At 65.8% G+C, this 55,381-nt stretch carries 52 protein-coding genes (2 of these 52 only partly in view); 27 read left to right on the plus strand and 25 right to left on the minus strand.

What is annotated here, in order from left to right; translation table 11 throughout:
• From LJ737_RS20010 to LJ737_RS20030, 5 genes are all read left to right on the plus strand, one after another.
• Positions 1 to 535: the end of an ABC-F family ATP-binding cassette domain-containing protein gene (locus LJ737_RS20010; RefSeq protein ID WP_227768527.1), read on the plus strand. The gene continues 1,370 nt to the left of window position 1, outside the view; the window shows 535 of its 1,905 coding nt (coding positions 1,371-1,905); its start codon lies off the left edge, out of view; it ends in the stop codon at positions 533 to 535.
• Positions 536 to 898: 363 nt separating this feature from the next.
• Positions 899 to 2,137, plus strand: coding sequence for a helix-turn-helix domain-containing protein (locus LJ737_RS20015; RefSeq protein ID WP_227768528.1), 1,239 nt, complete (start codon positions 899 to 901; stop codon positions 2,135 to 2,137).
• Positions 2,138 to 2,632: 495 nt separating this feature from the next.
• Positions 2,633 to 5,806: a SusC/RagA family TonB-linked outer membrane protein gene (locus tag LJ737_RS20020; RefSeq protein WP_227768529.1), complete on the plus strand. Its 3,174-nt coding sequence runs from the start codon at positions 2,633 to 2,635 to the stop codon at positions 5,804 to 5,806.
• Between the two features lie 25 nt (positions 5,807 to 5,831).
• Positions 5,832 to 7,424, plus strand: a complete 1,593-nt coding sequence (locus tag LJ737_RS20025) for a SusD/RagB family nutrient-binding outer membrane lipoprotein (RefSeq protein ID WP_227768530.1) — start codon at positions 5,832 to 5,834, stop codon at positions 7,422 to 7,424.
• Between the two features lie 363 nt (positions 7,425 to 7,787).
• Positions 7,788 to 8,315: a DUF2911 domain-containing protein gene (locus LJ737_RS20030; RefSeq protein WP_227768531.1), complete on the plus strand. Its 528-nt coding sequence runs from the start codon at positions 7,788 to 7,790 to the stop codon at positions 8,313 to 8,315.
• A gap of 67 nt (positions 8,316 to 8,382) precedes the next feature.
• Here the strand turns inward: LJ737_RS20030 and LJ737_RS20035 are convergent, their stop codons facing one another.
• From LJ737_RS20035 to LJ737_RS20050, 4 genes are all read right to left on the minus strand, one after another.
• Positions 8,383 to 9,333 carry a peptidase associated/transthyretin-like domain-containing protein gene (locus LJ737_RS20035; RefSeq protein ID WP_227768532.1) on the minus strand — a complete coding sequence of 317 codons (951 nt, stop codon included), beginning with the start codon at positions 9,331 to 9,333 and terminating at the stop codon, positions 8,383 to 8,385.
• Between the two features lie 81 nt (positions 9,334 to 9,414).
• Positions 9,415 to 10,215, minus strand: coding sequence for a hypothetical protein (locus LJ737_RS20040; RefSeq protein WP_227768533.1), 801 nt, complete (start codon positions 10,213 to 10,215; stop codon positions 9,415 to 9,417).
• 127 nt (positions 10,216 to 10,342) lie between these two features.
• Entirely contained in the window at positions 10,343 to 10,690 is a 348-nt protein-coding gene (locus tag LJ737_RS20045) for a DUF952 domain-containing protein (protein ID WP_227768534.1), read from the minus strand.
• A 101-nt stretch (positions 10,691 to 10,791) separates the two neighbouring features.
• Positions 10,792 to 11,166 (minus strand): hypothetical protein, encoded by a 375-nt coding sequence (locus LJ737_RS20050; protein WP_227768535.1) that lies wholly within the window; start codon positions 11,164 to 11,166, stop codon positions 10,792 to 10,794.
• 165 nt (positions 11,167 to 11,331) lie between these two features.
• On the opposite strand from LJ737_RS20050, the gene hppD reads away from it, so the two are divergent.
• Both hppD and LJ737_RS20060 read left to right on the plus strand, forming a co-directional pair.
• Positions 11,332 to 12,465, plus strand: coding sequence for a 4-hydroxyphenylpyruvate dioxygenase (gene hppD, locus LJ737_RS20055; RefSeq protein ID WP_227768536.1), 1,134 nt, complete (start codon positions 11,332 to 11,334; stop codon positions 12,463 to 12,465).
• Between the two features lie 205 nt (positions 12,466 to 12,670).
• A complete protein-coding gene (locus LJ737_RS20060; protein ID WP_227768537.1) occupies positions 12,671 to 13,660 on the plus strand; it encodes a LamG-like jellyroll fold domain-containing protein in 990 nt (329 codons plus the stop codon).
• 86 nt (positions 13,661 to 13,746) lie between these two features.
• On the opposite strand, the gene LJ737_RS20065 is transcribed toward LJ737_RS20060, so the two are convergent.
• The gene (locus tag LJ737_RS20065; protein WP_227768538.1) at positions 13,747 to 15,441 is read right to left on the minus strand and encodes a Hint domain-containing protein; all 1,695 of its coding nucleotides are present in this window, start codon (positions 15,439 to 15,441) and stop codon (positions 13,747 to 13,749) included.
• 213 nt (positions 15,442 to 15,654) lie between these two features.
• On the opposite strand from LJ737_RS20065, the gene LJ737_RS20070 reads away from it, so the two are divergent.
• Together LJ737_RS20070 and LJ737_RS20075 are read left to right on the plus strand one after the other, a co-directional pair.
• Positions 15,655 to 17,406, plus strand: a complete 1,752-nt coding sequence (locus tag LJ737_RS20070; RefSeq protein ID WP_227768539.1) for a phospho-sugar mutase — start codon at positions 15,655 to 15,657, stop codon at positions 17,404 to 17,406.
• 215 nt (positions 17,407 to 17,621) lie between these two features.
• Positions 17,622 to 18,113 (plus strand): hypothetical protein, encoded by a 492-nt coding sequence (locus tag LJ737_RS20075; RefSeq protein WP_227768540.1) that lies wholly within the window; start codon positions 17,622 to 17,624, stop codon positions 18,111 to 18,113.
• A gap of 3 nt (positions 18,114 to 18,116) precedes the next feature.
• Here the strand turns inward: LJ737_RS20075 and LJ737_RS20080 are convergent, their stop codons facing one another.
• The 5 genes from LJ737_RS20080 to LJ737_RS20100 all read right to left on the minus strand — a co-directional run bounded on the left by LJ737_RS20080 (position 18,117) and on the right by LJ737_RS20100 (position 25,461).
• The gene (locus LJ737_RS20080) at positions 18,117 to 20,255 is read right to left on the minus strand and encodes a hypothetical protein (RefSeq protein WP_227768541.1); all 2,139 of its coding nucleotides are present in this window, start codon (positions 20,253 to 20,255) and stop codon (positions 18,117 to 18,119) included.
• Between the two features lie 357 nt (positions 20,256 to 20,612).
• Positions 20,613 to 22,298 carry an ABC1 kinase family protein gene (locus LJ737_RS20085; protein ID WP_227768542.1) on the minus strand — a complete coding sequence of 562 codons (1,686 nt, stop codon included), beginning with the start codon at positions 22,296 to 22,298 and terminating at the stop codon, positions 20,613 to 20,615.
• A gap of 145 nt (positions 22,299 to 22,443) precedes the next feature.
• Positions 22,444 to 22,947 carry a phasin family protein gene (locus tag LJ737_RS20090; RefSeq protein ID WP_227768543.1) on the minus strand — a complete coding sequence of 168 codons (504 nt, stop codon included), beginning with the start codon at positions 22,945 to 22,947 and terminating at the stop codon, positions 22,444 to 22,446.
• A gap of 172 nt (positions 22,948 to 23,119) precedes the next feature.
• The gene (locus tag LJ737_RS20095; RefSeq protein ID WP_227768544.1) at positions 23,120 to 24,109 is read right to left on the minus strand and encodes an alpha/beta hydrolase; all 990 of its coding nucleotides are present in this window, start codon (positions 24,107 to 24,109) and stop codon (positions 23,120 to 23,122) included.
• A 170-nt stretch (positions 24,110 to 24,279) separates the two neighbouring features.
• Positions 24,280 to 25,461 (minus strand): lysophospholipid acyltransferase family protein, encoded by a 1,182-nt coding sequence (locus tag LJ737_RS20100; protein ID WP_227768545.1) that lies wholly within the window; start codon positions 25,459 to 25,461, stop codon positions 24,280 to 24,282.
• Between the two features lie 221 nt (positions 25,462 to 25,682).
• Between LJ737_RS20100 and LJ737_RS20105 the strand changes: the two genes are divergently transcribed.
• Positions 25,683 to 28,205 (plus strand): reprolysin-like metallopeptidase, encoded by a 2,523-nt coding sequence (locus tag LJ737_RS20105; protein ID WP_227768546.1) that lies wholly within the window; start codon positions 25,683 to 25,685, stop codon positions 28,203 to 28,205.
• Between the two features lie 93 nt (positions 28,206 to 28,298).
• On the opposite strand, the gene LJ737_RS20110 is transcribed toward LJ737_RS20105, so the two are convergent.
• From LJ737_RS20110 to LJ737_RS20125, 4 genes are all read right to left on the minus strand, one after another.
• On the minus strand, positions 28,299 to 29,582 hold the full coding sequence (locus tag LJ737_RS20110; protein WP_227768547.1) for an aspartyl protease family protein: 1,284 nt from the start codon (positions 29,580 to 29,582) through the stop codon (positions 28,299 to 28,301).
• A 76-nt stretch (positions 29,583 to 29,658) separates the two neighbouring features.
• Positions 29,659 to 30,732, minus strand: a complete 1,074-nt coding sequence (locus LJ737_RS20115; protein ID WP_227768548.1) for an o-succinylbenzoate synthase — start codon at positions 30,730 to 30,732, stop codon at positions 29,659 to 29,661.
• 99 nt (positions 30,733 to 30,831) lie between these two features.
• A complete protein-coding gene (locus LJ737_RS20120; RefSeq protein WP_227768549.1) occupies positions 30,832 to 31,068 on the minus strand; it encodes a hypothetical protein in 237 nt (78 codons plus the stop codon).
• A gap of 151 nt (positions 31,069 to 31,219) precedes the next feature.
• Positions 31,220 to 31,501 carry a hypothetical protein gene (locus LJ737_RS20125; protein ID WP_227768550.1) on the minus strand — a complete coding sequence of 94 codons (282 nt, stop codon included), beginning with the start codon at positions 31,499 to 31,501 and terminating at the stop codon, positions 31,220 to 31,222.
• Positions 31,502 to 31,759: 258 nt separating this feature from the next.
• Here LJ737_RS20125 and egtB point away from each other — a divergent pair, with 258 nt between their 5' ends.
• Together egtB and egtD are read left to right on the plus strand one after the other, a co-directional pair.
• A complete protein-coding gene (egtB, locus tag LJ737_RS20130) occupies positions 31,760 to 33,088 on the plus strand; it encodes an ergothioneine biosynthesis protein EgtB (protein WP_227768551.1) in 1,329 nt (442 codons plus the stop codon).
• A gap of 71 nt (positions 33,089 to 33,159) precedes the next feature.
• A complete protein-coding gene (gene egtD, locus LJ737_RS20135) occupies positions 33,160 to 34,203 on the plus strand; it encodes an L-histidine N(alpha)-methyltransferase (protein ID WP_227768552.1) in 1,044 nt (347 codons plus the stop codon).
• 85 nt (positions 34,204 to 34,288) lie between these two features.
• Here egtD and LJ737_RS20140 read toward each other — a convergent pair whose 3' ends face one another.
• Positions 34,289 to 34,885 (minus strand): hypothetical protein, encoded by a 597-nt coding sequence (locus LJ737_RS20140; RefSeq protein WP_227768553.1) that lies wholly within the window; start codon positions 34,883 to 34,885, stop codon positions 34,289 to 34,291.
• 403 nt (positions 34,886 to 35,288) lie between these two features.
• On the opposite strand from LJ737_RS20140, the gene LJ737_RS20145 reads away from it, so the two are divergent.
• Genes LJ737_RS20145 through LJ737_RS20155 form a run of 3 tightly spaced genes read left to right on the plus strand, consistent with a single transcriptional unit; the run spans position 35,289 to position 37,717 of the window.
• A complete protein-coding gene (locus LJ737_RS20145) occupies positions 35,289 to 36,662 on the plus strand; it encodes an MATE family efflux transporter (protein ID WP_227768554.1) in 1,374 nt (457 codons plus the stop codon).
• A gap of 49 nt (positions 36,663 to 36,711) precedes the next feature.
• A complete protein-coding gene (locus tag LJ737_RS20150; RefSeq protein ID WP_227768555.1) occupies positions 36,712 to 37,332 on the plus strand; it encodes a DUF922 domain-containing protein in 621 nt (206 codons plus the stop codon).
• A gap of 34 nt (positions 37,333 to 37,366) precedes the next feature.
• Positions 37,367 to 37,717 carry a tRNA-binding protein gene (locus LJ737_RS20155; RefSeq protein ID WP_227768556.1) on the plus strand — a complete coding sequence of 117 codons (351 nt, stop codon included), beginning with the start codon at positions 37,367 to 37,369 and terminating at the stop codon, positions 37,715 to 37,717.
• 88 nt (positions 37,718 to 37,805) lie between these two features.
• Here LJ737_RS20155 and LJ737_RS20160 read toward each other — a convergent pair whose 3' ends face one another.
• A complete protein-coding gene (locus LJ737_RS20160; protein WP_227768557.1) occupies positions 37,806 to 38,174 on the minus strand; it encodes a DUF4296 domain-containing protein in 369 nt (122 codons plus the stop codon).
• Positions 38,175 to 38,224: 50 nt separating this feature from the next.
• Between LJ737_RS20160 and LJ737_RS20165 the strand changes: the two genes are divergently transcribed.
• The 5 genes from LJ737_RS20165 to LJ737_RS20185 all read left to right on the plus strand — a co-directional run bounded on the left by LJ737_RS20165 (position 38,225) and on the right by LJ737_RS20185 (position 42,656).
• Complete coding sequence (locus LJ737_RS20165; protein WP_227768558.1) at positions 38,225 to 39,145, plus strand: DUF58 domain-containing protein; 921 nt, start codon at positions 38,225 to 38,227, stop codon at positions 39,143 to 39,145.
• On the plus strand, positions 39,142 to 40,131 hold the full coding sequence (locus tag LJ737_RS20170; RefSeq protein WP_227768559.1) for a hypothetical protein: 990 nt from the start codon (positions 39,142 to 39,144) through the stop codon (positions 40,129 to 40,131). Before LJ737_RS20165 ends, LJ737_RS20170 begins: the two co-directional genes overlap by 4 nt.
• A 294-nt stretch (positions 40,132 to 40,425) precedes the next feature.
• Entirely contained in the window at positions 40,426 to 41,475 is a 1,050-nt protein-coding gene (locus LJ737_RS20175; protein WP_227768560.1) for a VWA domain-containing protein, read from the plus strand.
• A gap of 56 nt (positions 41,476 to 41,531) precedes the next feature.
• Positions 41,532 to 42,206: a YggS family pyridoxal phosphate-dependent enzyme gene (locus tag LJ737_RS20180; protein ID WP_227768561.1), complete on the plus strand. Its 675-nt coding sequence runs from the start codon at positions 41,532 to 41,534 to the stop codon at positions 42,204 to 42,206.
• A gap of 48 nt (positions 42,207 to 42,254) precedes the next feature.
• Complete coding sequence (locus tag LJ737_RS20185; protein ID WP_227768562.1) at positions 42,255 to 42,656, plus strand: DUF423 domain-containing protein; 402 nt, start codon at positions 42,255 to 42,257, stop codon at positions 42,654 to 42,656.
• Between the two features lie 128 nt (positions 42,657 to 42,784).
• On the opposite strand, the gene LJ737_RS20190 is transcribed toward LJ737_RS20185, so the two are convergent.
• The 5 genes from LJ737_RS20190 to LJ737_RS20210 all read right to left on the minus strand — a co-directional run bounded on the left by LJ737_RS20190 (position 42,785) and on the right by LJ737_RS20210 (position 46,013).
• A complete protein-coding gene (locus LJ737_RS20190; RefSeq protein WP_317206665.1) occupies positions 42,785 to 43,297 on the minus strand; it encodes a DUF1573 domain-containing protein in 513 nt (170 codons plus the stop codon).
• Between the two features lie 97 nt (positions 43,298 to 43,394).
• A complete protein-coding gene (locus tag LJ737_RS20195; RefSeq protein ID WP_227768563.1) occupies positions 43,395 to 43,661 on the minus strand; it encodes a hypothetical protein in 267 nt (88 codons plus the stop codon).
• A gap of 51 nt (positions 43,662 to 43,712) precedes the next feature.
• Positions 43,713 to 45,158, minus strand: a complete 1,446-nt coding sequence (locus LJ737_RS20200; RefSeq protein ID WP_227768564.1) for an ATP-dependent DNA helicase — start codon at positions 45,156 to 45,158, stop codon at positions 43,713 to 43,715.
• Between the two features lie 34 nt (positions 45,159 to 45,192).
• On the minus strand, positions 45,193 to 45,726 hold the full coding sequence (locus LJ737_RS20205) for a hypothetical protein (protein WP_227768565.1): 534 nt from the start codon (positions 45,724 to 45,726) through the stop codon (positions 45,193 to 45,195).
• Positions 45,727 to 45,734: 8 nt separating this feature from the next.
• A complete protein-coding gene (locus LJ737_RS20210; RefSeq protein ID WP_227768566.1) occupies positions 45,735 to 46,013 on the minus strand; it encodes a hypothetical protein in 279 nt (92 codons plus the stop codon).
• A 255-nt stretch (positions 46,014 to 46,268) separates the two neighbouring features.
• On the opposite strand from LJ737_RS20210, the gene galB reads away from it, so the two are divergent.
• Positions 46,269 to 48,740 carry a beta-galactosidase GalB gene (gene galB, locus LJ737_RS20215; RefSeq protein WP_227768567.1) on the plus strand — a complete coding sequence of 824 codons (2,472 nt, stop codon included), beginning with the start codon at positions 46,269 to 46,271 and terminating at the stop codon, positions 48,738 to 48,740.
• Positions 48,741 to 48,852: 112 nt separating this feature from the next.
• Here the strand turns inward: galB and LJ737_RS20220 are convergent, their stop codons facing one another.
• Positions 48,853 to 49,308, minus strand: a complete 456-nt coding sequence (locus LJ737_RS20220) for a PaaI family thioesterase (protein ID WP_227768568.1) — start codon at positions 49,306 to 49,308, stop codon at positions 48,853 to 48,855.
• A gap of 263 nt (positions 49,309 to 49,571) precedes the next feature.
• On the opposite strand from LJ737_RS20220, the gene LJ737_RS20225 reads away from it, so the two are divergent.
• The 4 genes from LJ737_RS20225 (at position 49,572) to coaD (ending at position 52,276) form a co-directional block, all read left to right on the plus strand.
• On the plus strand, positions 49,572 to 50,189 hold the full coding sequence (locus tag LJ737_RS20225) for a DUF4126 domain-containing protein (protein ID WP_227768569.1): 618 nt from the start codon (positions 49,572 to 49,574) through the stop codon (positions 50,187 to 50,189).
• 44 nt (positions 50,190 to 50,233) lie between these two features.
• On the plus strand, positions 50,234 to 50,734 hold the full coding sequence (locus LJ737_RS20230) for an NUDIX domain-containing protein (protein WP_227768570.1): 501 nt from the start codon (positions 50,234 to 50,236) through the stop codon (positions 50,732 to 50,734).
• Between the two features lie 83 nt (positions 50,735 to 50,817).
• On the plus strand, positions 50,818 to 51,705 hold the full coding sequence (locus LJ737_RS20235; protein WP_227768571.1) for a DUF3822 family protein: 888 nt from the start codon (positions 50,818 to 50,820) through the stop codon (positions 51,703 to 51,705).
• A gap of 106 nt (positions 51,706 to 51,811) precedes the next feature.
• A complete protein-coding gene (coaD, locus tag LJ737_RS20240) occupies positions 51,812 to 52,276 on the plus strand; it encodes a pantetheine-phosphate adenylyltransferase (protein WP_227768572.1) in 465 nt (154 codons plus the stop codon).
• Positions 52,277 to 52,354: 78 nt separating this feature from the next.
• On the opposite strand, the gene LJ737_RS20245 is transcribed toward coaD, so the two are convergent.
• Positions 52,355 to 52,831, minus strand: coding sequence for a hypothetical protein (locus LJ737_RS20245; RefSeq protein WP_227768573.1), 477 nt, complete (start codon positions 52,829 to 52,831; stop codon positions 52,355 to 52,357).
• Between the two features lie 48 nt (positions 52,832 to 52,879).
• On the minus strand, positions 52,880 to 53,578 hold the full coding sequence (locus LJ737_RS20250) for an NUDIX hydrolase (RefSeq protein WP_227768574.1): 699 nt from the start codon (positions 53,576 to 53,578) through the stop codon (positions 52,880 to 52,882).
• 246 nt (positions 53,579 to 53,824) lie between these two features.
• On the opposite strand from LJ737_RS20250, the gene LJ737_RS20255 reads away from it, so the two are divergent.
• Positions 53,825 to 54,319, plus strand: coding sequence for a metallophosphoesterase family protein (locus tag LJ737_RS20255; protein ID WP_227768575.1), 495 nt, complete (start codon positions 53,825 to 53,827; stop codon positions 54,317 to 54,319).
• Positions 54,320 to 54,562: 243 nt separating this feature from the next.
• On the opposite strand, the gene LJ737_RS20260 is transcribed toward LJ737_RS20255, so the two are convergent.
• Positions 54,563 to 54,721, minus strand: a complete 159-nt coding sequence (locus tag LJ737_RS20260; protein ID WP_162910472.1) for a hypothetical protein — start codon at positions 54,719 to 54,721, stop codon at positions 54,563 to 54,565.
• A gap of 190 nt (positions 54,722 to 54,911) precedes the next feature.
• On the opposite strand from LJ737_RS20260, the gene LJ737_RS20265 reads away from it, so the two are divergent.
• On the plus strand, positions 54,912 to 55,381 hold the start of the coding sequence (locus LJ737_RS20265; RefSeq protein WP_227768576.1) for a threonine aldolase family protein. It continues 550 nt past the right edge of the window; 470 of the gene's 1,020 nt are visible here — the first part of the coding sequence; it begins with the start codon at positions 54,912 to 54,914; its stop codon lies beyond the right edge, outside the window.

The following is a 55,381-nucleotide window of genomic DNA, read 5'->3' on the forward strand; positions in this document are numbered from 1 at the left end:
CTTCCTGATCCTCGACGAGCCCACGAACGACCTGGACATCATCACCCTCAACATCCTGGAGGACTTCCTGCTGAACTTTGCGGGCTGCCTGCTTATCGTCTCGCACGACCGGTACTTCATGGATGCGCTGGTGGAGCACGTGTTTGTGCTGGAGCCCGGCGGCAAGGTGCGGCAGTTCCCCGGCAACTACACCGACTACCGCGAGTGGCAGAAGGAGCACGAAGCCGAGGAGTACGCCCAGCAGCAGGCCCGCACGGCCAAGGCGGCCGCCGGCGTCGCTCCGGCGGCCGAGGTGAAGGCTTCGGCGCCGGCCGCCCAGAAACGCAAGCTCAGTTTCGCCGAAAAAAAGGAGTACGAGACCCTGGAAAAAGACATTGAAAAGCTGGAAGCCCGCAAGCAGCAGCTGATCGAGCAACTGAACTCCGGCAGCGGCTCGCACACGGAGCTGGCCGGCTGGGCCGCCGAGCTGAAGCGCACCGACGCCGACCTCGACAGCAAGGGGGAACGGTGGCTGGAGCTGGCCGAGTTTGCCTAAGCCCGATTCGGACTTCTCAAAAGCACCTTGCCAATAAAAAGCCCGGCCTGCTTTGGCTGCCTTGCGCAGCTGGAGCAGGCCGGGCTTTTTGGCTTGTCCGAGGCTCAGCCGCCGGTGAGGCGGGCGCGGCGGCAGCCGACGGCGCCGGGTTTCGGGCCGCGTGGGGCAGTCGGGGCCAAAGTGGCAGGGCCTGAACAACGTCCGCCACAACCGTTCAGCCGGGTACTCAGGGCTCATCGAGCCGGCTTGGGTTGAGACTTGACAATTTTTCACCCGGCTCCGTGCTACTTTTTCTCCTTTTCTGCATCCATTTCCTAAGCTCCCGCTTTTCCGCTCCGCTCCACCACCGAAAACACCTTAGCTATGAAACAGCCCAACCTCGACCAGTGGACCACTGGCTTCGCGCTGGTGGCGTTTCTGGGCCTGTTCGTGGCCCCCTTGCTCTATCTGCAGGCCGGCCGGCGGCATGCCGCCGTAGGCTACGTGGTAGCCATTCTGACCCTGTTTTCGGTGACGCTGCTCTACTACGTGCTGTGGTGGAGCAACTACCTGCAGTATTTCCCTTACCTCAACGGCAGCGTGGAGCTGTTCACCCTGCTGTTTGGGCCGTTGTTTTACCTGTACCTGCGCAGCCTGGCCGGGCAGCCCGCGCGGCGCGGCTGGCACCTGCTGCCGTTTGCCGCGGCCTTGCTGCTGAACCTGCCCTGGGTGCTGCTGTCCCCGGCCCAGCGGCGCGCCCACTTGCAGGCCGGCGGCTGGCTGGCCGATTACCACCACGTGCTGCCCTGGCTGGCCCTCTCGCAGCTGCTGCTCTACGGATTGGCCTTGCTGGGGCTGCGGCACCGCTTCCGGGCCGGGCACCCCGCGGCGCGCTGGGTGCGCTGGCTCACCGTCTGCTACTGGGGCTTTGTGCTGGCCAACTGGTCGTACTACCTGCTGGTGGACCTGCCGTTTTTCTCGCGCCGCTGGGACTACGGCATTTCCCTGGCCATGTCGGCCTTCATTTTCCTGGTGGCCGTGCTGGCCTACGTGCAGCCGCAGGTGTTTCAGCCGCTGCCGACGGCTACCGATTCTGCGGCGGCAGCCACGGCCACTGACCCGCACCGCGCTGCCGATACGATTGCGGCGGCAGCCACCCTTACTCCGGCTGAAGCAACTCCGGCCGACCGCGCGCCGCGCTACCTGCACTCGGGCTTGCCGCCCCACGTGGCGCAAGAACAGGCCCGACGGCTGCAGCAACTGATGCAGCAGGAGCGGCTGTACCGCCGCCCGGAGCTGCGCCTCGACACCCTGGCCGAGCGGCTGGGGCTAAGCCGGCACCACCTCTCGCAGGTGCTCAACGAGCAGCTCGGGCTCAATTTTTTCGAGTACCTCAACGCCCTGCGCGTGGCCGAGGCGCAGCAGCTGTTGCGCAAGACCTCGCGCCGCCGCCTCAACATTATCGAAGTGGCCTACGAGGTGGGGTTCAACAACAAAGTGTCGTTCAATAAGGCCTTCAAGCAAGCCACCGGCCTCACGCCCAGCGAATTCCGCCAACAGCTTGACGGTAACGCCGATGGGGATTTACCTTTTCCGCTGACGCCCGAACTGGAAAAAGGGTAAGGTTTATCGGGCCTTACTCGCCGGGGTAGGTGGTCGGAGTCCTTAGGGCAGACCAACCTGCCGGGCTCATGCCACACCCGCTCCTGCTGCTTGCCCGCCTGATTTCCGCTCAAAATCCGGCCGGCTCCTCTCCGCTTACGGCTCCCCTGCCCCGCGGCGCCCTGCCGCGCCGTGGCCGGCTCGCGCGTGCCCTTCGCCTGGCTCCCGGCAGCCGTGGCGCCCAGCAGCCGCGCTGCATCCCTTGACTTTTTCGCCCCGGCGCCTCGGGGCCTTTGGCAAAGCGGCGGGCTGAACCTGCCGGACCCCGCGGCCGGGGTTGCAAACCCGGTCGTGCGCGAAAGTTTCCGCTTGGTGAGTGGGCGGAAACCCGGCCCCGGCGCAGAGCCGCGGGCCTTGCCCGGCCGTTCGGCCCGCTGCCCTTGCCCTTTCCGCCCGGCCCGCCGGCCGCGCGGCTCCGTCCAACTCTCACCTTCTAACACCCACACAACCTGCCTTATGAAACCAACCTTACTTCTAGTCGGCGTGCCTCTTGTGCTCCTCGTGGAGCCGGCGGCGGCCCAGACCCGCACCGTGTCGGGCACGGTGAAGGACCGGGCCACGGGCCAAGCCCTGCCCGGCGCCACGGTGCTGCTCAAGGGCACCACCACGGGCGCCTCCACCAACGCCGAGGGCACGTTTTCGCTGACCGTGCCGGCCGAGGGCGGCACCCTCGTTATCAGCTCCATCGGCTACGCCACCATCGAGCAGGCCATTGGCAACCAGTCGACCTTCACCATCAGCTTGGCGGCCGGCACCGAGCAGCTGAGTGAGGTGGTGGTGACGGCCCTGGGCATCGAGCGGGAACGGAAAAGCCTGGGCTACGCGGTGGAAACGCTGGAAAACAAGGACATCACCCGCGCCAGTGAGCCCAACCTCGTGCGCTCCTTGCAGGGCCGCGTGGCGGGCGTGCAGGTGTCGTCGGCCTCGGGCGGGGCGGGCGGGGCCACGCGCATCGTCATCCGCGGGGCGCAATCGTTTACCGGCGACAACCAGCCGATATACGTGGTCGACGGCAACGTCATCAGCAACAACGCGGTGACCAACCTGAGCGCGGCCACCCCGCGCGGCAACGGCGACGACCTCAACAACGGCGTGGACTTGCCCAACCGCGCCGCCGACATCGACCCGAACAACGTGGAGTCGATTACGGTGCTGAAAGGGCCGGCCGCGGCGGCCTTGTACGGGGCGCGGGCGGCGTCGGGGGCCATCATCATCACCACCAAGAAGGGCGCCGGGCTCAAGGGCCGCTCCCAGATTGCGGTGACCAGCGCCGTGACCCTGGACCGTGTGAACCGCCTGCCCAAGTTTCAGAACACCTACGGCTCGGGCACCGACGGCGTGTACGACCCGCAAAACAACGTGAGTTGGGGCCCGCGCATGGACGGCCGCCTCGTGCCCGACTGGCGCACCTACACCCTGGCCGACCCCAACGCGACGGTGGTCGATTCCATCCCGCTCACGCCCAAGCCCGACAACGTGCGGGACTTCTTTGAGACGGGCGTGACGACCAACAACGCGGTGTCGTTTTCGGGCTCCAACCAGGCCTCGAACTTCTACGTGTCGTTGGCCGACGTGCGCACCAAGTCGTTTATTCCGAACACGACCTACAAGCGCACCAGCGTGAGCCTCAACGGCGGCACGCAGCTGTTTAACAAGCTGACGACCAGCGCCACGCTGACCTACGTGAAATCGGGCGGGGACCGGGGCGTGCAGGGCCAGTCGCGCTCCAACATCCTGCAAACCATCTACAACACCCCGCGCGACGTGGTCTTGACCGACCAGAAAAACTACAACGACCCGCGCTACGACCTGACGGGCTACTACCTCGCCGGCTTCCGCAACAACCCCTACTTCCTGCTCGACAAAAACCTGCTCACCGACGACGTGGACCGGCTGTTCGGCACGGCCACCGTGAGCTACGACCCGCTGGACTGGCTGAATTTGACCTTCCGGCAGGGCGTGGACGTGTTTACGGACCGGCGCCGGCAGACCATTGCCCAGGGCACCATCAACAACCTGGCGGGGCGCTACCTGGAAGACAACAACTTCGGGCGCAACCTGACCACCGACGCGCTCATCAACGTGACGCGGCGCTTCGGCGAAGATTTTACCCTGAAGGGCGTGTTCGGCACCAACTACCAGGAGCAGCTTACCTCGCGCACCGTGGCCGACGGCGTGGGCCTGGTCATTCCCGACTTCTACGACCTGAGCAACGCCAACGTGGTGACCAACAACAAGGTGGACACCAAGCAGCGCCTCCTGGGCGTGTTCGGCGACGTGCAGCTGGCCTACCGCGAGTACCTGTATGTGGGCCTGACCGGGCGCAACGACTGGACCTCGACTCTGCCCAAGGCCACGCGCTCCTTCTTCTACCCCAGCGCCAACGTGGGCTTCATCTTCACCGACGCCTTCAAGCTGCAGAATAACTACCTGAGCTTCGGCAAGCTGCGGGCCAACATTGCCTCCGTGGGCAAGCCGCCGATTCCCTACCAGATCGACCCGGTGTTCGTGCGCTCGACGGTCGACAACGGCTTTCAGGCGCAGTACGTGTTCCCGCTGCAGAGCGTGCCGGGCTTCCGCGTGGGCAACGTGCTGGGCAACCCGCGGCTGAAGTCGGAGCTGACCACGGCCTACGAGGGCGGGCTGGAAATGCGTTTTTTCCAGAACCGGCTCGGGTTTGACCTGACCTACTACAAGTCCGTCAGCAAGAACATCATCGTGAACGTGCCGGTGCCGGGCACCTCGGGCTTCACGGCCCAGACGGCCAACGCGGGCACCATGGAAAACCGCGGCGTGGAGTTGGCCCTGAACGCGACGCCGGTGCAGCTCAAGAACGGCTTTACCTGGGATTTGAACTTCACCTTCACCCGCAACCGCAACCGCGTGACCGAAGTGACCAACGTGACGCCCAACATCGGCGTGGGCGGTTTGGGCTCGGTGGCCCTGGAAGCCCGCGTAGGCCAGCCCTACGGCAGCTTCTTCGGCACCAAAATGCTGCGCGACGATGAGGGCCGCGTCGTCATCGACCCGGTGTCGGGCTTCCCGCGCCTCGACCCGGTGCTGACCACTTTGGGCAACATCCAGCCGAAGTTCTTGGCCGGGGCCGGCACCACGCTGGGCTACAAGGGCCTCAGCCTGAACGTGCTCTTCGACACCAAGCAGGGCGGCAAGTTCTTCTCGAACACCATCAGCACCCTGCAGTTTGCCGGGGCGCTGGAGGAAACCACCGCCAACGACCGGCAGCCCTTCCTCTACCCGAACTCCGTCATTCCGAACCCGGACGGCTCGGGCACCTACGTGCCGAACACCACGGTGCTGACGGACGGCGGCTTCAACTACTGGCGGCAGGTATCGACGGCGGGCGAAAATGCCCTCTTCAACGCCTCCTACGTGAAGCTGCGCGAGGCCTCGCTGAGTTACGCGTTGCCGGCCACGCTGGTGAGCAAGGTGAAGCTGACGGGTATTCAGTTTTCGCTCATCGGCCGCAACCTCGCGCTCTGGACGCCTGATTCGCAGCCCCACGTCGACCCGGAGGTCAGCTCCCTGGGCTCGGGCAACAACCAGGGCTACGAGTTCTACGCCTACCCGAGCACCCGTTCCTACGGGGCCAGCCTGCGCCTGACGCTGTAAGCCATTCACCGCAACAAATACGGACATGAAAACCCAACTCATCCGACTCGGGGCGGTGCTGGGCCTGCTGCTGGGCAGCTCGGCCTGCGAGAAAGACTTCCTCGACATCAACAAGGACCCCAACAACCCCACTACCGCCGACATCAACCTGGTCTTGCCCTCGGGGCAGGCCACGGCCAGCTTCATCATCGGCGGGCAGTACAACGTGGTGGGCGAAATCCTGGCCCAGCACCTGGGCATTGCGCAGGGCGGCAACCAGTACCGCGCCTGGGACCAGTTCAGCATCCCGAGCAGCACCTTCGACGGGCGCGAGTTTTCGGGCGGCTTGTATGCCGGCGCGCTGGAGGATTTTCAGTACGTCATCAACGCCGGCACGCCCGCGAATGAGTGGCGCATGGTGGGCATTGCCAAGATCTTGAAGGCCCACACCTACCAGGTCATCACTGATCTGTACGGCGACGTGCCGTTCAGCGAGGCGTTGCAGGGCTCGGCCAACCTCACGCCCAAGTACGACCGGCAGCAAGACATCTACGCCGGCCTGCAAAGCCTGCTCGACGAGGGCATAGCCGACATTGCCAAGCAGCAGGGCCGCTTTCCCGGCACGGCCGACATGAACTACCGCGCCGCTACGGAGGCCGACATGCAGAAGTGGGTGCGCCTGGCCAACACCCTGAAGCTGCGCCTGTACCTGCGCCTGACCGAAGTGGATGCCGCGGGCGCCCGCGCCGGCATTCAGGCCCTGTACGCCCGCAACCAAGGCGCCACGGACTTCAATTTTATGCGCGCCGCCGACAGCTACCAGTTCAACAACGGTACGGCCACCAACTCGGAAAACCCGTTCTACCAGACCAACTTCCGGTTGCAGAACAACCTGGCCGTCAGCAGCAACCTCGGCGACACGCTGGTGCGCTACCAGGACCCGCGCCTGCCCGTCTTCGCCCTCGACGCGGACCTGACGACTACCCCGGTGGAATTCCTGTTTGTGCGGCCGGGGCAGAACGCGCCCTACCCGAACAACTTCACCACCAGCGCCGGCACGCCCGCGGTGCGCCTGTCTTTCCCCGGCACCTTCTTCATCGGGCAGGCTTTCACCAACGTCAACCGCGCCGGCAGCTCCTACCCCGGCATTTCGGCCACCGATGCGCCGGCCAAGTCGCGCCCCACGCTGCTGCTGACCTACGAGGAAAGCCAGCTGCTACGAGCCGAAGCGGCCGTGCGCGGCTGGGCCCCAGCCGCCGAAAACCCGCAGACGCTTTACGAAACCGGGGTGCGCGCCGCCCTCACCCGCTACGGCGTGTCGGCCGCCGACGCGGCCACCTACCTCACCCGCCCGCCGGTGAGTTGGGCCGCGGCCAGCACCACGGCCCTGAAGCTGCGCTACATCTTCGTGCAGAAGTGGATTTCCTTTTTCGCCACCAACGGCGCCGAAGCCTGGACGGAAGCGCGCCGCACCAATCAGCCCCGCCTGCAAGCCCCGCTGGTAAACCTGCTCGGCGGCGGCCGTTTCGTGAAGCGCCTGCCCTACCCCGACTCGGAGCTGCAGCGCAACCCGCGCATCACCGACACCGGCCTTACGCCCGGCGACATCACCACTCCGGTGTGGTGGGACGTGAACTAGCCTGGCCCGCCTGTATCCGGGTTGGCCCGTCGGACGGCGCAAGTGCCGCTTAGGCCACTACTCGATTTGGTTTGAGCAGGCGCGAGCCGAAGTCCACAAGGCCCCCGTTCGTTTCTAAGACGGTGCAGCCCCGCCATTGCCCGACAGCCCCGGTCCTTGCCGACCGGGGCTGTTTTGCCGGAAATTGCGGTGGCGGACTACGACTTGGGCCCTCGGGCAGCGGCCGTTTCGCTTAATGCGGTATTTTCGACCGGCGGCCCGGGCGTGCAGCCCCGCGGGCGGGCTCTCGTCAGTAGGGCGCCGCGGGGCTCGGTGCCCGGGCCGCGCGTCGTTCACTCTTCCCAACCCTACCTTCCAAACCCCATGAAAAACCCCGTTTCCCTGCTACGCCTGTTTCTGGTGCTGCTGATGGCCGCCTTCTACGCCGGCACCGCGCAGGCTCAGGACGCCCCGGCCGCCAAGCCCAGCCCGGCTGCCACGGCCACCGGCAAGGCCGGCAAAGCTACCGTGACCGTGAAATACAGCTCGCCCGCGGTGAAAGGCCGCACCATCTGGGGCGGCTTGGTGCCCTACGGCCAAGTGTGGCGCGCCGGCGCCAACGAAGCCACCACCGTTACCTTCGACCAGCCCGTGACGGTGGAAGGCAAGGCCCTGCCGGCGGGCACTTACGCCTTCTTCGTCATCCCGACGGAAAAGCAGTGGACGGTCATCTTCAACAAAACGGCCAACCAGTGGGGCGCCTTCAAGTACGACGAAAAGCAGGACGCGCTGCGCGTCATGGCCACGCCCCGCAAAGCGGCTTCGATGAGCGAGCGGCTGACCTACGCCGTGGAAAGCCCGGGCCTGGTGCTGCGCTGGGAGAACCTGGAGCTGCCGGTAAGCATCAAGTAATTTTTTCTCTTCCTAACAAGCCCCGCCGAGCAGCTGCTCGGCGGGGCTTGTTGCTTTTCCGGGTCGTTCAGGGTGCTGGCTCGGCCAGTAACGTGAGCGACACGGCGGCGTTTTCCACCCGCTTGTGCTGGTTGTCGACGTCGAACATGCGCCAGGGCAGGCCGTGCACGTGCCGGCTCGTGGTTTCCACCGACGTGGCCGAGGTAGCCACCATAATGGCCGGAAACGCGTCGGCCGGGGCCGAGCGGTAGGTGGCCTGGTTGCGCGGGTCGGTGGCCGTCACGACGGTCCAGGGCGGCTGCAGCTCCACCAACTGCTCTTCGGGCGACGAGGGCAAGCCCTCGACCAGCAGGCACAGGCCCGCGGCTGGCACCCGGATGCCGTGGGACGCCAGCTCCACCGTCAGTTCCTGGTTGGGCAGGGCCGCAATCTGGGCCGCCGAATACTGCAACTCCCCGGTCAGCAAGTCGCGCGTCAGGTCGGGCGTAAACGGCGAGGTGGGCAGAACGGGCAGCAGCCGCATGCGCACCCGGCCGGCCGTCGGGTGGTTGTTGCGAAACTGCGCCGTGAGCCGCTGCACCACGCTGCCCACCTCGCCGGGCGCCGGGCGAAACAGGCTGGCCGTCTGGTACTCGGGCACCAGCAGCACCCCGCCCACGTACTTGAGCTTGCCCGCGTAGCCCGACAGCCGCACCGGCCGCGCCCCTTGCACCACCACGTCGGCCAGGGCGAAGCGCTGCGGGGTGAGGCGCAAGGTGTCGACCTGCCCGGCCGGCAACGCGCCGCGCAGCACTTCGGCCGGCGCGTAGCCCAAGTGGCGCAGCCGCAGGTGCGCCGCCGGGCCGGGCAAGGTGATGTGGCCGGTGGCGTCGGTGCTGCGCGTGGCGCCGGCGTCCAGGTCGGTGACGGCCACGCCGGCCAGCGGCTGCCGGGTAGCAGCATCGATAACCACGGCCTGATAGGCCGGCGGGGCACCCCACGGCCACAGCCCGAGCAGTAACAAACCAAGTATAGCCATAGATAAGTAAGCCGCCCGGCGGCCGGCGCCGCCCAGCTCGGCGGAACCGGCCGCCGGGCGGCGGGGCAACAGGTCGGATTTTTAGTTGCGGCGGCCGGCGGCCGGGGCCGTAGCTACCGGGTGGGCATCGAGGCGGAAGCGCTGCTGGGTGAAATCAGCGGCCAAGGCGCGGCCGCCCACTGGCATCACGACGCGCAGCCGGGAGGCCGTATCGGAGTAGCGGCGGAAGCGCACCCGCCCGCGCTGCTCGGCGCCGGGCGCGAGGGTTGTTCTGCGCAGCAGGGTGGTTTCCAGCTGCCGCTGCTGGTCGCGGGCGGCGGTGGCCTGCACGGCGTGGCTGGCACGCTCCTGCTCGTAGCGGGCCATTTCGGATTGATAGCGGGTTTGCCGGGCCGTGCGGCGGGCGGCATTTTCGTGGCGCGGGCGGCTGCTGAGGTCGTCGAGCAGGTTGCTCAGCGAAGACAGCATTTCGGCGGCCGGCCGGGCGGCCGATTTCTGCTGGTGGTAGGCGGCCTGTTGCTGCAGGGCCTGAATGTTTTGCTCGGGGTTTTCGGCCTGCACGCGCAAGGCCCCTATGCCAGGAGTAGCCGAATACGCGTCGAGGTAGAAGGCTTCGGGCGCCACCCGCACCGGGCGGCGGCTGCGGTTATGTACCGTCACGTCAAACTCCAGCCAGGGCCCGGCGGTGGATGCCACGCCCAGCCGCACGTCGACGCTGTCGTTGTTGGCCGCCACCATCTGCAGGCCGTCCTGCCACTGGCTGTTGCCCGCGGCGGGCTTCACCAGCACGTAGTGCGACGTGGAGCAGGCACCGAGGCTCAGCAACAGGGCGCCGGCCGGCAGCAGGGTGGCAAAAAAGGACCGAAGGGTAGAAGTATTCATGCGCCAGGGAAAGAGTGGTCTGGTAAGTAACGACTATTCCCTGGCTAATCAAAACACCACCACCGGCTGCATTTCTTGTACTATTAAGAGTACCACGACGCGGCGCGGTCCCTCCTTTGCCCGGCCCTTATTGCAGAGCTGCCGGCAAGTCAAATTCGCCCGACTCGGCGGGCACCAAGGCCCAGGTTTCGACCACGGCGACCAGCGGAATCGGGCCGAACACGTGGGCAAAATACTGCCCGCGGGCGGCGGCCCATTCGCGCTTCACCAGCGTGCCCGCGGCCGTCAGCGCCGCCTCGTCCAGCACCAGCAGCACCAAGTCGCGGCGGCCGCGGTAGTAGCGGTTGGCCGTTTCCACCACCTGATGCCGCTCGGAGGTGTGAATAAAGCCTTCGGCCTGCAGATCGGGGCTGGCAAAAAAGCCCGTTTGCTGGGCTTGCTGCCAGTGCGCCAGCTCGGCTATGCGGTAGAGCATGTTCCGGTTGTTGGGGCTATTGTGTGGGCCGATTAAAATGCAGAAGCCAGCTATCAGCCTTGCGGCTGACAACTGGCACCCAGCAGCTGATAACTACAATGTTACGCCTTCCACAGCTCGTGCTGCTGGCCTTTGCTGGTCAGCACAAAGCGCACGGGGTTGGGCAGCAGCACCAGGCGCACTTTGCCGGGGTACTTCTCCGAGTCGACCCACACGCCGTCTTCGCTGGTGAGCTGGAGGCCGGCGGGCAGGTAGGCAGTGGGCAGCAGCACGTCGGTGTCGGAGCTGAGGTCACCGTGGACTTTCTCCAGGGCCGCTTCCAGGAATTCGCCGTACTCCTCGTTGAAATCGTCCTCCAAGTCGTGCAGCTCCTCCTCCACGTCATCGTAGCGGGAGTCGCTGTAGGCCAGCTGGTGCAGCTCGTGTTTCTTCGTTAAAAGGGCCGTCAGGGCCTTGTTCAGGGCGTTGGTATCCATATTGGTATGCAAGGACGGCCGGTGTGGGGATGGGGCGGCGTCGATGGCAAATTTGGGAAAGAATCAAGAAAGTCGCCACGCCGGGCACGAATTAGCCCGAAACAGTATTTTTACCACGTCTTTTCCCCGACGTCCAACTTTTTCCACCCGAAACCCGCCCCGCGCATGGAAACGCTGACCCCGGCCGCCACGGCCGCCCCGCAAACCGTCGATTTTCTGCCCCTCAACGGCACCGACTACCTCGAATTCTACGTCGGCAACGCCAAGCAGTCGGCCTACTACTACCAGGCTGCGTTCGGTTTTGAGCTGGTGGCCTACTCGGGCCCCGAAACCGGCGTGCGCGACCGGGCCAGCTACGTGCTGCAGCAAAACAAAATCCGCTTGGTGCTCACCACCTCGCTGCTGCCCGACTCCGACATCACCAAGCACGTGGCCAAGCACGGCGACGGGGTGAAGGTCATGGCCTTGTGGGTGGACGACGCCCGCAAATCGTTCGAAGAAACCACCAAGCGCGGCGCCAAGCCCGCCTTCGAGCCCTACACCGTATCGGATGAAAACGGCGAGGTGACCATGGCTGGCATCTACACCTACGGCGAAACCATCCACACCTTCGTGGAGCGCTCCAAGTACAACGGCCCCTTCCTGCCCGGCTTCGTGGCCCGCAAGAGCAACATTCCGCAGGGCAACCCGGTGGGCCTGCAGTACGTGGACCACTGCGTGGGCAACGTGGGCTGGGGCGAAATGAACCAGTGGGTGAAGTTCTACGAGGACGTGATGGGCTTTAAGCTGCTCATCACCTTCGACGACGATGATATCAGCACCGAGTACTCGGCCCTGATGTCCAAGGTGGTGTCGAACGGCAACGGCTTCGTGAAATTCCCCATCAACGAGCCGGCCGAGGGCAAGAAAAAGTCGCAGATCGAGGAGTACCTCGACTTCTACCACGATGCGGGCGTGCAGCACATGGCCCTCATCACCCACGACATCCGCACGACGGTAACCGAGCTGCGCCGCCGCGGGGTGGAGTTCCTCTCCGTGCCCGAGACCTACTACGAGGACCTGATCGAGCGCGTGGGCCACATCGACGAGGACCTGGAGAGCATCAAGGCCCTGAACCTGCTGGTGGACCGCGACGAGGAAGGCTACCTGCTGCAGATTTTTACCAAGCCGGTGGAGGACCGCCCCACAGTGTTCTACGAAATCATCCAGCGCAAAGGCGCCAAGTCGTTCGGCAAGGGCAACTTCAAGGCCCTGTTCGAAGCCATCGAGCGGGAGCAGGCCCTGCGCGGCAACCTCTAAGATAACTGCGGATTTTCCGCTTGCTCCGGCACTGTTCCGACGCCCCGGCCCCACGGCCGGGGCGTTTTGCGTTTGGGCTCACCCGATTATGTGATTGATCCGGCGGACGTTGGCTCTTTGCTTTGCCTAATGCGGCCGCCGCGTCAGGCCACGCGGCCGATTGCGCGGCCGGCTCACCCTATCTGTCACCTTTTACCTGTTCGATATGAAGCATTTAATTCGCAAGGCGGGTTTGCTGGCCCTTCTGGGCACCGCCCTCAGCAGCAGCGCGTACGCCCAACGGGGCGGCAATTTTCTCGGTTTCACCAGCGCCGAAGACGATAAAGTCACGGTGACGAACTTCGCCTTGCCCGCCACCGGCAGTTTCTCGCTGGAAGCCTGGGTGTACTTCAATGGCACCGCCTTCGGCAACAACGGCTCCTACAATACCGTGCTGGAGTTCGGCAACGACGACCCGTGGTTCGGGGTAAACGGCAGCGGGCAAGTGAGCCTGTACCAGGCCGTGGCGGGCGGCACCGTGCCGGTGCGCACCTGGGCGCACATTGCTTACACCTGGGACGGCACCACCGGCACCGTGTACCTCGACGGCACGCCCGTGGGCACGTCCACCAGCGCCCCGGCGCGCGGCGGCAGCGGCCTCGGCATTGGCTACAACTCCGGCGACTCGGGCTGGCAGGGCTACATCGACGAGGTCATGGTGTGGGGCGCGGCCCGCACGCAAGCGCAGATTCAGAGCGACCGGACCAGCGGCCCGCCGGCCGGGGCGGCGTTTCTGCTGGCCTACTTTAAGTTTGAGGATGCGGCCACGGGCCAGACCGTTGCCAACCTCGCCAACGGGGCCTTCAACGGCGTGCGCGGCTCAACCGCAGCCACCGAACCCAACGACCCGATTTTCACCAACGTGCTCGTCAACAGTGCCCGGTCGGCCAGCGTGGCGGCGGGGCAGCTGCAGCCCAACTACCCCAACCCGGTAGCGGGGCAGACGACCATTCCCTTCGTGCTGCAGCGCCCGGGCCACGTGCGCCTGAGCGTGCTCGACCTGGCCGGCCGCGAAGTAGCCACCCTGCTCGACGAAACCCGCCCCGCCGGCGCCTACGCCGCGCCTTTCCGCCCGGGCCGCCTAGCGGCGGGCGTCTACCTTACCCAGCTCAGCATCGACGGGCAGCGCCTGACGCGGCGCCTCGTGGTGCAGTAACGGTTACCCCTTTCCACCAACGAAAACGCCCCGGCCAGAACTGGCCGGGGCGTTTTGCTGTAGCTTGTTTACGTGAGCCGCCGTGCTTACTTCGAGCCGACGAGTACGCCGCCGACGAAGTAGTTGCCGGTTTCGGTGCGCAGGTTGTAGACGATGGGCACGGCGCCGGCGTCCTGCCGGTCGGTGAGGTGGGTGGTTTCCACCGCGGCGGCGCTGCCGAGCTGCAGCACGTTGTCGGAGGGGCGCAGCTCGTCGGCGCGCAGCTGCTGGCCCTCGGCCGTTACGATGGGGTGATTGGGCGTCACGGTCAGCTCGGTGGCAGGCTTGTAGGGGCGGCCGGGCGTGCTGTCGAGGTCGGCGTACACCTGCTGGGCGCCGATGGTCAGCTGCACCAAGGGGTATTTCTGCTCGTCGTGAATGTCGAGGCGCAGCACGCGGGTGGGCACGGTTTTGCCGGTCAGGGCGTCGTAGCCGAGCACCACGTCGCCGGGGCGCACCTTGCTGATGTGTATCTCGCGGCCTTCGGGCAGGGCCACGCGGGCGTAGGCCGGAAAGCACACGGCTTCCTCGCATTTGAAGGGCTGGTCGTAGGCGGCTTTCAGGTCCGTGTACTCCTTGTTCAGGTCGTAGAAAGCACTGCTGTAGCCCACCAGTTGCTGCACCTGCCCCACCATCACTTGCTGGCCGCTGGCCAGGGCGCTCATGAAGTTCTTTTCCTCGGGGCGCTGGATGTCGTCGCCGTAATGAATCTTGGCCAGCTCGGTCTGGTAGGGCGTGACGCGGTTTTTCACCAGGGCTTTCTGGGTGGCCCAGGCCGTGCCCAGCTGGGGCAGGTACTTGGTGTAGAGGTCGAGGCGGCGCTTGGTGAACTGCCGGTAGAAGTCGAAGTTCTTGCGCTGGCCGGCGCAGTCGCCCTCGCGGGCTTCGGGCTGGTGCTTGGCCTGCTGCTCCTGCTTCACCGCTTCCAGCTCGGTTTGCAGCTGCTGCTGCACCCGCGTGAAAGCGTTGCCGCTCATTTCGGCATTGAAGGCCTCCATCATCTTGCTGTTGGCCTCCAGCGCGGGCGTGGCCACCAGCGGGGCCAGCTTGGCCGGGCGTTGCGTGCCGCCGATGGCCTTCATCTTGCTCTCGTCCATGCCGTGCTTGCGCATGAGCTGCTGCATGTAGGCGTCCTGCTCCGCTTCCGACTTCTTGTCCCAGGCCGCGCGGAAGGCCGGGTTTTTCATTTGCTGCATGAAATCAGCCTGGGCGGCCTGAAAGCTGGGGTCCGACACCATACGCTGCTGAGTGCTGCCGGCCGGAGCCATCTGCGCCTGCATGAACTGGGCCTTTTCCGCGTCGCTCATCTTGGCCAGTTTGGCCTGAAACGCGGGGTCCTGCATCTGCTGGGCCAGCTGCATGGCTTGGGCGTTGTAGCCGGGCGTGCCCGCGCCGTGTTGCTGCATATAGGCCATTTTTTGCTGGTCCGTCATCTTGTCCATGCCCGCTGCCTGGGCCTGCCGGGCCGTGTTCAAGTGGGCCTGCTCGTCGCGCGTTTGCTCGGCCGTGCGGCCGGTGCTGATGCCGGCCAGCAGCTGGTTGAGCTGTTTGTCGAGCTCAGCCAGGGCGGCCGGACGCTTGAGCGCGGGGCTGAAAGCCGTGGGCGGGGCCGGAATCCGGTCGAAGTAGGGCAGCACGTCGGTCTTGACGGGCTTCTGGGCGAAGGCCACCGCGAAGGGCAGCACCACGAGCAGGGCCGCCAGCAGGAACATGAGCAAGCTGGCCAGACGGTGAATTTTCATAGCGGGGGTAGCGAAAAAAAGGGGACGAAACGGTGGCGGGAGGCATCGAAACCGACCGGCGCCAAACCAGTCGCTAAGACGGCTGCAAGTGCGGAAAAAATCGGGCGCACTTCAATCGCATGATAATGTGAGCTTTATCCAAACCCGTCTCCACCGTGTGCAAACTTCCGTTTTCTTTGGCGTAGAAAACCCTCCTTTTGACTTTCCCCGCATATGGCCCTATCCGCTGACGTTCAACAGAAAATCAACACCTGGCTTACCGGCAACTACGACGACGAAACCAAGGCGGAAATCACCCGACTGCAGGCCGAGGGCGACGAAGAAAGCCTGAACGACGCCTTTTACCGCAACCTCGAATTCGGCACCGGCGGCCTGCGCGGCGTGATGGGCGTGGGCTCGAACCGCATGAACCGCTACACCCTGGGCATGGCCACCCAGGGCCTGTGCAACTACCTGCTGCAAAGCTTCCCCGGCCAGGAAATCAAGGTGGCCGTGGCCCACGACTCGCGCTTGAACTCGCGCGCCTTCGCCCAGACGGCCGCCGGCATCTTCTCGGCCAACGGCATCACGGTGTACCTCTTCGAGGACCTGCGCCCCACGCCCGAGCTGTCGTACACCATCCGCCACCTGGGCTGCCAGAGCGGCGTGGTCATCACCGCCTCGCACAACCCCAAGGAGTACAACGGCTACAAGGTGTACTGGAACGACGGCGCCCAGGTGGTGGCCCCCCACGACAAGAACATCATCCGCGAGGTCAACGCCATTGAGGGCGTGGACGCGGTGAAATTCCAGGCCGACGAGTCGAAGATTCACCTCATCGGCGCGGAGGTCGACGATGCGTACCTGAGCCAGGTGCAGAAGCTGAGCATCAACCCGGCCGCCATTCAGCGCCAGCACGACCTGAAAATCGTGTACACGCCCATCCACGGCACGGGCATTACCCTGGTGCCGCCGGCGCTAAAACGCTTCGGCTTCACCAACATCCACGTGGTGGAAGAGCAAGCCACGCCCGACGGCAACTTCCCCACCGTGAAGTCGCCGAACCCGGAGGAGAAAGTGGCCATGCAGATGGCCCTGGACCAGGCCAAGCAACTCGACGCCGACCTCGTCATTGCCACCGACCCGGACGCCGACCGCGTGGGCATCGGCGTGAAAAACAAGGACGGCGAGTGGGTGCTCGTCAACGGCAACCAGACGGCCGCCCTGCTCACGCACTACCTCGTGTCGGCCCGCCAGCAGGCCGGCAAGCTCAATACGACGAAGGACTACATCGTCTACACCATCGTCACCAGCGACGTGCTCGGCGACGTGGCCCGGCGCTACGGCATCCGCTCGTTCCAGACCTTGACGGGCTTCAAGTACATTGCCGGCATCATCCGCGAGTTTGAGCAGCAGAACGACGGGCACTACTACATCGGCGGCGGCGAGGAAAGCTACGGCTACATGATCGGCGACTTCGTGCGCGACAAGGACGCGGTGTCGGCCTGCTGCCTGATTGCCGAAATGGCCGCCGTGGCCAAGGACCAGGGCCGCACGCTCTACGAGGAAATGGAGCAGATGTACCGTACCTACGGCCTCTACAAGGAAGACCTCATCTCGCTGACCAAGAAGGGGCAGCGCGGCGCCGAGGAAATCCAGGAAATGATGGCCGAGCTGCGCCAGAATCCGCCCGCCTCGCTCGGCGGCTCGCCCGTGGTGCAGCTGCTCGACTACCAGCTGAGCCAGGCCCGTGACCTGCGCACCGGCCAGGTGACCCCGCTGAATTACGAGAAGTCCAACGTGCTGCAGTTTCTGACCGAAGACGGCTCCAAAGTCTCGGCCCGCCCCTCCGGCACCGAGCCCAAAATCAAGTTCTACTTTAGCCTGAAGCAACCGAATTTCGGCGCCGACGAGTCGTTCGAGGGCGCTCTGGCGGGCCTGGACGGCCGCATCAAGCAAATCATCCAGGAAATGCAGCTGCAGTAACCGGGTTTAGCAAGTAGCCCAAATGTTCCACGCTGGACAGTTGACGGCAGTAAACCATATTACTTTTAAAGGCCGGGCAGCAGTGTCCGGCCTTTGTATTTGGCCCGTGTTGGCGCGGCGAATCGGCGAAATTTACTGTCAATTCCGCAGCGCTTGCCTTAGCAACGCCAAGTTTAACTACCGGCTTAGGACGGACGCATGCCGCCTATATCGTTATGATTCACGAAGTCCGCACTTCTGCCCGCTCGTTTTGGGCCGGCCTGCCGGTGCTGTTGTTTGGCGTGTTTGCGCTGCTGGCAGCGCCGGCGGTGGGGTGCTTGTTGCTGCTCATCGGCGCCGCCATTGCCACGAGCTACCGCGCCGTCGAGCTGGACATAGCGCGGCGGCGCTACCGCAACTTCACCTGGGTGCTGGGCTGGCATGCCGGCCGCTGGGCACCCCTGCCCCCTACCACGCGCGTGGTGCTCAAGCCCCACTCCGATACCATCGTGTACGCCGCCAGCCGCCGCGGCCGCTTCGGCACCGACAGCTACATCAGTAGCTCCGGCCGCTACGAGCACCTGACCCTGCTGCTGTCCGTGCCCGATTCCATTATTGGGGAAGTAATGGAGGAGTTCACCCTGCGCCAGCGCGCCCGGGCCATTGCCGTCGGGCAGCGGCTGGCCGAGGTGCTGGGCGTGCCGCTGCTGGTGCTGGAGGGTGTGTAGCCACTACAGCCGCACCCCGATGCCCGGCCCGAACAGCACGAACCAGTGGTACTTGTTATTGAGCAGGTAGCCCCCGCCGAGGTAGAGCGGAAACGTCAGTTTGGCGTCGCGGCGGGTGGGGTACACCGAGCCCAGGATGACGATGCCCAGGTCGCGGTTGGCGTTGTTGTCCGGGTTGAGGTTGAACGCATTGAGCGCCACAAACCCGGCCCCGACTTTGTAGGGCCGTAAGCGGTTGATTTTTTCGGGGTTGTAGAAGCTAAACTGCGCCAGCGTGGCCAGCGAAATACCGCCGAAGGACGTGTAGTTGCCGTTTGGTTCGCCCAGTTTGCGGGTGAGCAGACCGGCCGGGAAGCTGATGTCGATGTCGAATTTGTAGGTGCGCTTGAGCACCAGCTCCACCACCTGCGTGAAGCCCGGGTCGCTGTACTGCCCGGCTTGGTGCTTCACCGTCACGATGATGCGGCTCCACTCGTCCAAGTCGTAGGTTTTGCGGCTGAGTAGGGCGTTTAGGCTCAGCGCGTCGGTGCGGCAGGCCTTGTCCTGGTAAAACACCGAACGCGGCGAGTTGTCGCCGGGGCAGATGACTACGTTGTCGACGGTGCGGATTTCCACCAGCTCGCCCTTGGCGTTCAGGGTGCGGATTTCGAAGCTCAGAAACTGCTTGCCGTAGAGGGCCTTGTCCGAGTCGAGGCCGTTGGGGTTGAAGTTGAACACCACGTCGCGCACGGTGTGGCCGAAGAGCACCGGGCCGTTGAGCTGGGTGATGGGCCGGGCCGTTTCGCCGTAGCTCACCGATACAAAATCCAGCGGGTGCGGGCGCTGGAACTCGCGCACCGACAGGGCGTAGCCCGTGGCCTGCCCGGCGTTCATGACGGTGCTCTTGCGCTTGTCGAAGGTCACCGGCACCTGCACGCGCAGCACCACCCGCGAGTCGGTGCGGATGGACGAGTCGGAGGGAATCACGGGCAAATCCTCGAAGTGGAAGCGCGCTTTCTGCAGCCCCTCCCCTTCCAGGCGCACGTCCACGGTTTCGCCGGGGCTCACGCTGAGCGAGGACGTCCAGTCGCCGCCGCGGTGCAGCACCTGCACCCCGCTGATGGTGGTTTTGGGCGTGATGTCGAGGTTGGTGACGTACAGCGCCTGGTCGTTGAGCTTGAGGTAGAGGTAGCCCTCGGTTTGCCGGTGGGTGTTGTAGGGGCGCAGGTAGCAGAGCACCCGGTCGTTCGACAGGTACTGACGCGTAAACAATTCACCGATGAGCGCGCCACCGGGCTCTTCCTGGTCCTCAATGCGGTAGGTGCGGCGCAGCTCGAAAAAGCGGCCGTTGTCCAGGATCAGCTCGGCACCGCGGCGGCGGCTGGCCTCGTCCAGGGTCACCATGCGCTTGTCGGGCGTCAGAAAGCGCAGGCGGGTGGCTTTGACGGTGAATTCCTGCCGGAGCGCGGGCAGGGCGTAGTTGAGCCGGCCGCCGCTCTGCAGCATGGGCCGCTCGCTCTGCAGCTTCACCGTGAGCGTGCGGCGCCCGAGTTGCTTGGGCAGCACGTGCAGGCGCAGCGTGCCGTTGGGCTCCCGGGTCACGCGGTAATCAAACTCCTCGGTGCGCACCCACTCGCCGGTGGCGCGCACGTTGCGCGGGTTCGAGCTGTTCAGCTCCAGCACCTTTTCTTCGCCCACAAACAGCTCGTCGTCGGCGGAGCGCAGGCTGACGGCGGTGTAGGCCACCGGCAGCAGCGGCACCACGTCGCGCAGGGTTTCTTCGCCGGTCGCGCCGGGCTGCTCCACCACCAACCGGATAAACTGGCTGCTGGTCAGGTCCTGAAACTTCAGGCGGGTGCGCCAGGCGCCGTCCGGCTCGCGGGTAAGCGAGTCGAGCTGCTGGAAATCGGCCGATTTGCGCAGGCGCAGGGGTTTGTCGCCGGCCACGCGCTCGGGGTACAGGCGCAGCTCCACCGTCTCGTCGTCGCGCCGAAACCAAAAGAACAGCGTCGGCTCGCCCTGCACGATGACCGTATGGCGGCTAAGTTGGTAAGTGGCCGTGTCGGTGCGCAAGCTCACGTCGCGCAGCAACGGTACCTGGGCCTGCGCGCGGCCCACACCTAACCAGAGCAGGACGGCAAACGCGCCCAGCAGTCGTAACATCCTAGAAAGTCCCACGGTGCAAAAATAGACCACGGTTTTGAGGGAAGCTGCAGCTCGGGCGGATTTTGGGCTGAATGCGCTGGTTCACCAGCCGTCATGGCAAAGCGGCCCGGCGGTGGCGCCACTAGTCATTGCGAGGACGCAGGACGAAGCAATCGTTCCTCTCGCGGCACAAACGGCACGACTAGCAGAAGCAAAAAACAGCCGCGCCCGAGACTGATGTTACAGTTTCGGGCGCGGCTGTTTTCGGTCAGGAAGGGTTGCCGCGGCGGTGCTCCTGGAGGAAGGATTGGCTACGCCTTCCTGCGGGTGCCGCGCTTCGCTCGCAACGACGGCCGGTAAACCGGCGCGTCGCCGTTACTGCTTTTCTCTTCTGATGGTCAGGATAAAGAGCACCAGCAGCCAAAAGGCCGTGGCGCCCAGGCCCCACCACGTTACGCCGGGCAGGCCGTGGTAGTAGGGCATCTGCCCGGCGGGGTAGTTGCCCAGCAGGCTCAGGCCCGAAAACAGCAGAAACGCCACCGCCAGCAGCGTAATAATACCGCGCGACACCAGCCGCTCGGCCGTGCGCAGCAATGGCTGGTAGCCGCCGAGCTGGGCCTGCACGCGCAAGTCGCCTTTGCTGAGCTTGCGCACAATCTGGCGCAAATCTGTCGGCAGGGTGTACATCAGCGCCAGCAGCTGCTGCCCGGTGTACTGCAGCTCGGTGGTCACGTTCGACACCGAATACTGCTCCAGAATCAGCCGGCGGCCGTAGGGGCGCACAAACTCGAAGGTGTTGAACGAGGGGTGCAGCACCTTGCCGATGCCCTCCAGAATCACCAGGGCCCGCAAAATCAGGAACACCGAGCCCGGTACCTGCAGGCGGTAGCGGTAGATGATGGTTTGCAGGCGCTCGGCCAGCGCGCTCATGCTCATTTCCTTCACGTCGAGGCCGGTGAAGTCGTCGATGAGCTGCTGCAGATCGGCCTCGAAGGTGCGCATGTCGCGGATGTCGGCGGTAATGGCCAGGCGGCGAAAGTTCAGGGCCATGCCGCGCGCGTCCTGCTGGCTCATGCTGATGAACACGCCCGCGAAGGCGTACTTCTGCTGCTTGGTCAGCCGCCCCACCATGCCGAAATCGATGAGCACGATGGTGCCGTCGGGGCGCACCAGCACGTTGCCGGGGTGGGGGTCGGCGTGGAAGATACCGAACTCAAAAATCTGCGTCAGGTAGATGTCCATGCCCGTTTCGGCCACCGTGCCGGGGTCCAGGCCCCAGCGCAGCAGCTGCTCCTTGTCGGTAATCTTGCAGCCGCTGATATACTCGATGACCAGCACCCGGCTGGTGCTCAGCTCGCGGTAGGGCCGCGGCACGTAGAAGGTCTGGTACTCGGCGTAGAGCTTGCGAAACTGGTCCATGGCCCGGGCCTCGGAGGTGTAGTCCAGCTCCGCCATCATGCTGCGCTCGAAGGCCTCCACGATGTCCTGCGGGTTGCTCAGCCCCTGCTTGCGCAGGTAGCCGCCGGTCAGCTTCACCAGCTCGCGCAGCAGGGCTAGGTCGGTGGTGATTTTGTCGCGGGCGTCGGGGCGCTGCACCTTCACCACCACGTCGGTGCCGTCGAGCAGGCGGGCCTTGTGCACCTGCCCGATGGAGGCCGAGCCCAGCGGCGCGTCCTCAAACTCGCTGAACACCTCCCCCAGCGGCTGGCCCAGCTCTTTTTCGATGATGCGCTTGGCTTCCGCGGTGGCGAAGGGCGGTACCGCGCTCTGCAGCTTGGCAAACTCGTCGACCAGCTCCTGCGGCAGCAAGTCGGCGCGGTTGCTGAGCACCTGGGCCAGCTTCACGAAAGTCGGCCCCAGCTCCTCGATGACCATGCGCACCCGCTCCCAGCGCGACGTCTCAAACACCGTCTGCTCGCCGTGCTGCCAGGTGCGGCGGCGCTGCCGCGGCACCAAGCGCCGCAGCGCCGTGGTGGTTACCGCGTCCTCAAAACCGTAGCGCAGCAGCACCTCCACCACTTGGCGGATGCGCCCCAGGTTGGTCATCGTGTTCTTAAACATCGGGCGTGAAAATGGGGAAATTGTTCGGGCTTGGCGGCTGTCGAGGTGGAGACAGTTTGCGTCCCGAAATCAGCCGCCCGCAAACACAACAAACCCTGCCCCCGAATCCGCGGGCAGGGTCGCTGAAACTAGTAACCCGGCAGGCTTACGAAGCGCTATCAGCGGATGCCGCCGAATCCGACTTTTTAGCCGTAGCTGCTCCGCCCTTGCTGCCCGCCGCCGATTTCTTGGCGCTGGTCGAGGCCGCGCCAGCGGCTTTGGTGGTAGCCTTGGCCGCCGTTTTGGCCGCGCCCGTCGCCGAAGCCGCCGGGGTGCTGGCTTTCTTGCTGCCGCTGGTGCTGCTGGCCGCGGCGCCCGCCGCCGATTTGCTGCCCGAGCCCTTCACGGTGCGCTTCAGCTCCTCCACGTCGGCGCTGGACGCCACGCCCATGCCCTTCATCACGCGCTTGGCGATGCTGTTGATCTGGGTTTCGAACTCCTTGCGCTTGGTGTCGGTGTTTTTCTGCAGCGACTTGAGGATTTGCTCGCCCTCCTTCTGGGAGAGTTTGTTTTCCTGCACCAGCTGGTTGATGGTGTCCTGCACCCGGTCGTTGGTGCGCGAAACGAACCCCACGCCGGCGTAGATGAACTTCTTAAACAGGTCTTCCATGAGGGGAAAAGGTTGGGATGATGAAAACCGGCGCGCCAGGCTTTCGAAGCCGAAAGTAGTATGCATGCCGACTACCTGACACAAACCTACGAAAAGCTAAATATTCCGGGAGGATTGACGGCCACTTTTTTGCTGAAAAAAATCATGGCTTCAATGCGTTAGGTTCCGCAGCTCACGCCGCGGCCCGCACCGGGCGGACGGCGAATTTGCCGACCACCGGCTTTTTCCCGGGTGCGCGCACGGCTTGGCGGGCCGCCTCTTGCGCCTGCCACACCCCGCCGACAAACTCGGCGGCGCGACTTAGCGCAAGCTTGGCCTCGGGCACGGTGCGCCAAAACAGGTGCCACCAGTGCACCAGCCCGTCGAATACCTGCACCGTGACGGGCACGCCGGCGGCCCTGGCCCGAGCCGCCAGGGCCAGCGTATCGGCGTACAGCAGCTCGCCATCGGATACCTGCAGCAGCAAGGGCGGCAGGCCGCGCAGGTCGGCGTACAAGGGCGAGAGCAGCGGGTTGGTGAGCGGGGTGCCGGCGGCGTAGCGCTGCCCCCAGGCCCGGATTTCCAGTGCTTCCACGAATTGGTCTTCGCCGTGCGGGCGGGCCGCGCTGCCGGTGAGGGCTAGGTCGCTCCAGGGCGAGAAGCAGAGTGCAGCGGCGGGCAGCGCCTCGCCCGCGTCGCGCAGTTGCTGCAGCAACGCCAGCACTAAGCCGCCGCCCGCCGAGTCGCCAGCCAGCACTACGTCTTCGGCCCGATAGCCTTGCGCGAGCAGCCAGTGCCAGGCGGCGCGGGCGTCGTCGAGGGCGGCGGGAAAGGGGTGCTCGGGGGCTTTGCGGTAGTCGGCGGAAAGGGCGCGCAGGCCGCAGCGCTGCGCCAGTGCCCCGATGAAGCCGCGGTGCGTGTTCAGGGAGCCCATCACGTAGGCGCCGCCGTGCAGGTAGAGCAGCACGCGGCCCGCGGCGGCGCCTTCCGGCTCGATCCACTCAGCCACCACGCCGGCCGCCGCGGGTACGCGCTCAAAGTGCACGTGCCAGGGCATAAACTGAAGCAGGGTGCTCAGTTCCAGGCCCAGGCGCAGGGAGTCGGCGCTGGGCCGGCGCCGGGCTATGGGCCCGGCCGCGGCCGCGAGCAGCCGCTTGATGAGTTGGTGCTGAAAGGAAGGCATGCGGGTGGGATGGCGGAGAAAGGAACCGCGTCGGCCGCGAAGCCGATGGGCCCGGAGCTGTAGGCGTGGTGCTTCTGTAACGAAGCGCCGCGGCAAAGAGTTGAAATGTATGAGGTTTCCGGGCGATTTGGACGGCGGCCTGAGCAACCTCAAGCGCCGCCCCAATGGGCTTACTGCTGCCCCGGCAGCTTCTCCCCGATCTTATGCCGGCGGTAGCCGCGGATGGCCACCGGAATCAGCCCGAGCACGGGAATAAAAAAGCTGAGCACAAACGGGTTGCGCCAAAGCAGCCGCAGCGTAGTGCCAAAACCGCTGAGCCGCAGCTTGTACTGCGGGCCGTACTTGCGGTAGCCGCGCTCAAATTCGTGGAACAGCAGCGGCCAGAACGGCGGCAGGTAGAACGGGAAATAGCGCCAGTTGGCCTTCATGCGCTGCCACAGCTCCCCTACCCGGAAGGGCTTCTGCCCGTACCGCCCCACGGCGTCGGTCAGTTCCTGCTGCATCTGGTCGTGCACGCGCTCGGTCAGGGCCACGAAATCGTCGCGGGTCAGGTCTTCGAAGGGGCGGTCGGTCCAGTCGCGGGGGCGCAGGCGGCTGCCGAGCACGAAGGTCAGTTTGGCCGGAAACGCCATGTAAAACACCCAGGGCTGCAGGATGATACCAATCAGCAGCCAGGTGATGGGCAGGAAGGGAATGCCGATTTTCTTGACCCACTTGTTGATCCACTCGAAGCTGTATGCGCCGGGGTTCAGGTACTCGGCGTTGACGGTGGAGAAGAGCACCAGGTCCGTTTCGTGCTGAATGCTGAGGCGCACCACGCTGCTGGCCAACCGCTGCAACTCGTACTTCCGATTAAAGCCCTTGCCGATGCCCGGCACGCCCTCCGGGTACAGCATCAGGTTGTGGTCGTTGTAGTACATCATCGTCTCGAAGTTCAGCGTGGTGGCGTCCACGCAGCCCGCGCGCTTCCAGAAATCCGGAATCAGGAACGGGTTCATCAGCGCCGACTGCGAGAGCAGCGGGGCGGCTAGCGGCCGGGGCATGTCGTGCGGCTGGGGCACCGAGCGATACAGGCTGGCCAGGGCCACGATGGCGTCCCAGGGGAAAGCCATGCCCGAGTGGTTGGAGCAGAAAATCAGCGGCCGCTCGGGGTTGTTGCGCTGGGGAAAACGTTCGAGGAAGCCCACCAGCTCGGAGCGAAACCACACGCGGTCGAGCAGTTGCAGCACGTTCTGGTCGAGGGCGCGCACGAAGTCCTCGTCGAAGTAGTCGGCGTAGATGTGCTGGTTGGCACGAATGGCCGCCGGCGGCGACTGCGACGGCGGAACGGCGGGGGCGGAAGCCGGGGGCATGGGGCGGGAATGCGGCGGGCGAAAAATGAGGTGGCGGAGGCCGGATTCCAAGATAGGACTTTGAGCGCGACATAAGCCCTAGCCGCCACTACGCGCAAACGAGGAGTTGGAAAAGTCTCGTAACGGCCCTGTGAATCAATTAATTATTTACAATTATTTGTTTTAATAATTATACATTAATCTTCTCCACCGCTATCGGCCACCTTTTCCCTACCTCTCCAATGAAGCTCGTCTACATCTGGTGTCTGGTGCTGGTGCTGAGTCCGGCTTGGGCGCAGCAGCGCCAAGCGGTGCTGTGGCGCACACCCGCAGTCAACCCTCCCCTTCCCGCCACGCTGCGCACCGCCCGCCCTGTGCTGGCCGATGCGGCGCAGCTACAGGCCGTGCTGGCCGCCGCGCCCACCGAAGACCGCGCCGCTGCCGGTCCGTTGCTGCCCGTGCCGCAGCCCAACGGCAGCACGGAGTATTTCCGGGTGTGGCAAACCCCGGTGCTGGCGCCGGCCCTGGCGGCCCGCTACCCCGATATCCGCACCTACGCCGGGCAGAGCGTGAGCAACCCCAGCGTGACGGCCCGCTTCGACCTGACGCCGCTGGGCTTCCACGCCCAAGTCATCGGCGGGGCGCAGGGGCGCTACTTCGTCGACCCGGTGCCGGGCACGCCGGACGCCTACCGCAGCTTTGCCGCCGCCGACCGGCGGGCGCCTGCGCCCTGGGGCTGCCAGACGGTGGCCCCGCCGGCTGGCTCGGCCCCGGCCGCGGCCCGCACCACTGCCGCGGCTTACGGCGCGCAGCTGCGCACCTACCGCCTGGCATTGGGCTGCACCGGCGAGTACGCGGCGGCCGTCACCACCGCCGCGGGCGCGGCGCTGACGAAGGGCAACGTGCTGGCGGCCATGACCACGGCCATTAACCGCATCACCGGCGTCTACGAGCAGGAGCTAGCCATCCGGCTGCAGCTGATTGCCGGAACCGACGCGGTTATCTACCTGGACGGCAACGCCGACCCGTACACCAACAGCAACATCAGCATGATGTACAACGAGAACCGCACGGTGATGAACGGCGCCTTCGACCCCGATGCCTACGACATCGGGCACGTCTTCGGCACCACCGGCGGGGGCGTGGCGGGCGTGGGCATCGTGTGCCAAACCAGCACGGGCAGCGGCATGCCCCGCCACAACAAGGCCCGCGGCGTAACGGGCATCGGCAGCCCGGTAGGCGACGCGTTCTACGTGGATTACGTGGCGCACGAAATGGGCCACCAGTTCGGAGCCAACCACACCTTCGACAGCGTGACCGATGCGTGCAGCGGCACGCGCAACGCTGCCACGGCCGTGGAGCCGGGCTCGGGCACCACCATTATGGGCTACGCCGGCATTTGCGGGGCCGACAATTTGCAGCCGCACTCCGACGCCTTTTTCCACGGCATCAGCCAGGATGAAATCCTCGCGTTTTTGGCAGCCGGCGGCGCCTGCCGGGCCGGCGTGGCCAACGGCAACGCGCTGCCGACCGCCGATGCCGGACCCGATTACTCCATTCCACAGGGCACGCCCTTCATGCTTACCGGCACGGGCACCGACGCCGACGCGGGCACCACGCTCACGTACAGTTGGGAGCAGATGGATACCGGCGGCAACGGCGGCGCACCCGCGGCGGCGGGCACCAGCCCCTCGGCCCCGCAGTTTCGCTCGTTTGCGCCCAGCCTGAGCTCCAGCCGCACGTTTCCGCGCCTGACCAACCTACTCAACAACGAAGCTTCCTTCGGGGAAATTCTGCCGCTGGTCCCGCGCACGCTCAACTTCCGCCTGACCGTGCGCGACAACCGCCCCGGCGGGGGCGGCGTGGCCTCCGACGCCATGCTTATCACGGTGTCCGAATTGGGCCCGCTGGCCGTCAGCAGCCACAACGCGGCCACCACGTTTGCGCCGGCGGCCATGACCACCGTAACCTGGACCGTCAACAACACCGACCTGCCGCCCATCAGCGCCACGGCGGTGGACATTCTCTTCGCGGCTGACGGGCGCACCTACGACCGCGTCCTGGTCAGCAACACGCCCAACGACGGCACACAGCTGGTGCAGCTGCCCAACCTGCAAACCACCACCGGCCGCGTGATGGTGCGGGCCCGCGGCAACATCTTCTTCGACGTGAACAACGCCGACATCACCCTGAGCGGTCCGCTGCCCGTAACGCTGGCGGCGTTTGAGGCCCAACGCAAGGGCGACAACAGCATCCTGCTGACCTGGACCACGGCCCAGGAGCGCAACAACCGCGGGTTTGAGGTGCTGGCCCAACGCCCGGACGACCCCGCTTGGCGCAAAATGGCCTGGGTGGCGGGCGCCGGCCAGAGCGACGCGGCTCGGCACTACACCCAGCAGCTCGACAACCTAACACCTGGCCGCTGGCACCTGCGCTTGGAGCAGGTTGATTTCGACGACACCCGCACCGCCAGCGAAATCCGCGCGGTGGACCTGCCCGTGCAGACGGCCGCGGCCAGTTGCTACCCCAACCCGGCGACCGAGCGGGCCACCGCGGCCCTGGTGCTGCCCCAGGCGGCCACGGCCACGCTCCGGCTGCGCGACGTGCTGGGCCGCACCGCCCTGGCGTTGCCGGCCCGCCCGCTGCAGGCCGGCTGGCACCAGCTGCCGCTCGACCTGCGCGCCCTGCCCCCCGGCCTCTACACCTGGCAGCTGGAGTTGAGCACCGGCCAAGTGCTGCGCGGCCGGCTGCAGGTGGCGCGGTAACTTTGCTCTAGGCCCCGACGCACGGCGGCCCGCCGGTCTGCTAGACCGGCGGGCCGCCGTTGGTGTTTGCGCAACGGGGTTCTGTCGCCGGCCTCACAGCTGGCGCCGCAGGGTCATGTTGGTCACGAACAAGTCGCCGTCGGCGCGGCGCACGAAGACGAGAAGGCGGCGGCCGTCGGCGGAGTGCAGCAGGCGCGTCACCTGCGTCAGCGACATGTTGGCCACGGGCTGCAGGTTGATGGAAATTAGTTCGTCCTGGGGCAGCAAGTTGGCTATGGCCGCCGGCGAGCCAGGCTCCACGCGTTGAATGATGTAGCGCCGGTACTGCGGCCCGCCGGCCAGCAGCTCCAGCCCGCACATATCGTGTTCGAACGGGTCGCGAAACAGGGCGTTGGGCCGCAGCCACAGCCGGTTGTGCGGGTAATCAATGACCACGGAGAAGCGCTTGAGCAGCTCGAAGCCGATGTTGCCGTTGCGGACCACGCCCACCCGCGCCCGCACGGCGGCATCGTCGGGAAACGAAGCCACCAACGAGCGGATGTGGTAGCGCCCTAACTGCAGGGCCTTTACGCGGCCCAGGTAGCCGCTCACGTCGCCGCTCAGGCCGCGCCCCAGGTAGGAGCGCAGCCGCTGCGCCGGCAGGGTCAGGCGCTGGTCGGAGCCCACTTCCAGCGAGAGGGCATGCCCGGCGCCGGTGTCGAGAATGAGGCGCAGCGGCAGCTGCACCGAGTCGTTGAGCACCACGTCGGTGGTGATGTAGGACCGGTCGCCCTCGATTTCCAGGGGCAGCTCCACCCAGCTGCGGCCACTCGGCGGGCGAAACGCGTCGGGGCGGTGCAGGGTCAGCACCTGTTTTTCGGCCTCCACGGTCACGGCGAAGCTGCGAAACACATCAGCCCCGAGGATGCCGTGGATGGGCCGCCCCACGTAGCCCGATAGGTCTAGAATGTCGTCGGAAAGCAGCAGCAAAGAGAGGTTTTGCGCCGCGGCCAATTTTTTGTCGCCCAACTCCACGCGCACGCTGTCGGTCACGAAGGCCACCAGGGGCGCTTCCTCGCCTACGCCGGCTACGAGGTACTGCTGGCCCAGGCGCAGGTTCAGCGAGTCGCGCAGGCCGGAGTCGGTGATGATGGACTTGCCGACCCCAGTGTCGAGAATGAAGTAGTACGGCCCGCGGCCGTTGAGGCGCACCGGCAGCACAATCAGGTTGCGCTGCAGCTCAAAGTTCAGAACGGCTTGGCGGGCGCGGGGACGGCGCAGCTGGAATGCGGACGGCTGCCCCAGCGCATCCGGCAGGCCCAGCAGCAACCAGCACAAGCCCAGCAACAGCCCCGCGCGGCGGTGCCACAAGTGGAAAAATGACCAAGGCGCGGCCATGAGGTGCAACGGGCGGGAAAGGATGGGAGTATCGAGGGAATAAGATACTAAATCTTCCGCCCGTTTGCCAGAGTTCTTAGCCGGGCAGCTCCCAAGTGCCGCCGGCCTGATAGTGCAGCTGCCCGCCACTCACGTGCAGAGGCGAGGCTAAGTTGTTGTGGTACAGCTGCCCCGTGCCGAGACCCTGGGCCATGTCGCCAATGGAAAATTCGGCGGTAAACTGCCCGATGGCGTTCAGCCCCACGTTGGATTCTAGGGCCGACGTCAGCCACCAGCCCAGGTGGCGCGCCTCGGCCAAGGCTATCCAGCGGCGCGTGGCGGCCAGCCCACCCAGCAGCGTGGGCTTGAGCACCACGTAAGCCGGGCGCACCGCGTCGAGCAGCTCGGCCTGCCGCGCCGGCTCGGTTACCCCGATCAGCTCCTCGTCGAGGGCTACGGGCACGGGCGACGTGCGGCACAACTCGGTCAGCGCCGCCCACTGCCCGGCCCGGATGGGCTGCTCGATGGAGTGCAGTCCGAACTCGGCCAGCTGCGCCAGCCGCGCCGGGGCCTCGGCCGGGGCAAAAGCGCCGTTGGCATCCACGCGCAGCACCAGCTCGGTGGGGCCCGCCACGGCGCGGATGTCGCGCAGCAGCTGCAGCTCGGCCGCGAAATCGATGCCGCCGATTTTCATTTTCAGGCAGCGGTAGCCCTCCGTCAGCTTCTTGCGGATCTGCGCCTGCATAAAGTCCGCGTCGCCCATCCACACCAGCCCGTTGATGGGCAGGCCGGCCTCGCCGCGGCTGAAGGCGTTGTCGAACAGCTGCCGCCGCCCGCCCGCCCGCCAGTCGAGCAGGGCCGTTTCGAGGCCGAAGCGCAAGGCGGGCCACTCGGGCTCCACCAGCGCCGGCACCACGGCGGGGTCAGCTTCGGCGTACCGGCGGGCGTTGAAGTCGGCGCAGAGCTGCTGCAGGCGGGCTTCGAAATCGGGCCGGTCATCCGGGCTCAGGCCGGCCAGCGGGGCGGCTTCGCCGAGGCCCAACTGGCCGGGGCGGGCGGCGTCGGTGAGCTGCAGGTACCAGGCTACGTGCTCGGTGAGGGCCCCGCGCGAGGTGCGGGCCGGAAAGTTGAAGCGCAGGGGGCGGCGGACGTAGTGCAGGCGCAGGGCCATAAGCAGACAGATGCGGGTGAGCGGGGCCAAAAGTAAGCGCCGCGCGCCGCTGGCCCGTACGGGCCCGGCGCGCGGCGCATCCAGGGGCGGCGGTGGGCTTTAGTCCTGCACCGGGCCGGTGCTGGCTTCGGGGCTGCGGCCGATGGGCGAGCCGAGGCTTTCCTCGGAAATGTCCAGCGGTTCGCCGCGCTGCTTTTTCTCGCGCTCCAGCGCGTCCACCAGGGCGTCGTCGACGCGGCTGCTCATGCCGCTGCTGCTCTGGCTGCCGGGCTCGTTGGCGCGGTTGATTTCGGCGTCGGGCCGGGGTTGGTCGGCTTGATTCGGGTGCTCGGTCATGGCGGCAAAAGGGTTTGGGTGAGAGGAAGTGGAACTTGCCCCGCATACGCCAAAGGCGGGGGGCTCGGTTGCAAAACCGCCCCGGCTTGCGCGGCAAACCGGGGCGGCAAGCGCCATTACAATCAGCGCGTTGTCATCTACCAGCTACTCGTTATTCGTCGCTGGCGTCGGACTGCACGCGGCTTTCCCCGCGCTTGTCGGTGGGCGCCGTGCCCATGCCCTTGGCCTGGTCGCGGTTCAGGGCGGCGGTGCTGCTGTCTTCGGCTTCGTGGCGCTGGCTCGGAATGCCCGACACCCCGCTGTGCACCGAGCGGTTGCCCTCGATGGAACCCGCGTGCTGGGCTTTTTCCGAGGACTGGTCGCTGCGCTGGTTGCCTTGGTTCTGGGAGGCGTTCGGGTCGTTCTGGCTGCGTTGGCTTTGCTGATTCGACATGGGTGAAAACGGGTTTAGGTGAGGGGAATGCGTCGCCGCCCGGAGGGCCAATGGCCGCGGGCGGCGGCAGGCGGCTTGCTGGGTTTACGCCCCCCGGGCGCCGCGGTTTGCGTAGCCAGTCGATTTTTAGCGCTGATTTGCGCAAGCTCAACCATATTACCGCTCAGTTATTTAATCAGAATTTCTGCCCGGCGGCCTAGCCAAAGTTGCCGCTCGGCGGTTAATTCCCGTACCTACCCGTTCCAGTCCCTGCCGCCTATGTCTTCCCCTGCTGTGCTGGCCCCCGCGCCCGCCGCGGCTCCGGCCGCCGCTACTTTCGCCGCCCGCTTCGCCGCCGTGCGCGCCCAGACCGAAGCGCTTTGTCGCCCGCTGCTGCCCGAGGATACCGTGGTGCAGCCCGTCATCGACGTGAGCCCGCCCAAGTGGCACCTGGCCCACACGACTTGGTTTTTCGAAACCTTCATGCTGCAGGCCCACCTGCCGGGCTACGAGCTGTTTCACCCGCAGTACGCCTACCTCTTCAACTCCTACTACAACTCGCTCGGCTCGCGCGTGAACCGGGCCGACCGCGGCACCCTCTCGCGCCCGGCCTTGGCCGACGTGTACCGCTACCGCGCCTACGTGGACGAGCACATGCAGCGCCTGCTGGCTTCGGCCGAAGCGGAGGCGCCGTTTGCCGAGGTGCTGGAGCTGGGCCTGCAACACGAGCAGCAGCACCAGGAGCTGCTGGTCACCGACATCAAGTACATCCTGAGCACCAACCCGCTGGCCCCTTCCTACTTCGGCCCCGAGCAAGCCGCGCCGCAGCCCCGGCCCGCCCTGCCGCCGGCCAGCTGGCTGCCGGTGCCCGGGGGCGTGGCGCCCGTAGGCTTTCAGCCCGACGCGGGGGATGCGCCCGGCTTCTGCTTCGACAACGAGCTGCCGGTGCACCAAACCTACGTGGCGCCCTTCGAGCTGCAAAACCGCCTCGTGACCAACGCCGAGTACCTCGCCTTCGTGGAGGCCGGTGGCTACCAGGACTTCCGCTACTGGCTGGGGGAAGGCTGGGAGCTGGTGCAGACGGCCGGCTGGCAGGCGCCCCTGTACTGGGTGCGCCCCGCGGCCCCGGGCGCGGCCTGGCAACGCTTTACCCACCACGGCCTGCAGCCCCTCGACCCGGCCGCGCCCGTCACGCACCTGAGCTTTTACGAAGCCGACGCCTACGCCCACTGGGCCGGCGCCCGCCTGCCCACCGAGCAGGAATGGGAGGTGGCCGCCCGCCACTTCGGGGCCGAAGCCAGCGGCGGCAACTTCGTGGAAAGCCGCCGCTACGACCCCGCCCCGCTGCCCGCCGACGCCGACCCCGCCCGCTGCCACCAGCTGCTCGGCGACTGTTGGGAGTGGACGTACTCGGCCTACCACCCCTACCCCGGCTACCAGAAAGCGGCCGGCGCCCTGGGCGAGTACAACGGCAAGTTTATGGTGAACCAGCTGGTGCTGCGCGGGGGCTCCTGCGCCACGCCCGCCAGCCACATCCGCCTGAGCTACCGCAACTTCTTCCACGCCGACAAGCGCTGGCAGTTTACCGGCATCCGCCTGGCGCGGTAGGTTTTTCGTTGTTTGCCTTTCGTTTTTCGACGCTGGTTTCTCCCACCGGCCCCGACATTCTTTCTTGCCCAATGGCTCTTTCCCTACCCGACCAACCCACTGCCTCGCTTTCCGAACTTTCCACCGGCTCGGCCCCGTCGGACCCGAACAACGACCTACGCCCTACCAACGCCGAACTGGCCGCGCACGTGCTGGCCGGCCTGACGCGGCAGCCGCGCGCCCTCTCGTCCATGTATTTCTACGACGCGGTGGGCAGTGAGCTGTTCCAGCAGATCATGGCCTTGCCGGAATATTACCCCACGCGCACCGAATTTGCGCTGCTGACCCGGCACCGCGCCGCCATTGCCGCCGCCCTCACTTCCGCCGACGGGCAGCCGCTACACCTGCTGGAACTGGGCGCCGGCGACGGGCTCAAAACCAAAATTCTGCTGCGTGAGCTGCTGGCAGCCGGCACCGATTTCGCCTACGCCCCGGTCGATATTTCGCCGACGGCTCTGGAGGGGCTGGCCACTAGCCTGCGCGCCGAGCTGCCCGCGCTGCGCGTGGAGCCGCTGGTGGCCGAGTACACCGCCGCCCTGGCCGGCTTGCGCGGGCAGCCGGGCCGTAAGGCCGTGCTTTTTCTGGGCTCCAACATCGGCAACTTCCTGCCCGAAGCCCGGCAGCAGTTTCTCGCGGCCCTGGCCGCCCAGCTCGGGCCCGATGACCGCCTGCTCGTCGGCTTCGACCTGCGCAAGGACCCGCGTCAGATCCGGGCGGCCTACGACGACGCGCAAGGCGTCACGGCGGCCTTCAACCTGAACCTGCTCACCCGCCTCAACCGCGAGCTGCAGGCCGATTTTGACCTCGCGGCCTGGGAACATTTCGCCGATTACGACCCGCTGACCGGGGCCATGCGCTCTTTCCTGGTCAGCCGCCAAGCCCAGCACGTGCGCATCGGGGCGCTGGAGCGCACGTTTACGTTCGAGGCCTGGGAAGCCATTCACACCGAAAACTCCTACAAGTTTACCCTGCCGCAAATCGAGGCCCTGGCCGCCGACGCGGGCCTGCGGGTACTCACCGCTTTCCAGGACGAGCAGCAGTGGTTTGCCGACGTGCTGCTGGCCCCGCTACGCTGAAGCGGCCCCGGCGCCGGCGGCTTCGGACCGAAGCGCCGGCCCCAGGACCGCCCGTTTTACCTTGAGGTGTGTCGTTGCGCGTGACTTAGTACCGCCCGACGGTCGTGGAAATAGCTTCGTAGTAACCGCGCAGCAGGGTGTAGCCGTCGGCATTCAGGCTGCCCGTTGAGGTCAGGTACACGTAGTTGCCGGCCGAATCCTTGGCCTCCCACAAGTTGCTGATGCTGGCCAAGTAGCCGGTAATCTGGTTGTACTTGCGGGTGTCGGAGTTGATCAGCACCTCGTAGTACGTGTCGAGCACCACGGGTTTGCCCCCGCCCCAGCCCACGGGCAGCATGGTGAAGGAAAACGTATCCGGGGTGTGCACCAGCGTCCACACGTCGAACGTAAACGGCGTGGATTCGAGGAAGCTCGCATCAGTGCGGCTGAGTCCGCCGCCTACTTGCTCCAGGGAGGTGACCACCCGCAGCGTGTTCACGCTGCTGAACGTGTTGGCGCGCAGCGTGGCCGTGAAGGGCTTTGAGTCGTAGGTCCCGGTGACGCGGATTTCTATGCCGCGGTCTTTGCTCACGCCCTCTTGGGCGGTGGTGATGCTTGGCTCGGGCACCACTGCTGCTTTTTCGCACCCGGTGGCCAGCAACAAGCTGCCTATTATCAGCACGAGGTAGGGAAATTTTTTCATGACGCTGAAATTTTTAAATGGGTAAGACACCCTAACAAATTCCACTTTTTAAACATGAATTATTAATAATTCTAAGGGTATTTTATCAAAGCTTACATCAACTTTAATTATTGACATTCAAATCATTAACAATATCAAAAACCAAATATCAGCGTGCTTATACCTGCATAAGCCCGACCATTAACAGCCGCCTTACAATTGATTATTTATTTGTTCCACTAATAATTCAAGCGTATTATTGACGTCAATTGAATCGATAGCCGAATAAATAATTACTGTTGGGTTGCTGTTTATTCCTAGCAACTTGCCTGTGTGCAGCACCCCGGTGGGCCACGACACGGGGATATCGGCGCCCGCCCCCTGGGCCGGTTGCGCTACCTTTGCGGCCTTTCCTGCTTTGCTTATGGCCCTGGCCGACCTCCGTCCGCATTTTCGTCCTACCATACTGCTGGCCTACCCGGTGGTGCTGAGCCAGCTCGGCCACGTGCTGGTCAACGTGGTCGACAGCGTGGTGGTGGGCCACACCGGCACCGTGCCGCTGGCGGCCGTGTCGCTCGGGGTAAGCGTGGTCACGGTGCTGATGGTACTGGGCCTCGGCCTCTCCATGGGCATCACGCCGCTGGTAGCAGCCGCCGACGGGCAGCGCGACGTGCCGCGCATCGGGCAGCTGCTGGTGGGCGGGGTGCTGCAGTGCGCGGTGGCTGGCGTGTTGCTGGCGGCGGCGGGCTGGGCGCTGGTGCCGCTGCTGCGCTATTTGCACCAACCGCCGGCCGTAGTGGCCCTGGCCGTTCCCTGGATCCGGGTGATGCTGCTGTCGCTGATTCCGCTGATGGTGTTTCAGGGCTTTCGGCAGTTTGCCGAAGGCCTGGGGCTGACGCGGCAGGCCATGCAGCTCTCCATTCTGGCCAACGTCGTCAACGGCGTGCTGTGCTACGCCCTGGTGTACGGCCAGCTGGGCGCCCCGCACCTGGGCATGATGGGCGCTGCCTGGGCCACGCTGGCGGCCCGCACGCTGATGGCCCTGCTAATGGCCGGCTACGTGCTGCGCGCCCCGCGCCTGCAGCCCTACCGCGACGCCGTCGGCCGCTGGCGCTTCGACGCGGACACGCAGCGGCGCCTGCTCGCGCTGAGCTTGCCCATCGGGGCCCAAATGGTGTTTGAGGTCGGCGCGTTCAGCGTATCGGCCATCATGGCGGGCTGGCTGGGTGCCACCGTGCAGGCGGCCCACCAGATTGCCATCAACGTGGCCTCGGTCACTTACATGGCTGCCAGCGGCATCAGCACGGCGGCCACCATCCGGGTGGGCCGGCAGCGCGGACTCGGCGACGCCGCGGGCGCCCGCCGGGCCGGCTACGCGGCCTACATCCTCACGTTCGGCTTTATGGCCAGCATGGGCCTGCTGTTGGTGCTGGGGCGGCACGTTATTCCGCAGCTCTACAACACCGACCCGGGCGTGGTGGCCCAAGCCGCTACGCTGCTGCTCATTGCGGCCCTGTTTCAGGTTTCCGACGGCTTGCAGGTGGTGGGCCTGGGGGCCTTGCGCGGGCTGGAAGACGTAAAAATCCCGTCCTTGGTGGCGCTGGTTTCCTACTGGGTGCTGGCCTTGCCGCTGAGCTACGCCCTGGGCTTCGGCCTGGGCTGGGGCGCGGCGGGCGTGTGGGTGGGGCTGCTGGCGGGGCTTTCCGCGGTAGCCTTAGTGCTGCTGCGGCGGTTCGGGCGCGAAACCTTTTACCCGGGCCTGCCCGGCCCCGAGCAATTGAACGAAACGGCGGGGTAGCGGCGTTGAAGCAGCGGGTTACGTAGTTTTGCTTTTCCTGGTTGCACTTATGCTAGATTTTCTGCTCCTGCCCTTGTTCTTGCGCGTGCTGCCGTTCGCGGCCCCGGTACCGGCCCCACGCCCGGCCCTCGTCCGCCAAACGCCCGCGCCGGCCAAGGAACTGCTGGCGTGGTCGGCCAGCCGGCCGCTGACCTGGGCCGACTTCAAGGGCCGGCCCAACACCGCCGACCCGCTGCACGCGCTGACCACGGCCAACATCGGGGCGCAGATCGGCTGCCAGGACTACGTGTTTTCGGCCAACGTGCTGGCCACCTTCACGCCGTCCGAATCGTGGGTGAAGTCGCCGCACACCGAATCGGTGGCCCTGCTGCACCACGAGCAGGTGCACTTCGACCTGACGGAAGTGCACGCCCGGCAGTTGCGCCAAAAGCTCAAGACGCTCAAGTTCGACTGCGAGCATCTGCAGCCGGCTTTCAACAACGTGATGAAGGTGGCCATTGCCAACTGGCAGCGCGAGCAACAGCGCTACGACGTGGACACCAACCACGGCCTGAACTTGATCAAGCAGAAAACCTGGGACGACCAGGTGCTGCAGCGCCTGACCGCGCTGCAGGCCTACGCCGCCCCGGCACCAGCCGCCCCGGGCACGGCCTCGTCGTCGGGCCAGTAGCCTGGCACAAGGCCGGAGCGCGTAATTTGCGCCCATGCCTGACCCTACCGCCCCCATCACCTGGGCCGACTTTGAGCGCGTGGACCTGCGCGTGGGCACCATCGTGGATGCCCAGCCCTTTCCGGAAGCCCGCAAGCCGGCCATTCGCCTCCTCATCGACCTCGGCCCGGAGCTGGGGCTAAAGAAATCCAGCGCCCAGCTTACCGCCCTTTACACGCCCGAAACCCTGCTGGGCCGGCAGGTGCTGTGCGTGGTCAACTTTCCGCCCCGCCAGATCGGGCCCATGCGCTCCGAAGTGCTGGTGACGGGCGCCGCCGACGCCGAGGGCCGCATTGTGCTGGCCTCGTTTGCCGGACCGCTGCCCAACGGCAGCCGGCTCATATAAGCCCCCACGACCAACGGCCGCCGACGGCTTCCGAAATCAGCTCGGAGCGTCGGCGGCCGTTGCGCGGTTCAGCTCGGGACGGGAGGCGTTACCAGGTTTTAATCGGGGTGCCGCCGTTTTGCCGGGCCTGAATGCTGTCGACCACGGTGGTGTAAATTTCTTCCAGGTCTTTGCCGTGCGTGGCGTAGTAGCGCATGCTTTCCCGGAAAGCTTCTTCGTTGGTGTCGTGGCGCCAGTACACCTGTTTGACCTGTTCGCGGTAAAGCACCCGGGCTGAATCGTGGGGCAGGCGCGAGGCCTCTACCCGCGCCTCGGTCACGTGCAGGTCGACGAGCAGGCTGACCAGCTGCGGGCGGGGCAGTAGCTTGGCGGGGGGCACTTGTTCTTCGGGCCGCTCGCACTGACTCAGCAGCACGGGCGCCAGGGCCAGCAGGACGGTACGCAGCAGGTTCTTCACCCGGCAAAAATAGCACTTGCCCGCCGTACCGTTATTTTAGCCGCCCCGCCATGTCCACTTCCGCCCCCGACACCTCGCTTCAGGCCATTCTGCGCCGCCTGCGCCAGCTCGAAATCCGCATCCGCAAGGTGGTGGACGCGCAGCTGCAGGGCGACTTTCACTCCGTGTTCAAGGGCACCGGGCTGGAATTCGACGACGTGCGCCAGTACCAGTACGGCGACGAAGTGCGCGCCATCGACTGGGCCGTATCGGCCAAGGGCCACGGTACCTTCGTGAAAACCTACAAGGAGGAGCGCGAACAATCGGTGGTGCTGCTGCTCGACGTGAGCCGCTCCCAGCAGGTGGGCGCCGAGGGCCGGCGCAAACTCGACGTGGCCCGCGAAATCTGCGGCATCCTAGCGTTGTCGGCCGCCCGGCAAGACGCGCAGCTCGGCGTGCTGGCGTTTTCCGACCAGAAAGAGCTGTACCTGCCCGCCGGCAAGGGCTTGCGCCACGCCTATGCCCTGATCAAGGCCATTTTCGGGCTGCAGCCCCAGAGCGCGGGCACCAACGTGGCGGCCGGCATCCGGCAGGCCCTGGGCCTGCTCAAGCGCCGCAGCCTAGTGCTGCTGCTCTCCGACTTCATCGACACCGACTACGAGCGGGAGCTGACCATGCTGGCCCGCAAGCACGACCTCATCGTGGTGCAGCTGCTCGACCGCCGCGAGCAGGAATTTCCGCCCCTGGGCATTGTGCCCCTACGCGACCAGGAAACCGGCCGCACCGTGTGGGTGAACACCTCCTCCAAGGCTTGGCGGGCCCGCTACCGCGCCACCTATGAGCAAAACCGGGAGCAAATTGGGCAGATCTGCCGCCGCCACCGCACGTCTTTCCTCAGCATTGCTACCGACGTGGACTACCTGCCGCAACTGGTGAGCCTGTTTCGTTTGCGCCAGCGCCGCGGCGCCCAACCCCAATCCCCCGCCGCGTGAGCCAGCTCCTGCCCTCTTTGCGCTGGCCGGCGCTGCTGGCCGCGGGCCTGCTGGGCTGGCCGGCTGCGGCGGGCACGGGCCAGGCGCCCGGGCAAGCCCCAGCAGCCGGAACCGCGGTGGCCGATTCGTTGCCCCTGGGCCGCTTCGTGCGCCCCGCCGTGCGCGTGGGCGAGCTGGTGGAGTACGAGCTGACGTTTCGCCACGCACCGGGTCTGAACGTGATTTTTCCCGACTCGACGGCCGAATTCAAGCCCTTTGAGTACGTGCACCGCCGCTACTGGCCCACGCGCACGCGCCAGGGCCTCAGCCTCGACCGCTGCCGCTACGTGCTGCGCACGTTCGCCCTCGACTCGGTGCAGGCGCTGCGCCTGCCCGTGACGGTGCTGCGCGGCCGCGACTCGGTGCTGGTGTACGGCCCGGCGGCCGCCGTGCGGCTGGTGCGCACCGCCCCGCGCCTGGCCCCCGACGAGGCGCTGCCGCCGCTGCGCCAAGCCACCGCGCTGCTGCCCTTGGAGGAACGCATCAACTACCCGTACTGGCTGGCCGGGGCGGCGGCCGTGCTGGTGCTGGCCGGCGTGGTGTGGTGGACGTTTGGGCGCAACCTCCGCCAGCGCTACCGCCGCTACCGCACGGCCCGCAACCACGTGTACTTTTTGGCCCAGTACGCCCGCCACCTGGAGCGCTTTCAGCTCAGCCGCTCCCTGGCCAACATGGAGCGGGCCATTACGCTCTGGAAAAACTACTTGGCCCGCCTCGAAGGCAACTCCCTGAACACGCTCACCACCAAGGAAATCGTGGCGCACTACGGCGGCGACGCCGACGTGGCCACCGCCCTGCGCCTGGCCGACCGCGTCATCTACGGCAACCAGCAGCCCGACGAAGCCGCCGAGCAAACCGACCACGCCCTCGACGCGCTGCGCCGTTTCGCCGACCGCCGCTACGCCCTGGTGCGCGCCGCCCAGAAGGGCCAGGGCGTGCGGGTGTAAGGTTATAGCTAGATATAACGGGCAAAGGCGTCGTGTCGAGCTGGTTGATACCTCCCGCGGGCGGACGTTGAACGACAAGCGCAGCACGTCATGCCGAGGCAGCTGAGGCAGCTCGCGGGCTGACGTACGAGGGCAATCAGCCTGAGGAAAGAAAGTTACTAACCGGCGTGATGTCTCGGCTGCGCTTGACCTGACGGCCGTGTTGCGGTTGCTTTTCTCGCGCAAACCCGCCCTCTCCTACCCGCACAAGCTCCCCGTCTCCCACCCTGCCCCGCTGCCTATCTTTGCGCCCGCATGAACCATTTCTGGCAGCAATTCCTGGCTCCCGTCTTCGACGGGCTGCGCTACAGCACTCTGGCGGGCTACACCTGGGCCTACCCGCGGCTGCTCCTGCTGCTGCCGGCCGTGGTGCTGCTGTTTTTGCTGCGCGAAGGGCTGGCCCAGCGCCGCCGCGCCAAGCTGGGCGTGGCCTTCGTGCGCGGGCAGGCGCGGGCCCACTGGAGCGCCCTGCTGCGCTTTTTGCCCGACGTGGTGCTGGGGCTGAGCCTGATGATGGGCGTGCTGGCCCTGGCCCGCCCCCAGCGCACCGACGAGCGGGTGGAGCAGTCGGGCCGCGGCATCGACATTGTGCTGGCCGTCGACGTATCGGCTTCCATGGAGCTACAGGACCTGCAGCCCAACCGCCTCGAAGCCGCCAAGCGCGTGGCCCGGGCCTTCGTGCAAGGCCGCCGCGGCGACCGGATCGGCCTGGTGGCCTTTGCCGGCGACGCCTACTCCGTGCTGCCCCTTACCACCGACTACGAGCTGCTGCAGGAGGAGCTGCAGAACCTGCGCCTGGGGCTGATTCCGACCGACGGCACAGCCATCGGCACGGCGCTGGGCGTGGCCACCAACCGCCTGCGCGCCGCCCCCGGCCGCTCCCGCGTCTGCATTTTGCTTTCCGACGGCGAAAACACCGCCGGTGCCCTCGACCCGCTCACGGCCGCCCAACTGGCCCACTCCTTCGGGCTGAAGCTCTACACCATCGGGCTGGGCAAGGACGGGCGCGTGCCCTACGGCAAGGACGAGCTGGGCCGCCCGCGCTACGTGGAAACCCGCCTCGACGAGACGACCATGCGCCAGATTGCCAGCGCCGGCGAGGGGCAGTTTTTCCGCGCTACCGACAACTCGGCCCTGCAACGCATTTTTGCCCGCATCAACCAGCTGGAGCAGTCCGAAATCAAGCTCACCCGCTACCGCAACACCCACGACTACTACCGCTACTACCTGTACTGGTGCGTGGGATTGTGGCTGCTGTGGCTGGGGCTGAAAAATACCTTCCTGGCCAACGCCATGGAAGATTAGCGGCGGCGCGGCGGCTAGCGGACTGGCGCGACGCAGCCGCTACCTTTGCGCGCACTATGTCCATTGCTTCTACCATTCAGGAATTTCAGCAGGAGCTGAGCGGCACCGGCTGCCGGCTGGTGGCCGTGTCAAAAACCCACCCCGTCGAGCTGATTCAGGAGGCCTACGACGCGGGGCAGCGCCTGTTCGGCGAAAACCGCGTGCAGGAACTCACCGCCAAGCAGCCGGCCCTGCCCGCCGACATCGAGTGGCACCTCATCGGGCACCTGCAGACCAACAAGGTCAAGTACGTAGCCCCGTTCGTGCACACCATCCAGAGCATCGACAGCCTGAAGCTGCTGCTGGAAATCGAGCGGCAGGCGGCCCGGGCCGGGCGCGTCATCCAGGGCCTGCTGCAGTTTCACATTGCCGAGGAAGAAACCAAGTTCGGCCTCTCGCTGGCCGAAGCCGAAGCCCTGTTGCAGGAAGCCCAGCCCCAGCTGCAGCACGTGCGCCTGGCCGGCGTGATGGGCATTGCCACCAACACCGCCGACGAGCCGCAGCTGCGGCAGGAGTTTCGGACGTTGCGCGGCTACTTCGACCACCTTAAGGCCCGCTACTTCGCCGCTGACGCCGGCTTTCGCGAAATTTCCATGGGCATGAGCGGCGACTACCGCCTGGCCATCGAGGAAGGCAGCACGCTCATTCGCGTGGGCAGCGCCATCTTCGGCCACCGCGCCTACCCGGCCTGAGGCCCTGGACTCTTCACCCCTTCACCCGTTCATTACTTCACCTCTGACATGACCGCCCGACTCATCTTACTCGCAGCCGCGGCCTTCGGCACCCTAGGCGTCGCGCTGGGCGCTTTCGGGGCCCACGGCTACAAGCGCTACCTCGAAGCCGCCATGAGCGCCGCCGACGCGGCCACCCGCCTGGGCACCTACGAAACGGCCGTGCGCTACCAGTTTTACCACGCCCTGGCCCTGCTGGCCGTGGCCGTGCTGCGCATCCTGCGTCCCGAGCTGCCCTGGCTGGGCACGGTGGCCTGGCTGTTCGTGGGCGGCATCGTGCTCTTCAGCGGCTCGCTCTACCTGCTCAGCTTCACCGGCATCCGCTGGTTCGGCCCCATCACGCCCATCGGCGGGGTGCTCTTCCTTGCCGGCTGGGGGCTGCTGTTTGCCGCTGCCCTGCGCCTCTCATAAGCCGCGGACTCTGGTAAGCCACTTGTAGTCCGCCTACTCCGCCAGCGTAGCGCGGCCCAACAAACAAACGGCCCGGTCAGCAGCTGCTGGCCGGGCCGTTTGGGGTTTATCAGCGCCGAAGCGGCCGATTAGGACTTCTTGTCCTTGGCTTTCATTTTCATGTCGCCGTCCTTGGCCTTCATTTTGGAGTCGGCGGCGGCATCGGTAGCGGCCGGAGCAGCGGCCGGGTCGAGCACCTCGCCCACCAGCGACACCATGCTGCTGCCAGCGGCGGCGTTCGACTCGATGGTCAGCACTTTGTTCTGCATGCCCAGCTTGCCGGCCGAGTTGAACTTGGCCGTTACCGTACCCGATTTGCCGGGGGCAATGGGGTCTTTGCTCCAGTCCGGGGTGGTGCAGCCGCAGCTCACGCCGATGTTGGAAATGACCAGCGGGGCGTTGCCGGTGTTCTTGAACTTGAACACGTGCTCTACCACGTCGCCCTGCTTGATCTTGCCGAAATCGTACTTCGACTCGGCGAAGGTGATGGCCGGGCCGTTGGCTTTTTCTTTGGCATTGGCCGGCTGCGCGGCGGACGACTGGGCCTGAGCGGCAAAACCGGCCAGCGTGAGCGACAGCGCCAGTACAAGTGCTTTTTTCATGATTGCGGATGAAGTGTGAGAGGTGGTTAACAAATTTAAGCGTTTCGCGCCGCCGGCCAAGAATCGGGCCAACTAGGTGAAGACCAAGTGAACCAAGTTACCAGATTCGCACCAGTTTCTTGGTGCGCGGCTTCGGCCCGTAGCGCCGCGGGTCGGGGCAGTTCTCGTAGGCCTGCCGGTCCTGCCGGGAAAGCGGCAACGGCGCCACCGTGGCGGGAACCACCTGGTTGCGCAGCACCGAGGGCTGTGCCGCCCGCGAAGGCGCCACCGGCACGCCCAGGCGGTGCGGACGTCCGGGCAGGGTTTGGGCCCGCAGCCCGGCCGCGGCGGTCAGCAAGGCACTGAGCAAAATCAGTCGCAACATCAGCAGTTCAATCACCTGGGGTTCAGCGGCCCAACACCGCGGCCGGCGGAATCATTCCGCCGCGCCGTCGACCAGCTTGGCGTTGAAATTCAGCAGGAACAGCTTCTCCGAGGCCCGCGTCACGGCCGTGTACAGCCAGCGGGTGAATTCGGCATTGATCATGTCTTCCTTCAGAAAGCCGTGGTCGACGAACACCGCGGGCCACTGGCCGCCCTGGGCTTTGTGGCAGGTCAGGGCGTAGGCAAACTTCACCTGCAGCGCGTTCAGGTAGGGGTCGGCGCGCAGGGCGGCGGCCAGGTCCTTCTTGGTGGTGAGGTGGGCGTAATCAGCCTTCACGGCCTCGTAGAGGGCCTTGTTGCGGTCGGCAGGAAAGGCGGGGCTTTCCGTGTGCAGGGTGTCGAGCAGCAGGCGGGCCTCCAGCTCGGGCTCGTCGGGGTAGTCGACGAGGCGCAGGCGGGCGTCGGCGAAGCGGCAGCCGAACTCCTCGATGCGGCGCACGATTTTGGTGACTTCCACGAAGTCGCCGTTGGCCAGGAAGCCCGCCTCAGACTCGGCCGGCAGCCAGGTGTAGTTGTTGCGCACCACCATGAGGTAGTCGCCGGCCTCGATTTCCTCTTCCGCGTCGAACAAGGTGCGCCGGATCAGCTGGTTGTACTGGTTGGCGTTCTTGTTGGAGCGGCAGATGATGGTGGTGTTTTCGTGGCCAAAATGGCGGTAGGCCCAGCGCAGGCCGTCTTCGAGCTTGTCGCCGCCCATCTTGTAGAGGTCGGGGTAGCCCTTGGTCACGAAATTGATGTGCGGGGTGGCCTCGGCCGAGCCGGGCGTCGCGTCCTGGGCGTGGCGCAGCTCCTCGCGCAGCTGGGTGGCGTTCATCAGAATGCCGGAGGACTCGGCCTGGCGCATCACTTGGCGCAGCTCGGCGTCGTCGACCCGGCAGCGGTACGAGGAGGCCAGCACGCCGGCGTCCAGCGCGGGGCTCAGGCTCTGGCCCACCGGCGGCAGCTGGGCCGTGTCGCCGATGAGCAACAGGCGGTTGGTGGTTTTCTCGAACACGTAGCCGAGCAAGTCGTCGAGCAGGGCGCTTTCGCCGAACGACTTCTCGTTGGAAATCATCGAGGCTTCGTCGACGATGAAGAGCGTTTCGCCGTTGCGGTTGGGCTGGCGGGTGAAAGCCATGCTGTCGGAGCCGCCCGACTTGCGGTAGATGCGCTTGTGAATGGTGCTGGCCGGCACGCCCGCGTACTGGCTCATCACCTTGGCGGCGCGGCCGGTGGGGGCCATCAACACGTACTTGCGGCCCATTTTGTCGAGCCACTTCACCAGGGCGCTGACCACGGTGGTTTTGCCGGTACCGGCGTAGCCGCGCAGCAGAAACACCTTGCGGCCGGGCAGTTGGTCTTTCAGAAAGCCGTCGAGCCGCCCGAACAAGTCGGCCTGGTCGGCCGTGGGTTCGTAGGGGAAATAGTGGCGGACGGAGGGTATGCGGGTTGTAAGCATTCGGGGGGCTGAACTCAGCTCTTAGAACAGCAAATTAGGCAGCCGGATTCGGTGCGCGGTAAACATATTTCTGCCAAAGCCGAAAACCCTGCTCCAGCACCCGGCGCAGCTTGGTACGTTCCTCCTTGCGCCACTGCTTGGCTTGCCGAGCCTGCACGAGCGAAATTCGCCAGAAGCCGGCGCAGTCGTAGAGCTTGTCGAACACTCGGTTGCGTACCGGACCGCGGCGGCTCCCTAAAAAGGCCGCCCCAGTTCCGCTGGCTAAGTCGTCGAACAGGTTCCAGACAGCTAAGCACTCGTTGCAAGGCACTTGTTTGGCCGGCTTTTCTAACCAAGCCCGCACCGAGTCAAAATTTATCAGTTCGGGCTGGTGCACCGCTAGTGATACACCTAAAAGCCCAGCCAGGACGGCTAATTCCGCCATGTTGTCGAAGCTTGGCACGCGGCCTTGCGGATCAGTCCACAGGCCTTCGTTTTCGGGCCGTTCCACCCACAACAGAAACCGGTCCCGCTGGTGCACCCGTACCCAGGCCGGGTAGTATTTCCAGGAGCGGGAATGTTCCAACATATCCATCGTTAATCGGGTTTGGGGCCAGGCGTGCGGCTGCTGGCCCATACGTGCAAGCCCAGCAACACGGTAGCCAGCACCGCGGCGGCCACGGTTTCGATCTGGCAGGCCCGCAAGTCGGCGCATAGGTCGCGGCCCGTCACGTCGGAAAGGCACTGGCCCGGGTCGCGGGTTTCGTATTTCAGGCTGACCATGGTGTTGACGATGCCAAAGCCCGTGACGCCGGCCGCCACGTACAGCAGCACCACAACCCATTTGGCCCAGCCCGAAGCCAACCACGTACGCATAAGCGGTTTGTAACTGATGAATGCGGCTTCGCCGCCGGCAAGCCCGCTCTTGCCGGCGGCGCGGCGTCAGTCTGGCGTCGCCCCTTCTTGGGGCCGCCCCGACCGGCCGCCGCGTGGCAAATAAACGCCAACCCGCGGCAGTTCGGGCGGCTTCTCTGCTGCTTCGCCTAGTTTTGTTTAGCTGACGGGCCCTGAACCCGGCCGGCGCCGTTGCTGCTTGTTTCGCCAGTAGAATTCCGACGCATCTTTCCTCCCATGACACATTTCACCACCCGGCTCGTCCTGACAGGCGCGGTAGCGGGCCTGCTGCTGCCCGCCGGGGCCGCCTGGGCCCAGCAGCCACGCCAGGAAGTGCTGCTGACCACCGACTGGAAATTCACCAAAGGCGACGTGCCCGCCGCCGCGCAGCCCGCTTTCAAGGACGCCAAGTGGCAAACCGTGCAGGTGCCCCACGACTGGGCCATCTACGGCCCGTTCAGCCCGCAGAACGACCTGCAAACGGTCAAAATCGAGCAGAACAACGAAAAGGAAGCCAAAACCAAGGCCGGGCGCACCGGCGGGCTACCCTTCATCGGCACGGGCTGGTACCGGCGCCAGCTGACGGTGCCCGGCTTCGGGGCCGGCAAGCGGGCGGTGCTGCTCTTCGACGGGGCCATGAGCGACGCCCACGTGTTCGTCAACGGCCGGGAAATGGGCGCCTGGCCCTACGGCTACAACTCCTTCGCCGTGGACATCACCGACGCGGTGCAGCCGGGCAAGGACAACGTGCTGGCCGTGCGCCTGCAGAATTTGCCGGAACAGTCGCGCTGGTACCCCGGCGCGGGCCTCTACCGCAACGTGCACCTCATTGTGACCAACGACGTGCACATCCCGGTGTGGGGCACCTACCTGACCACGCCCACCGTCACCGCCGACTACGCCAAAATCAAGCTGCGCACGCAGGTGGAGACGCCCGGCAACGCCTTTCAGCCCCTGCGCCTCGATACGGAAATCCGCGACGCGGCGGGCCAGGTCGTGGCCACGCTGAGCACCCCGCTCACGGCCACCGACGGGTTGGAATTCGAGCAGAACCTGGTGGTGCCCCGGCCGCGGCTGTGGTCACCCGAAACGCCCACGCTGTACTCGGCTACGTCCAAGCTCTACGCCGGCGAGGTGCTCAAGGACGAGTACCGGACCAGCTTCGGCGTCCGCACCATCAGCGTGGAAGCGGGCCGGGGCTTTGTGCTGAACGGGCAACCGCGCAAGTTCCGGGGGGTGTGCAACCACCACGACCTGGGCCCGCTTGGGGCGGCTGTCAACACCGCTGCCCTGCGCCGGCAGCTGGTGCTGCTCAAGGACCTGGGCTGCGACGCCATTCGGACCACCCACAACATGCCCGCGCCCGAGCTGGTGCAGCTCTGCGACGAAATGGGCTTTATGCTGATGGTGGAGCCCTTCGACGAGTGGAAAACGCCCAAGGTTAAGAACGGCTACAGCCGCCTGTTCGACGAGTGGGCCGAGAAGGACATCGTCAACATGGTGCGCCACTACCGCAACAACCCCTCGGTGGTGATGTGGAGCATCGGCAACGAGGTGCCCGACCAGTGGGCGCCGGGCGGCTCGAAGCTGGCCAAGCGCCTGCAGGATGTTGTGCACCGCGAAGACCCTACCCGCCCCGTCACGGCCGGCATGGACCAGTTCGACGCGGCCGTAAACAACGGTTTTGCGGCCCTGCTCGACGTGCCGGGCTTCAACTACAAGCCTCACCGCTACCCCGAAGCCTACACCAAGCTGCCGCAGGGCCTGATTCTGGGCACCGAAACGGCCTCCACGGTGAGCAGCCGCGGCGTGTACAAGTTTCCGGTGGAAAAGGCCAAGGATAAGCGCTACCCCGACAACCAGTCCTCGTCGTACGACCTGGAGGCTAGCAACTGGTCGCAGACGCCGGACGAGGAATTTGCCGCCCAGGACGACTTGCCCTACACCCTGGGCGAGTTCGTGTGGACCGGCTTCGACTACCTCGGGGAGCCGTGGCCCTACGACGAAAGCTGGCCCTCGCACAGTTCCTACTTTGGCATTCTGGACCTGGCCGGGCTGCCCAAGGACCGGTTTTACCTCTACCGGGCCCGCTGGAACCCCGCCCAGCCCACGCTGCACCTGCTGCCCCACTGGACCTGGCCCGGCCGGGAAGGCCAGCCCACGCCCGTCTTCGCCTACACGAATTATCCCTCGGCCGAGCTGTTTGTCAACGGCGTGAGCCAGGGCCGGCAGACCAAAGGCCCTTCTGACCAGCCCCAAACGCGCTACCGCCTGATATGGAACGACGTGAAGTACCAGCCCGGCAGCATCAAGGTGGTGGCCTACGACGCCCAGGGCAAGGCCGTGGCCGAAGAGGAAGTGCGCACCGCCGGCCAGCCTCACCACCTCAAGCTCGTGGCCGACCGCCGCACGCTCCGCGCCGACGGGCAGGACCTGGCCTTCGTAACCGTGCGGGTGGAAGACGCCCAGGGCAACCTCTGCCCCGACGCCGCCCCCGCGCTGCAGTTCAAGGTGCAGGGCGCGGGCCGCTTCCGGGCCGTGGCCAATGGCGACCCGACCAACCTGGAGCTGTTTCACCAGCCGCGCATGCACGCCTTCCACGGGCAGCTGGTGGTCATCGTGCAGGCCGACGGCAAGGCCGGCACGGCGCAGCTACAGGTAACCGGCAACGGCCTGCCGGCGGCCACGCTGCCGCTGCAAACGCAATAAGCCGGGCCTAGCCCCCGCTTCGGCCCACACGAACCAGCCCCGTTCCACGCAAACGGAACGGGGCCGGTTCGCGTGGGCCTGTGGGAGTTACGGGGCGTTTGCGTGGCGCCAATTATTTGCTGCTGGGCTCCACCACGGCCATGGTGGCCGATGCTTTGGCAATCAGCAGCCCTTCGGCCGGGTTCTGGCCGCCAAAGGCCCGCACCTCCGCCTCGCAGAAATGCAGGCGGCGGCCGGCTTTCAGCACCCAGCCGGTGGCCACCAGCTTGTCGCCGAGGCCGGGGTGCAGGTAGCTCACGCGCAGGTCGGCCGTAACCATGCCGTGGTCGTCGGGAATGAGCGTGGTGCCGGCAAAGCCGGCGGCCAGGTCGCACATCGTGGCCACAAGGCCGCCGTGGGCGAAACCGCGCTGCTGCTGGTGCTGCTGGCCCAGGTCGAGTGTGGCCTCCACGCGGCCGGGTTCGATGCGCGTCAGGTCGGCGCCAATCAGGTGCATAAAATGCTGCCGCTGCAGCTTGCGGCGGATGCGCGTGGTCAGGTCGGTGGTAGGTTCGAGGACTTCAGACATTACCCGCAAAGGTAGCGCGTAGTCAGCGCTATAGCCCGACTAGCCCGGGAGCAGGCAACCCATATGCCGGAACCAAACGCTGTTTAGGAGCAATTAACGGTGTTTTCGCTTCGCCCGGCCCCCCCTTGCGCGGCGTTGAGCAAACCGCTACGCGAATTAAGCCGGCGGCCCGGCCGAAGCTGCGGCTACTTGCGTAGCTTGGGGCAGACCGGATACGTCCGCTCCCCGTTAGCGGTGCTCACCTCCTAGCCCATCCGCGCCCCATGAACCCTTCCGATTACCTTCTTTCCGCCGCCCTGGGCCTGGCGCTGGCCGCGTGCAGCGGCTTTCGGGTGTTTGTGCCGCTGCTGGCGGCCAGCGTTGCCTACCGCACGGGCTACCTGGCCCCGTCGCCGGGCTTCGCGTGGCTGGGCAGTTGGGCGGCACTGGGCGTGCTGGGCACGGCTACGGTGGTCGAAATGATGGGCTACTACTTCCCGGTGGTCGACAACTTCCTCGACACGCTCACCACGCCTGCGTCCTTCATTGCCGGCACCTTGCTTATGACGTCGGCCCTGCCCGAGCTGAACCCGGTGCTGCGCTGGGGCCTGGGCGTGCTGGTGGGCGGCGGCACGGCGGGCGTCATCCAGTCGGGCACGGCGCTGCTGCGCGCGGGCTCCACGGCGGCCACCGGCGGACTGGCCAACCCGCTGTTTGCCACCCTCGAAAACGTGCTGGCCGTGGTGGGCGCAGTGCTAGGCCTGCTGCTGCCGCTGCTGATGGCGGCGCTGGCCGTGGGCCTTATCGTCTTCGTGCTGAGCCGGCTGCGCCGCTGGCGGGAACGGCGGCGGCAGGCCGCAGCCGGAGTTTTGGCGGGCGGCAGGCGGCCAAATCGGGCGTAGTGGCGTACACTTGCACCCCCGACCGCTCCCTCCTGCCCACACCTATGCCCGCCACTTCTCCCCCCGATTCCCTGCTGCACGCCTACACCGAGCGCGCCCGGGTGCGCGTCTGCGGCCTGCTCGTGCACCAAGGCGCGCTGCTGCTCACCGCCCACCGCGGCCTGCTGCCCGACGAGCAGGCGTTCTGGTCGCCGCCGGGCGGGGGCTGGCACTTCGGCGAAACGCTGCGCGAGGGCGTGGCCCGCGAGTTTCGGGAAGAAACCGGTCTGGAGGTGCGCGTGGGCCGCTTTCTGCACCTGCACGAATACCACGGCGACAACCTGCAGGCCGTGGAGCTGTTCTTTGAAGTGGTGGCCCTCGACCCCGCCGCCCTGCCCCGGCTCGGCCACGACCCCGAACACGCCCCCGACCGGCAGCTGCTCACGGCCCTGGCCTGGCGCAGCCCCCAGGAGCTGGTGCGCCTGCCGCCCCAGCAAGTTCACCCCATCCTGCGCGACCTAATCAGCACCGACGACGCCTACATTCCCCAGTTGCGCCTGCGCTAATGAGCCGTTTCGCTCGCCCGATTGCGCCCGGTCCTGCGTACCTTTAGGCTTCCGTATCCGCTCCTTTCCCAGCCGAATCGCCCGTGCCCCTCTCCGCCGAATCTGCCCTGGCTGCTCCGCCCACGGCGCTGCAACGCTTGCGCGACGACACGTTTGACCTGGCCGAGCTGGCCGGCTACAACCTGTACCTCACGGCGGGCCCCTACGGCCTGCGCGTGGGCGTGGCCGACGTCCGCCGCAACCGCTTCATTGCCCTCGAAGATTACGCGGCGCAGCCCGCCACCTCCCTGGCCGGGCAGCTGCAGGCCCTGGCCGCCCAGCACGACCTGGTGGGCCAGACCGGCTGGAACCGCGTGCGCCTGGCCGTGCAAAACCGCCACTTCACCCTGCTGCCCGCGCCCCTGTTCCGCGAGGGCGACGAGGCCCAGTACCTGCAGCTCCACCACCAGCTCGACGCTCAGCACGAAGTGGTGCGCCATTACCGCCACCCGGGCCAGGAAGTGGTCAGCATTTTTGCCGCCGAAAAAGCCCTGGTGGAGTGGTTTGAGCGCCTTTACCCCCAGCAGAAAATGCTCCACCAGACCAGTGCCCTGCTCGAAGGCGTGGTGCACCAGAGCGAACGGCAGGGCCCGCCCCGGCTGTTCTTGAGCGTGGGCCCAATGGAACTGACCATCGTGGTGGTGCGCGACAAGCGCCCGGAGTTCTGCAACGTTTTCTCCTTCAGCACCGCCGAAGACTTCATTTACTACGTCATCCTGGTGATGCAGGAGCTCACGCTTAACCCGGATGAGGACCCGGTGGTGGTGTACGGCGACCTGACCCACGATTCGGAGCTGTTCAGCATTCTGCGCAAGTACATCCGCCACGTGCGCTTCGGCAACCGCCCCTACGACCTGGGCTACAGCTACCGCCTCAACGACGTGTTCGAGTACCGCTACTTCGAACTGTACAGCCTGCACCTCTGCGAATAGGCGAACTGGTGAGGGGGTGAACCGCTAAGTGCCGTTCTGGCGGCGCTTTCTGCGCGGCTTGGGCCTCCCGAACATCAACTCACCAATGCCCCAATCACCCCACCGTATGCGCATTGCCCTCTTCCCCGGCTCTTTCGACCCGTTTACCAACGGCCACCTCGACGTGGTGCGCCGCGGCGTGAGCCTGTTCGACCACATCATCATCGCGTTGGGCAACAACAGCTCGAAACAGCGCTACCTGCCGGTAGAGCAGATGATTGAGCTCATCAACGAGGTGTTTCGGGACGAGCCGTGGGTGTCGGTGGAGGCGTACAAGGGCCTGACGGCGGATTTTGCCCGCGAACGAAACGCCCGGTTTCTGCTGCGCGGGCTGCGCAACACCACCGATTTCGAGTACGAAAACACCATTGCCCAGGCCAACCGCCACGTCAACCCCGAGCTGGAAACGGTGTTCCTGATTACCTCCCCGCCCCTGGCCGCCATCAGCAGCACCATCATCCGCGAAATTCACCGCTTCGGCGGCAACGTGGACGACTTCGTGCCTTTTAAGCTGGCGGCCCCGCAAGGCTAGCAGCCGCCTTGACGCAAGCCAGCGGGGCTCCTGACGGGTCGAAAGACCTATCAGGAGCCCCGCTGGCTTGTACGCCGGTCATCGTTTCACCACGCGCACGCCCATGATTTTGGACGGCTCGGCGGGGTTGGTGACGGGCAGCACCAGGTAGTCGTCGTTGACGAAGTCCAAGTTGGCGCGGCGCAGCAGTTCGTCTTCGTTGGTGCCCACCAGCACCAGGTCGTTTACCTCCCGGGTGCGGGCGTTGAAGGTCACCACCAACGTGACGCCGTCTTTCTCGAAGGTGTTGATCCACCCTTCGCCCCTGGTGCTGCGCAGTTGCTCGGGCGTGGGCTCGGGGCCGGCGGCCTGCTGGCGGGTTTCGCGCGGTGGGCCGAGGCGCTGCCGCACCTGGTCGATGTTGCGGCCCACCAGCGCGGCCACGTTCAGCGACCGGGCCGCGGCGCGCGTTGTCCGATCGGGCACCGCGTTTTCCAGGGGCGCATTGCGCGTACAGGCTGCCCCGCCGCACAGCAGCGCCAACAACGCCAGCAAACAGGCTCGGCTCAGGGGCATAGGCACAGAAAGCCCGGCACAGGGAAGCTGCGCCGGGCTAGGCAATGGTTAATTACGGGCGGGTTCCGGGGCCGATTTGCCGGCCACTTCGCTCAAGTAGTGGCGCACTACCAACGCAATGGAGGCGTAGGACTCGTCCAGGGCCTTGAGGGCCTCCTGGGGCTGCATCCAGCGCACTTCCTCGATGTACTCCTCGGCCTGGGGCTTCATCAGCGAGTCGTCGAGGCACTGCATGATGTACCAGTTGGTCTTCTTGAGGATTTTGTTGCCGTTGTAGGCGTAGGAGTGCCAGGTGCTGGGCAGCTTGTCGCCGAGGGCCAGCTTAACGTTGGTTTCCTCCTCCACTTCGCGCAGGGCGCCCTCCATCGGGTCCTCGTCCTTTTTCAGCTTGCCCTTGGGCAGGTCCCATTTACCGAGGCGGTAAATCATCAGGATCATGCCGTCTTTCACCACCAAGCCGCCGGCGGCTTTGGCAATGCGGAACTGGTCTTTGAGGTGCAGAATCAGCGCCTTTTTCTTTTTGGCCATCAGGGTCAGCGAAGTCAGCTTTTTGAGCTTTTTCACTTCCATCAGGCGCAGCATGCGGTCGATGAAGGCGGGCGTCACGTCGCGCACCAGCACGTCGCCGACCAGGTCCTTGGAGATGAATTCATCTTCCGGGCCCAGAATCAGGTCGTAGCGGTGCTTGTAGACCTTCTCAGAGGTCTTTTTGATGATAATCGGGATGTCGTTGATGAAAACGTTCATCGCGGCAAGTCAGATGGGGAGAGGAAGCAGGAAATCGTCCGGCAAGCTGCAAAACACAGCATTAATTTCGGCATACAAAAGACATTGGCCCCAACGGCACCGACCGGGCGGCCCGGGTGCGGCGGGGCGTCTGAGCCGCATACGGCTGCGGACGAGAAAGGTAACAAGCTGCCGGAAATTAGCCCAACTATCGGCCCCGGCCGGCCGCGGGCCGTACCTTGTAGCCTCACCAGCCCGCCCTTGTTCATGCGTATCGGCCTGCTTTCCGACACCCACAGCCACTACGACGACCGCATCGGCCACCACCTGCAGGACTGCGACGAAATCTGGCACGCCGGCGACGTGGGCGACGAAAAGGTGCTCGACGCGCTCCTGGCCCTGGCTCCGCTGCGGGCCGTATCGGGCAATATTGACGACCGCAGCGTGCGGTTGCGCTGCCCCGAAACGCTGGTATTTGAAGTAGAAGGGCTAAAAGTGCTGATCCACCACATCGGCGGCTACCCCGGGCGCTACGCACCGGGCGCCCGGCCCCTGCTCCAGCGCGAGCGGCCAGGCCTCTTCGTGTGCGGCCACTCGCACATTTTGCGCGTCATGCCCGACCGGCAGCTCGGCCTGCTGCACCTGAACCCCGGCGCCGCCGGCCGCCACGGCTTTCACAAGGTGCGCACCCTGCTCAAGTTCCGCATCGAAGCCGGCCGGGTACTCGATTTGCAAGCCGTGGAACTCGGGCCGCGGGTGTAAACTTTTGGAAAAAAGAGAAACCGGAACGTCCTGTCGAGCTTGTCGAGACATCTCGCGTGCTGATGCCCGCTAGCAATTACTATCCAGCGAGAGGCCTCGACTACGCTCAACATAACGTCCCTTTTTTGAATTTACGGCAACAAAAAAGCGCCTTGCGTGGCCACGCAAGGCGCTTTTCGGTATGTACCAGCCGACCGGCCGGAGTGCCGTCGGGCTTCAGCAAGAAGCCGCGGCCGGAAAAAACTAGGCGGCAGCCTCGTTTTTCTTGAAGCTGGCTTTCAGCTCTTCGATGTCCACGTTCTTCAGAACGGGGGTACGGAGCAGGTCCTTAATTTCTTGCACCTTGTTGTTGGCGCGGGCAATGTTCTTGCGGTGCTTACGCTTGAGACGAGTAGCGGTCATGACGCGGTCGGTTTGAGTCTATTCTGCAGAATGAGGGGGCAAAGGTAAGCAAAAGTTTGGCAGATTGGACTATGCCGAAAGAATCCGCATGGCCGGTGCGGCCCGGCTCCTGTTATTTTTGCCCGCCAGCGGCCCGCCGGTGCAGCTTTCGGCTGCCCGCGGCTTCTTTTCGCCTCTTTTGCCCCGCCTTATGATTGACCTGCGCTCCGATACCGTTACCCGGCCCACCGCGGCCATGCTCGACGCCATGTTTCGCGCCCCCGTCGGCGACGATGTGTACGAAGAAGACCCCACCGTGCGCGCCCTGGAGCACGAGGCGGCCAGCCGCTTCGGGCTGGAAGCCGGCCTGTTTTGCCCCTCCGGCACCATGACCAACCAGATTGCCATCAAGGGCCACACCGAGCCCTTGTCGGAAGTGGTGTGCGAGCAGACCTCGCACATTTACCTCTGGGAGGTGGGCGGCATTGCGTTTCACTCGGGCGCCTCGGTGGCGCTGCTGCCCGGCGACCGGGGCCGGCTGACGGCGGCGCAGGTGGCGGCCGCCATCCGCTCCGAAAACGTGCACTACCCCACCACCAGCCTCATCAGCCTCGAAAACACCCACAACCGCGGCGGCGGCAGCTGCTACGACTGGGCGGCGCTGACGGACATTGCCGAACT

Source organism: Hymenobacter sp. 15J16-1T3B (assembly GCF_020711235.1).
Classification (GTDB): domain Bacteria; phylum Bacteroidota; class Bacteroidia; order Cytophagales; family Hymenobacteraceae; genus Solirubrum.

Excerpts from the sequence above, each read along its gene's own strand:
- LJ737_RS20015 (WP_227768528.1), top strand. The coding sequence starts at position 899 with ATGAAACAGCCCAACCTCGACCAGTGGACCACTGGCTTCGCGCTGGTG.
- LJ737_RS20020 (WP_227768529.1), top strand. The coding sequence starts at position 2,633 with ATGAAACCAACCTTACTTCTAGTCGGCGTGCCTCTTGTGCTCCTCGTG.
- LJ737_RS20025 (WP_227768530.1), top strand. The coding sequence starts at position 5,832 with ATGAAAACCCAACTCATCCGACTCGGGGCGGTGCTGGGCCTGCTGCTG.
- LJ737_RS20030 (WP_227768531.1), top strand. The coding sequence starts at position 7,788 with ATGAAAAACCCCGTTTCCCTGCTACGCCTGTTTCTGGTGCTGCTGATG.
- LJ737_RS20035 (WP_227768532.1), bottom strand. The coding sequence starts at position 9,333 with ATGGCTATACTTGGTTTGTTACTGCTCGGGCTGTGGCCGTGGGGTGCC.
- LJ737_RS20040 (WP_227768533.1), bottom strand. The coding sequence starts at position 10,215 with ATGAATACTTCTACCCTTCGGTCCTTTTTTGCCACCCTGCTGCCGGCC.
- LJ737_RS20045 (WP_227768534.1), bottom strand. The coding sequence starts at position 10,690 with ATGCTCTACCGCATAGCCGAGCTGGCGCACTGGCAGCAAGCCCAGCAA.
- LJ737_RS20050 (WP_227768535.1), bottom strand. The coding sequence starts at position 11,166 with ATGGATACCAACGCCCTGAACAAGGCCCTGACGGCCCTTTTAACGAAG.
- hppD (WP_227768536.1), top strand. The coding sequence starts at position 11,332 with ATGGAAACGCTGACCCCGGCCGCCACGGCCGCCCCGCAAACCGTCGAT.
- LJ737_RS20060 (WP_227768537.1), top strand. The coding sequence starts at position 12,671 with ATGAAGCATTTAATTCGCAAGGCGGGTTTGCTGGCCCTTCTGGGCACC.
- LJ737_RS20065 (WP_227768538.1), bottom strand. The coding sequence starts at position 15,441 with ATGAAAATTCACCGTCTGGCCAGCTTGCTCATGTTCCTGCTGGCGGCC.
- LJ737_RS20070 (WP_227768539.1), top strand. The coding sequence starts at position 15,655 with ATGGCCCTATCCGCTGACGTTCAACAGAAAATCAACACCTGGCTTACC.
- LJ737_RS20075 (WP_227768540.1), top strand. The coding sequence starts at position 17,622 with ATGATTCACGAAGTCCGCACTTCTGCCCGCTCGTTTTGGGCCGGCCTG.
- LJ737_RS20080 (WP_227768541.1), bottom strand. The coding sequence starts at position 20,255 with ATGTTACGACTGCTGGGCGCGTTTGCCGTCCTGCTCTGGTTAGGTGTG.
- LJ737_RS20085 (WP_227768542.1), bottom strand. The coding sequence starts at position 22,298 with ATGTTTAAGAACACGATGACCAACCTGGGGCGCATCCGCCAAGTGGTG.
- LJ737_RS20090 (WP_227768543.1), bottom strand. The coding sequence starts at position 22,947 with ATGGAAGACCTGTTTAAGAAGTTCATCTACGCCGGCGTGGGGTTCGTT.
- LJ737_RS20095 (WP_227768544.1), bottom strand. The coding sequence starts at position 24,109 with ATGCCTTCCTTTCAGCACCAACTCATCAAGCGGCTGCTCGCGGCCGCG.
- LJ737_RS20100 (WP_227768545.1), bottom strand. The coding sequence starts at position 25,461 with ATGCCCCCGGCTTCCGCCCCCGCCGTTCCGCCGTCGCAGTCGCCGCCG.
- LJ737_RS20105 (WP_227768546.1), top strand. The coding sequence starts at position 25,683 with ATGAAGCTCGTCTACATCTGGTGTCTGGTGCTGGTGCTGAGTCCGGCT.
- LJ737_RS20110 (WP_227768547.1), bottom strand. The coding sequence starts at position 29,582 with ATGGCCGCGCCTTGGTCATTTTTCCACTTGTGGCACCGCCGCGCGGGG.
- LJ737_RS20115 (WP_227768548.1), bottom strand. The coding sequence starts at position 30,732 with ATGGCCCTGCGCCTGCACTACGTCCGCCGCCCCCTGCGCTTCAACTTT.
- LJ737_RS20120 (WP_227768549.1), bottom strand. The coding sequence starts at position 31,068 with ATGACCGAGCACCCGAATCAAGCCGACCAACCCCGGCCCGACGCCGAA.
- LJ737_RS20125 (WP_227768550.1), bottom strand. The coding sequence starts at position 31,501 with ATGTCGAATCAGCAAAGCCAACGCAGCCAGAACGACCCGAACGCCTCC.
- egtB (WP_227768551.1), top strand. The coding sequence starts at position 31,760 with ATGTCTTCCCCTGCTGTGCTGGCCCCCGCGCCCGCCGCGGCTCCGGCC.
- egtD (WP_227768552.1), top strand. The coding sequence starts at position 33,160 with ATGGCTCTTTCCCTACCCGACCAACCCACTGCCTCGCTTTCCGAACTT.
- LJ737_RS20140 (WP_227768553.1), bottom strand. The coding sequence starts at position 34,885 with ATGAAAAAATTTCCCTACCTCGTGCTGATAATAGGCAGCTTGTTGCTG.
- LJ737_RS20145 (WP_227768554.1), top strand. The coding sequence starts at position 35,289 with ATGGCCCTGGCCGACCTCCGTCCGCATTTTCGTCCTACCATACTGCTG.
- LJ737_RS20150 (WP_227768555.1), top strand. The coding sequence starts at position 36,712 with ATGCTAGATTTTCTGCTCCTGCCCTTGTTCTTGCGCGTGCTGCCGTTC.
- LJ737_RS20155 (WP_227768556.1), top strand. The coding sequence starts at position 37,367 with ATGCCTGACCCTACCGCCCCCATCACCTGGGCCGACTTTGAGCGCGTG.
- LJ737_RS20165 (WP_227768558.1), top strand. The coding sequence starts at position 38,225 with ATGTCCACTTCCGCCCCCGACACCTCGCTTCAGGCCATTCTGCGCCGC.
- LJ737_RS20175 (WP_227768560.1), top strand. The coding sequence starts at position 40,426 with ATGAACCATTTCTGGCAGCAATTCCTGGCTCCCGTCTTCGACGGGCTG.
- LJ737_RS20180 (WP_227768561.1), top strand. The coding sequence starts at position 41,532 with ATGTCCATTGCTTCTACCATTCAGGAATTTCAGCAGGAGCTGAGCGGC.
- LJ737_RS20185 (WP_227768562.1), top strand. The coding sequence starts at position 42,255 with ATGACCGCCCGACTCATCTTACTCGCAGCCGCGGCCTTCGGCACCCTA.
- LJ737_RS20190 (WP_317206665.1), bottom strand. The coding sequence starts at position 43,297 with ATGAAAAAAGCACTTGTACTGGCGCTGTCGCTCACGCTGGCCGGTTTT.
- LJ737_RS20195 (WP_227768563.1), bottom strand. The coding sequence starts at position 43,661 with ATGTTGCGACTGATTTTGCTCAGTGCCTTGCTGACCGCCGCGGCCGGG.
- LJ737_RS20200 (WP_227768564.1), bottom strand. The coding sequence starts at position 45,158 with ATGCTTACAACCCGCATACCCTCCGTCCGCCACTATTTCCCCTACGAA.
- LJ737_RS20205 (WP_227768565.1), bottom strand. The coding sequence starts at position 45,726 with ATGTTGGAACATTCCCGCTCCTGGAAATACTACCCGGCCTGGGTACGG.
- LJ737_RS20210 (WP_227768566.1), bottom strand. The coding sequence starts at position 46,013 with ATGCGTACGTGGTTGGCTTCGGGCTGGGCCAAATGGGTTGTGGTGCTG.
- galB (WP_227768567.1), top strand. The coding sequence starts at position 46,269 with ATGACACATTTCACCACCCGGCTCGTCCTGACAGGCGCGGTAGCGGGC.
- LJ737_RS20220 (WP_227768568.1), bottom strand. The coding sequence starts at position 49,308 with ATGTCTGAAGTCCTCGAACCTACCACCGACCTGACCACGCGCATCCGC.
- LJ737_RS20225 (WP_227768569.1), top strand. The coding sequence starts at position 49,572 with ATGAACCCTTCCGATTACCTTCTTTCCGCCGCCCTGGGCCTGGCGCTG.
- LJ737_RS20230 (WP_227768570.1), top strand. The coding sequence starts at position 50,234 with ATGCCCGCCACTTCTCCCCCCGATTCCCTGCTGCACGCCTACACCGAG.
- coaD (WP_227768572.1), top strand. The coding sequence starts at position 51,812 with ATGCGCATTGCCCTCTTCCCCGGCTCTTTCGACCCGTTTACCAACGGC.
- LJ737_RS20245 (WP_227768573.1), bottom strand. The coding sequence starts at position 52,831 with ATGCCCCTGAGCCGAGCCTGTTTGCTGGCGTTGTTGGCGCTGCTGTGC.
- LJ737_RS20250 (WP_227768574.1), bottom strand. The coding sequence starts at position 53,578 with ATGAACGTTTTCATCAACGACATCCCGATTATCATCAAAAAGACCTCT.
- LJ737_RS20255 (WP_227768575.1), top strand. The coding sequence starts at position 53,825 with ATGCGTATCGGCCTGCTTTCCGACACCCACAGCCACTACGACGACCGC.
- LJ737_RS20260 (WP_162910472.1), bottom strand. The coding sequence starts at position 54,721 with ATGACCGCTACTCGTCTCAAGCGTAAGCACCGCAAGAACATTGCCCGC.